At 63.0% G+C, this 55,957-nt stretch carries 55 protein-coding genes and 1 riboswitch (2 of these 56 cut by a window edge); of the genes, 26 read left to right on the top strand and 29 right to left on the bottom strand.

All coding sequences use genetic code 11. The annotated features are described in order from the left end of the window. From ACEN42_RS14970 to ACEN42_RS14930, 9 genes are all read right to left on the bottom strand, one after another. Nucleotides 1-940 carry the 5' portion of a 2-hydroxyacid dehydrogenase gene (locus ACEN42_RS14970; RefSeq protein ID WP_371880331.1) on the bottom strand. It extends 2 nt beyond the left edge of the window, so only the first 940 of its 942 coding nucleotides appear in the window; its start codon is at nucleotides 938-940; its stop codon straddles the left edge of the window (only 1 of its three bases is visible, at nucleotide 1). Next, nucleotides 937-1,986, bottom strand: coding sequence for a biotin synthase BioB (gene bioB, locus ACEN42_RS14965; protein ID WP_187608752.1), 1,050 nt, complete (start codon nucleotides 1,984-1,986; stop codon nucleotides 937-939). Before bioB ends, ACEN42_RS14970 begins: the two co-directional genes overlap by 4 nt. A 4-nt stretch (nucleotides 1,987-1,990) precedes the next feature. After that, nucleotides 1,991-2,692: a dethiobiotin synthase gene (gene bioD / locus ACEN42_RS14960; protein WP_371880330.1), complete on the bottom strand. Its 702-nt coding sequence runs from the start codon at nucleotides 2,690-2,692 to the stop codon at nucleotides 1,991-1,993. Continuing rightward, complete coding sequence (gene bioF / locus ACEN42_RS14955) at nucleotides 2,689-3,879, bottom strand: 8-amino-7-oxononanoate synthase (RefSeq protein ID WP_371880329.1); 1,191 nt, start codon at nucleotides 3,877-3,879, stop codon at nucleotides 2,689-2,691. The genes bioD and bioF overlap by 4 nt, the downstream gene beginning before the upstream one ends. Beyond that, nucleotides 3,876-5,183, bottom strand: coding sequence for an adenosylmethionine--8-amino-7-oxononanoate transaminase (locus ACEN42_RS14950; RefSeq protein ID WP_371880328.1), 1,308 nt, complete (start codon nucleotides 5,181-5,183; stop codon nucleotides 3,876-3,878). Before ACEN42_RS14950 ends, bioF begins: the two co-directional genes overlap by 4 nt. Before the next feature lie 297 nt (nucleotides 5,184-5,480). After that, complete coding sequence (locus ACEN42_RS14945; RefSeq protein WP_371880327.1) at nucleotides 5,481-6,737, bottom strand: dienelactone hydrolase family protein; 1,257 nt, start codon at nucleotides 6,735-6,737, stop codon at nucleotides 5,481-5,483. A gap of 325 nt (nucleotides 6,738-7,062) precedes the next feature. Then, a complete protein-coding gene (locus ACEN42_RS14940) occupies nucleotides 7,063-7,482 on the bottom strand; it encodes a YchJ family protein (RefSeq protein WP_371880326.1) in 420 nt (139 codons plus the stop codon). Next, a complete protein-coding gene (locus ACEN42_RS14935) occupies nucleotides 7,479-8,087 on the bottom strand; it encodes a glutathione S-transferase family protein (RefSeq protein ID WP_371880325.1) in 609 nt (202 codons plus the stop codon). Before ACEN42_RS14935 ends, ACEN42_RS14940 begins: the two co-directional genes overlap by 4 nt. 13 nt (nucleotides 8,088-8,100) lie before the next feature. Beyond that, nucleotides 8,101-8,778, bottom strand: a complete 678-nt coding sequence (locus ACEN42_RS14930; protein ID WP_187608745.1) for an SDR family oxidoreductase — start codon at nucleotides 8,776-8,778, stop codon at nucleotides 8,101-8,103. 118 nt (nucleotides 8,779-8,896) lie between these two features. On the opposite strand from ACEN42_RS14930, the gene ubiM reads away from it, so the two are divergent. From ubiM to ACEN42_RS14915, 3 genes are all read left to right on the top strand, one after another. Continuing rightward, nucleotides 8,897-10,099 carry a 5-demethoxyubiquinol-8 5-hydroxylase UbiM gene (gene ubiM / locus ACEN42_RS14925; protein WP_371880324.1) on the top strand — a complete coding sequence of 401 codons (1,203 nt, stop codon included), beginning with the start codon at nucleotides 8,897-8,899 and terminating at the stop codon, nucleotides 10,097-10,099. Between the two features lie 103 nt (nucleotides 10,100-10,202). Further along, entirely contained in the window at nucleotides 10,203-10,445 is a 243-nt protein-coding gene (locus ACEN42_RS14920; RefSeq protein ID WP_371880323.1) for a hypothetical protein, read from the top strand. Beyond that, a complete protein-coding gene (locus ACEN42_RS14915; RefSeq protein WP_371880322.1) occupies nucleotides 10,432-10,848 on the top strand; it encodes a type II toxin-antitoxin system VapC family toxin in 417 nt (138 codons plus the stop codon). Before ACEN42_RS14920 ends, ACEN42_RS14915 begins: the two co-directional genes overlap by 14 nt. A gap of 47 nt (nucleotides 10,849-10,895) precedes the next feature. On the opposite strand, the gene ACEN42_RS14910 is transcribed toward ACEN42_RS14915, so the two are convergent. From ACEN42_RS14910 to ACEN42_RS14895, 4 genes are read right to left on the bottom strand one after another with little or no spacing between them, the layout of a single operon-like run. Next, a complete protein-coding gene (locus ACEN42_RS14910; protein WP_371880321.1) occupies nucleotides 10,896-12,089 on the bottom strand; it encodes an acetyl-CoA C-acetyltransferase in 1,194 nt (397 codons plus the stop codon). Beyond that, on the bottom strand, nucleotides 12,082-12,864 hold the full coding sequence (gene can / locus ACEN42_RS14905) for a carbonate dehydratase (RefSeq protein WP_238209538.1): 783 nt from the start codon (nucleotides 12,862-12,864) through the stop codon (nucleotides 12,082-12,084). The genes ACEN42_RS14910 and can overlap by 8 nt, the downstream gene beginning before the upstream one ends. Nucleotides 12,865-12,893: 29 nt before the next feature. Then, nucleotides 12,894-14,696: a bifunctional isocitrate dehydrogenase kinase/phosphatase gene (gene aceK, locus ACEN42_RS14900; RefSeq protein WP_371880320.1), complete on the bottom strand. Its 1,803-nt coding sequence runs from the start codon at nucleotides 14,694-14,696 to the stop codon at nucleotides 12,894-12,896. A 32-nt stretch (nucleotides 14,697-14,728) separates the two neighbouring features. Further along, nucleotides 14,729-15,151: a MerR family DNA-binding transcriptional regulator gene (locus tag ACEN42_RS14895; RefSeq protein WP_238209541.1), complete on the bottom strand. Its 423-nt coding sequence runs from the start codon at nucleotides 15,149-15,151 to the stop codon at nucleotides 14,729-14,731. 105 nt (nucleotides 15,152-15,256) lie between these two features. Between ACEN42_RS14895 and ACEN42_RS14890 the strand changes: the two genes are divergently transcribed. Continuing rightward, nucleotides 15,257-16,330 carry an MBL fold metallo-hydrolase gene (locus tag ACEN42_RS14890; RefSeq protein ID WP_238209543.1) on the top strand — a complete coding sequence of 358 codons (1,074 nt, stop codon included), beginning with the start codon at nucleotides 15,257-15,259 and terminating at the stop codon, nucleotides 16,328-16,330. A gap of 6 nt (nucleotides 16,331-16,336) precedes the next feature. Here the strand turns inward: ACEN42_RS14890 and ACEN42_RS14885 are convergent, their stop codons facing one another. Further along, complete coding sequence (locus tag ACEN42_RS14885) at nucleotides 16,337-17,932, bottom strand: ABC transporter substrate-binding protein (RefSeq protein ID WP_371880319.1); 1,596 nt, start codon at nucleotides 17,930-17,932, stop codon at nucleotides 16,337-16,339. 188 nt (nucleotides 17,933-18,120) lie between these two features. Continuing rightward, nucleotides 18,121-18,293, top strand: a riboswitch (yybP-ykoY riboswitch). A gap of 88 nt (nucleotides 18,294-18,381) precedes the next feature. Here ACEN42_RS14885 and ACEN42_RS14880 point away from each other — a divergent pair. From ACEN42_RS14880 to ACEN42_RS14870, 3 genes are all read left to right on the top strand, one after another. Next, complete coding sequence (locus ACEN42_RS14880) at nucleotides 18,382-19,392, top strand: sodium:calcium antiporter (RefSeq protein WP_238209548.1); 1,011 nt, start codon at nucleotides 18,382-18,384, stop codon at nucleotides 19,390-19,392. 270 nt (nucleotides 19,393-19,662) lie between these two features. Continuing rightward, nucleotides 19,663-20,808 (top strand): dTDP-4-amino-4,6-dideoxy-D-glucose aminotransferase VioA, encoded by a 1,146-nt coding sequence (gene vioA / locus ACEN42_RS14875; RefSeq protein ID WP_371880318.1) that lies wholly within the window; start codon nucleotides 19,663-19,665, stop codon nucleotides 20,806-20,808. Between the two features lie 127 nt (nucleotides 20,809-20,935). Beyond that, entirely contained in the window at nucleotides 20,936-23,239 is a 2,304-nt protein-coding gene (locus tag ACEN42_RS14870; RefSeq protein ID WP_371880317.1) for a tetratricopeptide repeat protein, read from the top strand. Between the two features lie 125 nt (nucleotides 23,240-23,364). Here the strand turns inward: ACEN42_RS14870 and ACEN42_RS14865 are convergent, their stop codons facing one another. The 5 genes from ACEN42_RS14865 to ACEN42_RS14845 all read right to left on the bottom strand — a co-directional run bounded on the left by ACEN42_RS14865 (nucleotide 23,365) and on the right by ACEN42_RS14845 (nucleotide 29,728). Next, the gene (locus ACEN42_RS14865) at nucleotides 23,365-24,027 is read right to left on the bottom strand and encodes a NeuD/PglB/VioB family sugar acetyltransferase (protein ID WP_371880316.1); all 663 of its coding nucleotides are present in this window, start codon (nucleotides 24,025-24,027) and stop codon (nucleotides 23,365-23,367) included. 227 nt (nucleotides 24,028-24,254) lie between these two features. After that, nucleotides 24,255-26,363, bottom strand: a complete 2,109-nt coding sequence (locus tag ACEN42_RS14860) for an FkbM family methyltransferase (RefSeq protein WP_371880315.1) — start codon at nucleotides 26,361-26,363, stop codon at nucleotides 24,255-24,257. A gap of 197 nt (nucleotides 26,364-26,560) precedes the next feature. Further along, on the bottom strand, nucleotides 26,561-26,860 hold the full coding sequence (locus ACEN42_RS14855) for a flagellar protein FliT (protein ID WP_371880314.1): 300 nt from the start codon (nucleotides 26,858-26,860) through the stop codon (nucleotides 26,561-26,563). Between the two features lie 21 nt (nucleotides 26,861-26,881). Then, nucleotides 26,882-28,420 (bottom strand): flagellar filament capping protein FliD, encoded by a 1,539-nt coding sequence (fliD, locus tag ACEN42_RS14850; protein ID WP_371880313.1) that lies wholly within the window; start codon nucleotides 28,418-28,420, stop codon nucleotides 26,882-26,884. A gap of 195 nt (nucleotides 28,421-28,615) precedes the next feature. Next, the gene (locus ACEN42_RS14845; RefSeq protein ID WP_371880312.1) at nucleotides 28,616-29,728 is read right to left on the bottom strand and encodes a flagellin; all 1,113 of its coding nucleotides are present in this window, start codon (nucleotides 29,726-29,728) and stop codon (nucleotides 28,616-28,618) included. Nucleotides 29,729-29,971: 243 nt separating this feature from the next. Here ACEN42_RS14845 and ACEN42_RS14840 point away from each other — a divergent pair, with 243 nt between their 5' ends. Together ACEN42_RS14840 and rpsU are read left to right on the top strand one after the other, a co-directional pair. Next, nucleotides 29,972-30,922, top strand: coding sequence for an aldo/keto reductase (locus ACEN42_RS14840; RefSeq protein WP_371880311.1), 951 nt, complete (start codon nucleotides 29,972-29,974; stop codon nucleotides 30,920-30,922). Nucleotides 30,923-31,270: 348 nt separating this feature from the next. Beyond that, nucleotides 31,271-31,483, top strand: a complete 213-nt coding sequence (rpsU, locus tag ACEN42_RS14835) for a 30S ribosomal protein S21 (RefSeq protein ID WP_008351904.1) — start codon at nucleotides 31,271-31,273, stop codon at nucleotides 31,481-31,483. A gap of 114 nt (nucleotides 31,484-31,597) precedes the next feature. Here rpsU and ACEN42_RS14830 read toward each other — a convergent pair whose 3' ends face one another. The 3 genes from ACEN42_RS14830 to ACEN42_RS14820 form a co-directional block, all read right to left on the bottom strand. Beyond that, nucleotides 31,598-31,975: a hypothetical protein gene (locus ACEN42_RS14830; RefSeq protein ID WP_238285369.1), complete on the bottom strand. Its 378-nt coding sequence runs from the start codon at nucleotides 31,973-31,975 to the stop codon at nucleotides 31,598-31,600. A 16-nt stretch (nucleotides 31,976-31,991) separates the two neighbouring features. Next, nucleotides 31,992-32,417, bottom strand: coding sequence for a hypothetical protein (locus ACEN42_RS14825; RefSeq protein WP_035497918.1), 426 nt, complete (start codon nucleotides 32,415-32,417; stop codon nucleotides 31,992-31,994). 435 nt (nucleotides 32,418-32,852) lie between these two features. Beyond that, nucleotides 32,853-33,458, bottom strand: coding sequence for a DNA-3-methyladenine glycosylase I (locus ACEN42_RS14820; RefSeq protein WP_371880310.1), 606 nt, complete (start codon nucleotides 33,456-33,458; stop codon nucleotides 32,853-32,855). Between the two features lie 113 nt (nucleotides 33,459-33,571). Between ACEN42_RS14820 and ACEN42_RS14815 the strand changes: the two genes are divergently transcribed. Beyond that, nucleotides 33,572-34,489, top strand: a complete 918-nt coding sequence (locus ACEN42_RS14815; RefSeq protein WP_371880309.1) for a BadF/BadG/BcrA/BcrD ATPase family protein — start codon at nucleotides 33,572-33,574, stop codon at nucleotides 34,487-34,489. A gap of 33 nt (nucleotides 34,490-34,522) precedes the next feature. Next, nucleotides 34,523-35,362, top strand: a complete 840-nt coding sequence (locus tag ACEN42_RS14810; RefSeq protein WP_238209566.1) for a Cof-type HAD-IIB family hydrolase — start codon at nucleotides 34,523-34,525, stop codon at nucleotides 35,360-35,362. Between the two features lie 47 nt (nucleotides 35,363-35,409). Here the strand turns inward: ACEN42_RS14810 and ACEN42_RS14805 are convergent, their stop codons facing one another. The 3 genes from ACEN42_RS14805 to ACEN42_RS14795 form a co-directional block, all read right to left on the bottom strand. Continuing rightward, the gene (locus tag ACEN42_RS14805) at nucleotides 35,410-35,697 is read right to left on the bottom strand and encodes a hypothetical protein (protein WP_371880308.1); all 288 of its coding nucleotides are present in this window, start codon (nucleotides 35,695-35,697) and stop codon (nucleotides 35,410-35,412) included. A 328-nt stretch (nucleotides 35,698-36,025) separates the two neighbouring features. Continuing rightward, nucleotides 36,026-36,724, bottom strand: a complete 699-nt coding sequence (aqpZ, locus tag ACEN42_RS14800; protein ID WP_035497452.1) for an aquaporin Z — start codon at nucleotides 36,722-36,724, stop codon at nucleotides 36,026-36,028. 272 nt (nucleotides 36,725-36,996) lie between these two features. Next, a complete protein-coding gene (locus ACEN42_RS14795; RefSeq protein ID WP_250482938.1) occupies nucleotides 36,997-38,061 on the bottom strand; it encodes a glycosyltransferase family 4 protein in 1,065 nt (354 codons plus the stop codon). A 658-nt stretch (nucleotides 38,062-38,719) separates the two neighbouring features. Between ACEN42_RS14795 and flhD the strand changes: the two genes are divergently transcribed. From flhD to ACEN42_RS14720, 15 genes are all read left to right on the top strand, one after another. Further along, the gene (flhD, locus tag ACEN42_RS14790; RefSeq protein ID WP_187608783.1) at nucleotides 38,720-39,037 is read left to right on the top strand and encodes a flagellar transcriptional regulator FlhD; all 318 of its coding nucleotides are present in this window, start codon (nucleotides 38,720-38,722) and stop codon (nucleotides 39,035-39,037) included. 16 nt (nucleotides 39,038-39,053) lie between these two features. Then, a complete protein-coding gene (flhC, locus tag ACEN42_RS14785) occupies nucleotides 39,054-39,620 on the top strand; it encodes a flagellar transcriptional regulator FlhC (protein WP_238209570.1) in 567 nt (188 codons plus the stop codon). A 140-nt stretch (nucleotides 39,621-39,760) separates the two neighbouring features. Further along, nucleotides 39,761-40,621 carry a flagellar motor stator protein MotA gene (gene motA / locus ACEN42_RS14780; protein ID WP_035497459.1) on the top strand — a complete coding sequence of 287 codons (861 nt, stop codon included), beginning with the start codon at nucleotides 39,761-39,763 and terminating at the stop codon, nucleotides 40,619-40,621. 13 nt (nucleotides 40,622-40,634) lie between these two features. Continuing rightward, nucleotides 40,635-41,633, top strand: coding sequence for a flagellar motor protein MotB (motB, locus tag ACEN42_RS14775; protein ID WP_371880307.1), 999 nt, complete (start codon nucleotides 40,635-40,637; stop codon nucleotides 41,631-41,633). Nucleotides 41,634-41,700: 67 nt separating this feature from the next. Next, nucleotides 41,701-42,078 carry a response regulator gene (locus ACEN42_RS14770; protein ID WP_035497461.1) on the top strand — a complete coding sequence of 126 codons (378 nt, stop codon included), beginning with the start codon at nucleotides 41,701-41,703 and terminating at the stop codon, nucleotides 42,076-42,078. A gap of 51 nt (nucleotides 42,079-42,129) precedes the next feature. After that, nucleotides 42,130-44,409 carry a chemotaxis protein CheA gene (gene cheA, locus ACEN42_RS14765; RefSeq protein WP_371880306.1) on the top strand — a complete coding sequence of 760 codons (2,280 nt, stop codon included), beginning with the start codon at nucleotides 42,130-42,132 and terminating at the stop codon, nucleotides 44,407-44,409. A gap of 17 nt (nucleotides 44,410-44,426) precedes the next feature. After that, on the top strand, nucleotides 44,427-44,945 hold the full coding sequence (cheW, locus tag ACEN42_RS14760) for a chemotaxis protein CheW (protein ID WP_035497463.1): 519 nt from the start codon (nucleotides 44,427-44,429) through the stop codon (nucleotides 44,943-44,945). 20 nt (nucleotides 44,946-44,965) lie between these two features. Then, the gene (locus ACEN42_RS14755) at nucleotides 44,966-46,801 is read left to right on the top strand and encodes a methyl-accepting chemotaxis protein (protein WP_371880305.1); all 1,836 of its coding nucleotides are present in this window, start codon (nucleotides 44,966-44,968) and stop codon (nucleotides 46,799-46,801) included. A gap of 158 nt (nucleotides 46,802-46,959) precedes the next feature. Next, nucleotides 46,960-47,883: a CheR family methyltransferase gene (locus ACEN42_RS14750; protein ID WP_371880304.1), complete on the top strand. Its 924-nt coding sequence runs from the start codon at nucleotides 46,960-46,962 to the stop codon at nucleotides 47,881-47,883. Then, a complete protein-coding gene (gene cheD, locus ACEN42_RS14745; protein ID WP_035497467.1) occupies nucleotides 47,880-48,614 on the top strand; it encodes a chemoreceptor glutamine deamidase CheD in 735 nt (244 codons plus the stop codon). The genes ACEN42_RS14750 and cheD overlap by 4 nt, the downstream gene beginning before the upstream one ends. Then, nucleotides 48,611-49,705 carry a chemotaxis response regulator protein-glutamate methylesterase gene (locus ACEN42_RS14740; RefSeq protein ID WP_238209578.1) on the top strand — a complete coding sequence of 365 codons (1,095 nt, stop codon included), beginning with the start codon at nucleotides 48,611-48,613 and terminating at the stop codon, nucleotides 49,703-49,705. The genes cheD and ACEN42_RS14740 overlap by 4 nt, the downstream gene beginning before the upstream one ends. A 49-nt stretch (nucleotides 49,706-49,754) precedes the next feature. After that, nucleotides 49,755-50,150, top strand: a complete 396-nt coding sequence (gene cheY / locus ACEN42_RS14735) for a chemotaxis response regulator CheY (protein WP_187608782.1) — start codon at nucleotides 49,755-49,757, stop codon at nucleotides 50,148-50,150. A 2-nt stretch (nucleotides 50,151-50,152) separates the two neighbouring features. Beyond that, nucleotides 50,153-50,857: a protein phosphatase CheZ gene (gene cheZ / locus ACEN42_RS14730; RefSeq protein ID WP_187608713.1), complete on the top strand. Its 705-nt coding sequence runs from the start codon at nucleotides 50,153-50,155 to the stop codon at nucleotides 50,855-50,857. Between the two features lie 250 nt (nucleotides 50,858-51,107). After that, a complete protein-coding gene (locus tag ACEN42_RS14725) occupies nucleotides 51,108-51,644 on the top strand; it encodes a DUF2844 domain-containing protein (RefSeq protein ID WP_238209580.1) in 537 nt (178 codons plus the stop codon). 17 nt (nucleotides 51,645-51,661) lie between these two features. Continuing rightward, nucleotides 51,662-52,975, top strand: coding sequence for a DUF3443 domain-containing protein (locus tag ACEN42_RS14720; protein ID WP_187608711.1), 1,314 nt, complete (start codon nucleotides 51,662-51,664; stop codon nucleotides 52,973-52,975). 88 nt (nucleotides 52,976-53,063) lie between these two features. Here ACEN42_RS14720 and ACEN42_RS14715 read toward each other — a convergent pair whose 3' ends face one another. From ACEN42_RS14715 to argS, 4 genes are all read right to left on the bottom strand, one after another. After that, complete coding sequence (locus ACEN42_RS14715; RefSeq protein WP_371880303.1) at nucleotides 53,064-53,837, bottom strand: SDR family oxidoreductase; 774 nt, start codon at nucleotides 53,835-53,837, stop codon at nucleotides 53,064-53,066. Nucleotides 53,838-53,854: 17 nt separating this feature from the next. Further along, nucleotides 53,855-54,502 (bottom strand): thiol:disulfide interchange protein DsbA/DsbL, encoded by a 648-nt coding sequence (locus ACEN42_RS14710; protein ID WP_238285359.1) that lies wholly within the window; start codon nucleotides 54,500-54,502, stop codon nucleotides 53,855-53,857. Between the two features lie 136 nt (nucleotides 54,503-54,638). Beyond that, complete coding sequence (locus tag ACEN42_RS14705) at nucleotides 54,639-55,388, bottom strand: SPOR domain-containing protein (RefSeq protein WP_371880302.1); 750 nt, start codon at nucleotides 55,386-55,388, stop codon at nucleotides 54,639-54,641. 136 nt (nucleotides 55,389-55,524) lie between these two features. Continuing rightward, nucleotides 55,525-55,957: the end of an arginine--tRNA ligase gene (gene argS / locus ACEN42_RS14700; protein WP_371880301.1), read on the bottom strand. It continues 1,352 nt past the right edge of the window; 433 of the gene's 1,785 nt are visible here — the last part of the coding sequence; the start codon falls outside the window, past its right edge; its stop codon occupies nucleotides 55,525-55,527.

The following is a 55,957-nucleotide window of genomic DNA, read 5'->3' as shown; positions in this document are numbered from 1 at the left end:
AGTATCCGCGCTTGAAATCGACGATGCCGCTGATCGGCTCGCCGCGCGCGAGCGCTTTGATCTTGCCGGCGATCTGCACGATGCTTTCGTCGCGCAGCGTTTCCGCCGAAATATGCGGCGTCACCGACACGCGCGGATGCGTCCAGAAAGGATGATCCTGCGGCAGCGGTTCCGTGTGGAAGACATCGAGCGTCGCGGCGGCGATCTGGCCGCTGTCGAGCGCGGCGAGCAGATCGGCATCGACGAGATGCGGCCCGCGCGCGACGTTCACGAGATACGCGCCGCGCGCGAGCCTGCCGAACGTGCGCGCGTTCAGAATGCCTTCGGTGTCCGGCGTATGCGGCAACAGGTTGATGAGCACCTTCACGCCGTCGAGAAACGTGTCGAAGCGTTCCGGGCCCGCATGGACCTGCACGCCTTCGATCGTCTTCGGCGACCGGCTGTAACCGCGCACCGGCACGCCGAGTTTCAGCAGTCCCTTGGCGACTTCACCGCCCAGCACGCCGAGCCCGAGCACGCCGACCGTGAACGACTCGCGCGCATGTTGCGGCAGCTTTTCCCAGCGGCCTGCGCGTTGCAGGGCGTCGTATTCGTCGAAGCGGCGCAGATAGCGCAGCACGCAGTAGGTCGCATACTCGACCATCTGCTGCGCCATGCCGGTATCTTCCAGACGCACGAGCTTCGCGTTCGGCGGCAGCGTGCCGGGTTCGTTGCGTTCGACTTCGAGAATCGCGTCGACGCCCGCGCCGAGATTGAACACGGCCTGCAGATCGGGACGGTTCGCGAAGAGTTCGTGCGGCGCACGCCAGACGATCGCGTAATCGGCGGGCGCGGTGTCGCCCGGCTCCCACACGCGCAGGTCGGCATCGGGTAACTCGCGTCTCAGGCCGCCGAGCCATGCATCGAGATCGGCGCCCTTTTCGTAGAAGATGATTTTCATGCGTGGCCGTGTCCGCACGAGCGCTCAGCGCTCTCGACGCCGACGTTCTGCGCCGACTCCGCGCGCATGCCGAGACGCTCGATCAGCTTGCGGTCCGCTTCGGCTTGCGGGTTGCTCGTCGTCAGAAGCTGGTCGCCGTAGAAGATCGAATTCGCGCCGGCGGCAAAGCACAGCGCCTGCAGCGCTTCGTCCATCTGCTCGCGGCCGGCGGACAGACGCACCATCGCTTTCGGCATCGTGATGCGCGCGACCGCGATCGTGCGCACGAACTCAAACGGATCGAGCGCCTCGACGCCGGTGAGCGGCGTGCCCGCGACCTGCACGAGATTGTTGATCGGCACCGATTCCGGATACGGCTCCATGTTCGCGAGCTGCGAGATCAGCCCGGCGCGCTCGCGCCGCGATTCGCCCATGCCGACGATCCCGCCGCAGCACACGTTGATGCCCGCATCGCGCACGTGTTCGAGCGTGTCGAGACGATCCTGATACGTGCGCGTCGAGATGATCTGGCCGTAGAACTCGGGCGACGTATCGAGATTGTGGTTGTAGTAATCGAGACCGGCGTCGCGCAGCCCTTGCGCCTGATGCGCTTCCAGCATGCCGAGCGTCACGCAGGTTTCGAGGCCCATCGCCTTGACGCCGCGGATCATGTCCTTGATCGGCTCCAGATGACGATCCTTCGGATTGCGCCACGCCGCGCCCATGCAGAAGCGCGTCGCGCCGTTGGACTTCGCGGTTTCGGCGGCCTTCAGCACTTCGTCCACGTCCATCAGCTTTTCGGCCTTGAGGCCCGTGTCGTGATGCACCGACTGCGGACAGTACGCGCAATCTTCCTCGCAGCCGCCCGTCTTGATCGAGAGCAGCGTGGAAAGCTGCACCGCGTTCGGATCGAAATTTTCGCGATGCACGGTCTGCGCGCGATAGAGCAGATCGTTGAACGGCAGGTCGTACAGCGCGACGACATCGGCGACGCGCCAGCGCTGCATCGGTTGCGGCGTGGTCGTGGCGGTCGTGGAAGTGGTCTCTGCGGCGGTTTGCTGTGTCATGAGGTCAATCCTTTCGATGAAGCTGGTCTGTCAGAAGGCCGATGTCGAGCGAATCGGCGGCGCGCCGTGCGTCGTTCGGCGCGAGATGCGGAATCACGCCGATGAGCGGCGCGTCGATGCGTTGCCTGAGCGTTGCGATATTTTCGTCCGGATACAGCATGTTCGGGTCGACGCGATTCGCGACCCAGCCCGCAAGCTTCAATCCGCGCGACGCGATGGCTTCCACGGTCAAAAGCGCGTGACTGATGCAGCCGAGCCGCATGCCGACGACGAGCACCACCGGCAGATTCAGCGCGAGCGCGAGATCGGCGGTGTCGTGCGTGTCGGTGAGGGGCACGCGAAAGCCGCCGACGCCTTCCACCACGACGATATCCGCTTTCGTCATCGCATGGCGATGCGCGTCGACGATGCGCCCGATATCCAGCGCGATGCCCTCACGCGCGGCGGCGATGTGCGGCGCAATCGGCTCGCGCATCATGAACGGCGTGCGGATGTCGTTCGGCAGCGCGACGTTCGCGGCGGCGTCGAGCTGGTCGGCGTCTTCGTTGTGCAGCACGCCGTCGCGCTCGATGGCGCCCGACGCGATCGGTTTCATCGCGGCGGTGCGCAGGCCGGCGTGTGCGAAGCCATGCAGCAACGCAGCGGAGACGAAGGTTTTGCCGATTTCCGTATCGGTTCCGGCGACGAATAACGATAAAGCGGTCATAGCGTATTCAAAGCGTGATCGAGGCGCGCGAGATCGTCCTCGCTGTGCGCGGCGGAAAGCGAAATGCGCAGGCGCGACGTGCCTTGCGGAACGGTCGGCGGACGAATCGCGGGCACCCAGAGGCCGTGCTTGTCGAGCGCGGCGGCGATTTCCAGCGTTTCGTCGTTGCCGCCGATCACGAGCGGCTGCACGGCGGTGTGTGAATCGACTGGCATCCAGCGCGTGCGTTGGAGCATCGCGCGGGTCGTCTCGATGAGCGATGCGAGATGCGCGCGTCTTTGATCGCCCTCGTCGCCGCCGATGATCTTCACGCTCGCCGACACCGCATGCGCGACGGCCGGCGGCGACGCCGTCGTGAAGATATACGGACGCGCGCGCTGCACGAGCCATTCGACGACGGTTTCATGCGCCGCGACGAACGCGCCCGCGACGCCCGCCGCCTTGCCGAGCGTGCCGACATAGACGAGATGCGGCGAGCGCAGCGCGTAAGCGGCAAGTGCGCCGCGCCCTTGCGGACCGAGCACGCCGAAGCCGTGCGCATCGTCGACGACGAGCCACGCGCCGTACTTTTCCGCGAGCTCGACGAGACGCGCGAGCGGCGCGATATCGCCGTCCATGCTGAACACGGTGTCGGTGACGATGAGCTTCGTTGCGGCATCGTCGCGCGAGGCGTCGAGCATCGCGTCGAGCGCTTCCATGTCGGCGTGCGGATAAATCTGCGTCTGCGCGCGCGACAGCCTCACGCCGTCGATCAGCGATGCGTGGTTCAGCGCATCGGAGAACACGATCGTGCCGCGCCCGGCCAGCGCGGTCACCACCGCGAGGTTCGCCATGTAGCCGGTGCTGAAGTACAGCGCGCGCGGGTTGTCGACGAAACCGCCCGAGAACGCGGCGAGATCGTCTTCGAGTTGCGCGTGCGCGCGCGAATGGCCGCCGAGCAGATGCGAGCCGCCGCTGCCCGCGCCGTACAGCGACGCGCCTTCCGCGAGCGCCGCGCGGATCGCTTCGTGCGCGGCGAGGCCGAGATAATCGTTGCTCGCGAAGCCGATGATCTCGCGGCCATCGACGGTCATGTGCGCGGAGCACGCGCTGTCGATCGTCTTGCGGCGGCGTCGCAGGCCGCGCGCGTCGATATCGGCGAGACCTTGCTTCAGCGTTTCATACAGCGCTTGCGATGTGTTCGTCATGCGGCGTCTCCGCGAAGCGTGGCGTCGAGCGTGTCGCGCGTGCGTTGCGCGAGGAGCAGGAGTTCGTCGTCGGAGAGGATGTACGGCGGCATCATGTAGACCGTCGTGCCGATGGGGCGCATCAGCAGTTCGCGCTTCAATGCGTTCGCGAAGAAGCGTCGCGAGAACGTCTTGTCGTCGAAATCGACATCGAACGCGAAGATCGTGCCGCGCTGGCGCAGATTGCGCACGCGCTCATGTTCGAGAAGCGGCTGCAACGCTTCGTGCAGCAACGCGGACTTGCGCCGGTTTTCCGCCAGCACGTTCGCGCGCTCGAACAGATCGAGCGTCGCCAGCGCGGCGCGGCACGCGAGCGGGTTGCCCGTGTACGAATGCGAATGCAGAAAGGCGCGGGTGATGTCGTCGTCGTAGAAGGCGGCGTAGATGTCGTCGCGCGTGAGGACGATCGAAAGCGGCAGGTAGCCGCCGCTGATGCCCTTCGACAGGCAGATGAAATCCGGCCAGATGCCCGCCTGCTCGCACGCGAAAAAAGTGCCGGTGCGCCCGCAGCCGACCGCGATTTCATCGGCGATCAGATGCACGCCGAATTCGTCGCACAACGCGCGCAATTGCGTGAGATACGACGCGTCGTACATCGCCATGCCGGCCGCGCATTGCACGAGCGGCTCGACGATGACCGCAGCGAGTGTCGACGCACGTTGCGCGAAAAGCGCGCGCATCGCAGCGATGGCTTCATCGACGCCGACCGCCGCCGGCGACGCGACCACATGCGCGTGACGAATCAGCGGATCGTATGCGTCCTTGAAAATGGCGACGTCGGTGACGCCGAGCGCGCCGATTGTTTCGCCGTGATAGCTGTTCGCGAGGCACGCGAACTCGCGCTTCTCGCTTTGCCCGCGATTGCGCCAGAAGTGAAAACTCATCTTCAGCGCGATCTCGACCGCCGACGCGCCATCGGACGCGAAGAACGCATGTCCGAGCGTGCGGCCGGTGAGCGCGGAAAGGCGCTCGGCCAGTTCCACGGCGGGCGCGTGCGTGCAGCCCGCGAGCATCGCGTGTTCGAGCGTGTCGAGCTGATCCTTCAGCGCCTGGTTGATGTCGTCGTTCGCGTGTCCGAAGAGGTTCACCCACCACGAACTGATCGCATCGAGATAGCGGTTGCCCTGCGGATCGTAGAGCCACGCGCCCTTGCCGCGCGCGATCGGCACGAGCGGCACGCGCTCGTGATGTTTCATCTGGGTGCACGGATGCCACACGGCGGAAAGCGAGCGGGCAACCCAGTCCTGATTGGCTTCTGTGTTCAAAAACGGCTCCCAGGCCCGCGCGCGCGGTGCGGACCGGATACGTCGGGCAAGCGTCTGGACGCTTGCGTTGCTGGGAAAACTGCGCGATTCAATTATCGCTAAAAGATGGCCAACCTTCCGTAATCGGAAGGTTTTTTGGCCATGCGCGCGCGCCCAACGGAAATGCGAAAACGCGCTATCGCGCGCAACTTCGTTCATTTCGAAGCGTTGTCGACGTTTTGGCGCGGAAGATGCGGGTTCGACAAAAGCGAACGCCGGCGCGAAGGCCGGCGTTCGAAGAAAGCGGGAAAGGCGTGTTCAGCGCGATGCGGTCTGCGTTTCGGCCGCCTGATCGTTCCAGACGACGCGATTGTTCACCGCATAGAGCCTGCACGGATCGGCGCTCTGCTTCTGGCAGCTCGCGATGGCGACGGCCATCGGATCGTCGCCGCCTTCGGCCCACGACCACGCGCCGGAATCCGACACGGCGAACGCGCGGCTCGAATACTGCGAGAGGAAGTTGCGATATCCGGCGCGGCCGGTTTCATCGACGTACGGCACGGCCTGAACCGAATCGAGATCCGCGAAGCTGGTCGCCTTCGGCATGTCCGGCTCGGACACCTGATACTGCACGGCGGTGGGCATCCCGATCTGCGCGAGGAAGGCCTTCACGCGCGGCCACCAGATCTGCACGCCGTCGCGATCGCCGACGAGACGATGCGCGTCGTTCTTGTAGGTGCCGAAATCGACCATGTTCGCGCGCGCGCCGTGCGACGTGAAGGCGGTGTACATCTGCACGGAAAGATCGCCTTGCCAGACCGAATCGTTGTCGCCGTAGAGCCACAGCGACGGCAGGCGCACGTTCTGGCCGTAATCGCCGAACGCGCTGACGAGATTCTTTTGCCATCCCGTGCATTCGTCCTGGCGCAGGCCGCCCGAGAAATTGATGAGGCCGCGCACGCCGGGCGCCGCGACGGCATCGCGCGCGCCGTAGGCGATGGTCGTCAGGCCGCCATGCGACGTGCCCGCGACGACGATACGCGTCTTGTCGATATATGACTGCTCGCTCATGTACGCGACGGTCGCCGCGACGTCCTGTGCCTGTGCGAAACCGTTCGCCTCGACGTCGCAGCCGTGGCCGGCGTACTCGCCGCCCGAGCCCGCGAAGCCGCGGCGGTTCGGCACGACCACGACATAGCCGTGGCGCACGAATTCACGCGCGAGCGCGACCGGACGATTGCGCGGCTGCGCGTGCGAGTCGCCGGGCAGCTTGCCGTGATTGAAGACGATCATCGGGAATGGGCCGGCGCCGTCCGGCTTGAACACCGTGGTTTCGAGCGCGATGTCGGCTTCGGGAATTTCGATGACGGCTTCGTTCAGACCATTCGACACGGCGGGCAGGCCGGCGTCGAGCGAATCGGGAATGCGGGAAAGCGGCTGGCCGAATGCGGGCGCCTGAAGACCTTCGGATTGACGGACGCCGCCGATCGGTTCGGCGCGCACGGCGGACGTGACGAGTGACGTCGCGAGCGCGCACACCATGCTGCATCCGACCAACCAGGTTCTGATCGCCATCCGTGAACTCCGACTGCGCTTCCGATAAACGTTGATACGGCGTGCCCAACGCTTTTTGAAGTCACAAACCTACCGCGCTGCTCGTGATGAGCAGTATCGACTGCGGGTTCCGGGAGTCATGCCAGGAACAGGCATGACAATTGGCTTCAAAACGGGGCTTCGCTGCGAGTGCCCGGGCACGGAGATGACTGCGCCCTGACATGAACAGAGATTAACCGTTCAAAATTGCACTGCACAATAAGTGCTACCCCGTAACTGTTTAATCTGAAAGGAAATTCTTAGGAAATTAATACCGTGCGCCACCTCATATTTCTTAAAGACATATTTACTTTTCTTTTATCTGACCATCGACGTAAATCCAGTTTCCGTCGCTGTTGCGCGTGAAGCGGCTGGCCTCGTGCAGCCGGTGCGCGCGCCCGTCCACCTTGTAGCGCGCGACGAACTCGACTTCCTCGTGGTCGGCGTCGATCGGCGTGTGACGTTTGATCTGCAGGCCGAGCCAGCGCGTGCCGCTGTCGGATGCGTCGAGATCGGGCGGGCAGGTCGATTCGGCCCATGTCGCACGAAGATAGGCCGTGTCGCCGAGCACGTACGCGGTGTAGCGCGAACGCATCAGTTCCATCGCGTTGGCGGGCTTTTCGCCGCCGTCGATGAAACGCCCGCAACACGCTTCGTAGCGCGGCGCGCGTGCATTCGGACGCTGGTCGGGCGCGGCGCCGCCGCAGGGACAATCCACCGGCTTCATTGATCGACGCCCGGCATTTCGACGTGCCGCGGCTGGCTGTGCACGCGTTCGAGCCACGCGCGGATCGCCGGATAGCGCGACAGGTCGACGTTCGCTTCATCTGCGACGTGTGTGTAGGCATAGAGCGCGATATCGGCGACGCTGTAGCGCTCGCCAGCGAAGTATGTGCGCGTGGCGAGATGCTGCTCCATCACGTCGAGCGCGCGATAGGAACCGGCGATCTTCTCGGGCAGGCGGGCATCGCCGGGATTCTTCTGAAACTGCAGGATGAAGCGCGCCACGGCGACGAACGGCTCATGGCTGTACTGCTCGAAGAACATCCATTGCAGCGCTTGCGCGCGTTCGAGGCGATCGGTCGGCATGAGCGGCGTGCCATCGGCGAGATAGCAGAGGATCGCGCCGGATTCGGAGAGCGTGGTGTTTTCGTCGATGACGAGCACCGGCACCTTGCCGTTCGGATTGAGCCGCTTGAATTCGTCGGTGCGGGTCGCGCCGTGCATCATGTCGACTTCATGCCACACGTAAGGCAGGCCGAGTTGTTCGAGGACGAGGCGAACCTTGTAGCAGTTGCCCGATGCGGAAACGCCGTGTACCTGATAAGTCACATTCCCTCCGGTTTCACCATTCGAGCTTCGTGCCGTCGTACTGCACGAAGGTTCCGTTGAACGCGTCGCGCATCGCGCCTGCTTCGGCGATCACCGCGCGCATGCCCGACACGCTGTGCGCGACGTCGATCGCCGCCGATGGTCCGCCCATCTCGGTGCGCACCCAGCCCGGATGCAGCGCGATGCACGCCGAATGACGCGACTCCAGCGACGCCACCTTCAACGCGGAATTGAGCGCGGCCTTGCTTGCGCGATACAGCCAGCCGGTCGTGCCGCTCGTCTCGCCGATGCTGCCCATCTTGCTCGACACGACCGCGAACACGCCGTTCGCGGCATCGGTGAGCGGCAGCAGCACGGGAATCAGTTGCATCGGGCCGCGCACGTTCGTGTGCATCACCTGATCGAAATCGTCTGCGCCGATGGTTTCGACGCCTTCCGTGCGCGGACCGTACACGCCCGACACGACGATCGCCACATCCAGCTTTTCCTCGTCCAGTTGCCACTCGAGCGCGGCGATCTGCTCGGGCTGCGTGACGTCGAGCGGGAAGGTTTGCGCGCCCATCGCGTCGAGCGCGGAGAGCGAGGATTTGTCGCGGGCCGTGGCGAGCACGCGCCAGCCATCGCGACAATATTCACGCGCGAATTCGTGGCCGAGGCCGCGCGACGCACCGACGATCAATACCGTTTTCATGACCGACATGTTCCTTGTGTGGACGACCTTGCGACTATAGCGCGCGACCCGCTGTCGCTGCTCGTTCGTCAGCCGTTCGGCTATCGTTGTGCGCTTTCAGAAAAGTAAGACCCGAAAGATGGTGCATACCGATATCGTGATCGTCGGCGCGGGGCCGGCGGGTTTGTGTTTGGCGAATGCGTTGAGCGGGGCGGGGTTGTCGATCGTGCTCGTCGAGCAGCAGAGTCACGACGCGCTGCGCGAGCCCGCGTTCGACGGACGCGAGATCGCGCTGACGCAGCAGTCCGTCGCGTTTCTGAAGACGCTCGGCGTATGGGAGCGCATCGATGCGCACGCGAAATCGCAGCTCGCGGATGCGCGCATCTTCAACGGGTCGTCGCCGTTCTCGATGAAGATCGGCCATGCGCTCTCGGGGCATGCGGAACTGGGCTGGCTCGTGTCGAATCATCTGATCCGGCGCGCGGCGTTCGACGCGTTCGAGCATCGCCGAGCGTCGGGCGCGGACATCCGCATCTTCGCGTCCGGGCGCGTGATCGATATCGATACCGATGCCTGCGGTGCGCGCGTGCGGCTCGAAAGCGGCGAGACGATCGCGGCGCAACTCGTCGTCGCGGCGGACAGCCGCTTCTCGGCCACGCGGCGCATGGCGGGTATCGCCGCCGACATGCACGACTTCGGCAAGTCGATGCTGGTCTGCTGCATGACGCACGACGCGCCGCACGATCATGCGGCGTGGGAATGGTTCGGTCATCGGCAGACGCTCGCGCTGCTGCCGATGAATCCCGATCCTGAGACGGACGCGCATCGGTCGTCGGTCGTGGTGACGCTCGACGCGCGCGACACTGAGCGATTGAGCGCGCTGGATCCCAATGCGTTCAATCGAGAGATCGAACGCCGCTTCGAGCGCAGGCTCGGGTCGATGACCTTGCGCACGACGCGGCATGTTTATCCGCTGGTGTCGGTGTATCCGAAGCGATTCGTGGCGAAGCGTTTCGCGACGGTCGGCGATGCGGCGGTCGGCATGCATCCGGTCACGGCGCACGGGTTCAATTTCGGGCTGGCCGGGATCGAGTTGCTTTCGCGCTGCATTTACGATGCGCATGCGGCGGGGCGCGATATCGCCGGCGATGCGCTGCTTGCGCGATACGAGCAAGAGCACCGGCGGGAGACGCGGCCGCTTTATCTGCTCACGCGATTGATCACCGAGATCTATACGCGCGACTCGTTGCCCGCGCGGATCGCGCGTGATGCGATGTTGCGCATCGGCGAAAGATTGACGCCGTTCAAGCGCGCAGTGGCGATGTCGTTGGCGGGGCGGTGAAGGGGTCGTTGCAGTAAATTCCTATATCGTTTGGATGACTAGGGATGCTTATTAAACAGGAGTAAAGTCTCGCTACTCGCAACGCTCAGACGAGGAGCAGACTATGTTCAAAATCATTCAGGGAACTTTACCGTCGAATATCGACGAGGAAGAGCTTCGGGAGATACAGGCGGATGCCGCCCGACGGCGGAAGATCGAGACGGAGGTGCGACGGCAGATGGGCGAGGAGGTAGATTACGAACCGGCCGACTTCATCCAGGCGCTCATGAGTTTCCCGAAGATCGACTGCGACGACTCCATTTTCGATCGTCACGCCAGCAGCGGAGATTCGGATGTTTCTGGCTGATACGAACGTCATCAGTGAGACGAGAAGAGAGGAGCGCGCGAACGAAGGTGTTCGGGCGTTCTTCGACGGCGCTAAACGAAGAAACGAAACAGTGTTTCTGTCCGTCGTTACTGTCGGCGAACTTCGACGTGGCGTCGATGCGCTTCGCCACAGAGGTGACGCTCCGCAGGCAGCAAATCTGGAAGCGTGGCTCAAAGGCGTCTTGCGCAAATACGACATGACCATCGTGCCGGTGGACAGGAACATCGGAGAGTTGTGGGGGCGTCTCCGCGCCCGGCATCCCGAGCCTGCCGTCGACAGGCTTATTGCAGCAACGGCCCTGGTTCACGGTTTGACGGTAGTCACGCGCAATGTCAGGGACTTCGAGCGCGTGGGAGTGAAAATGCTGAATCCCTTCGACTAGCAACCACGCCGGCCCCGGCGCGCAGCACCCGGACCGGCCCGCACGACTCAAACCAGTTCCACCCCCATCGCTGTCGCTTCGCCGCCGCCGATACACAGACTCGCGACGCCGCGCTTCAACCCGCGCGTCTTCAACGCACCGATCAAGGTCACCAGAATGCGCGCACCCGAAGCGCCGATCGGATGCCCGAGCGCACATGCGCCGCCATTCACATTGACCTTGTCGTGAGGCAGATCGTGTTCGCGCATCGCGGCCATCGTCACGACGGCGAATGCTTCGTTGATCTCATACAGATCGACATCGCTCGCGCGCCAGCCGTTCTTCTCGAAGAGCTTCCTGATCGCACCGACGGGCGCAGTCGTGAACAACGCAGGCTCCTGCGCGAACGTGCTGTGCCCGACGACGCGCGCAATCGGCTTCACGCCGAGCCGTTTGGCCGTCGACTCGCGCATCATCACGAGTGCCGCCGCACCGTCCGAAATCGATGACGAATTGGCGGCCGTCACCGTGCCGTCCTTGGCGAACGCCGGCTTGAGCGATGGAATCTTCTCGATGTTGGCCTTGAACGGCTGCTCGTCGCGGTCGATCACGGTATCGCCCTTCCTGCCCTGCACGGTGACCGCCGCGATCTCCCACTTGAACGAGCCGTCTTCGTTCGCCCGTTTCGCGCGCTGCAGCGATTCGACCGCGAACGCATCCTGCGACTCGCGCGAGAACGCATACGACGATGCGCATTGCTCCGCGAACGTGCCCATCAGGCGGCCCTTTTCGTAGGCGTCTTCGAGGCCGTCGAGGAACATGTGATCCAGCACCTGACCGTGGCCCATGCGCATGCCCCCGCGCGCCTTCGGCAGGAGATACGGCGCGTTCGTCATGCTTTCCATGCCGCCCGCGACGATCACGTCGACCGATCCGGCCATCAGCATGTCATGCGCGAACATCGCGGCGCGCATGCCGGAGCCGCACATCTTGTTGATCGTCGTGCAGCCGGTCGACAGCGGCAGCCCGCCGCCGAGCGCAGCCTGACGCGCGGGCGCCTGGCCTTGTCCGGCAGGCAGCACGCAACCCATGATCGCTTCGTCGATCTGCTCGGGTTTCACGCCCGCGCGCTCGACTGCGGCCCTGACTGCCGCGGCGCCGAGTTGCGGCGCGGTCAGCGAAGCGAAGTCGCCCTGAAACGCGGCCATCGGCGTGCGCGCCGCCGAGACGATGACGACGGGATCGGTTTGTGTCTCACTCATGTTTCAACTCCTTGATGACGCCTTGAATAACGGCGGGAATATCGCCCAGACGCGCCGCATCGGACGCGAGTACATCGTTCTCCGTGGAATGCGCGCCGCCGCGGCTCATTTCTGCGATGCCGGCGCGATACACCGAATCGATTTCGTCCGATGCGCTGATCATCATGCCCATGTTGCGCAAACGGCCATCGTGCACGCCGTAGGTCCAGCCATGCACGGTGAGTTCCTGCCCGCGCGCCCACGCATCGTTGACGACGGTCGTGCGGCACACATTGATGGTCTGCTCGATCGTGTTCAGCTCGACGAGACGACGATGCCGCGCATCGCCCATCGGCCATTCGTCGAGCAGCGCGGCGTGCTTCTCGCGCACGTCTTCGACATGGCGCAGCCAGTTGTCCGCGAGACCGACGCGCCGCCCGACGAGCGCCGCGCCCACGCCCGAGCAGCCGTAATGGCCGACGACCATGATGTGCTTCACTTTCAGCAGATCGACGGCGAACTGGATGACCGACAGACAGTTGAGGTCCGAGTGCACGACCACGTTCGCGATGTTTCTGTGCACGAACACTTCGCCCGGCGGCAGGCCGATGATTTCGTTGGCGGGCACGCGCGAGTCCGCGCAGCCGATCCACAGATACTCGGGCGTCTGTTGATGCGCGAGACGCTTGAAGAAATCGGCGTCCTCGGCGAGCTTGCGCTGAACCCATTCCTGATTGTTCGCGAACAGATGGGCCAGCGGAGTCGAGGATTCGTTGTTGTCGGGAGTGTGGTTCATATTCGATAGTCAAAGCGGGACGGCGCGCGTCAGGCGGCGCGCGCGTCCTGTCGACCGGACTTCTCGAAGCGCTCCGGAAACCGGATGCTGAATCGGACGTCCCGGTCATAGGGAAAGAAATCGGCGAGCTCGCCGCGCTGCAGTTGTTCCTTGTAGCGCTGCCAGAGCGCGGGATCGAAAAAATCCGCGTGATGGCGCATGAAGGCCTCGCGCACGCGCGGATCGCCGAGCAGAAATGTGCCGTACGTTTCGGGAAAGATATCGTGCGGCCCGACGGTATACCACGGCTCGCCCGACAACTCGTCTTCCTCGTTGCGCGGCTGCGGCACGCGGCGCACGTTGCAATCGGTCAGATACTCGATTTCATCGTAATCGTAGAACACCACGCGACCGTGCCGCGTCACGCCGAAATTCTTGTACAGCATGTCGCCGGGGAAGATGTTGGCCTGGATCAGCTGCTTGATCGCATCGCCGTATTCCTTGATGCCGTGATCGATTTCGTCATCGCTTCCGTCTTTCAGGAAGAGATTCAGCGGCACCATGCGGCGCTCGATATACACGTGTCTGATGACGAGATTGTCGCCTTCGTACTCGATCATCGACGGCGCTTCCTTCTCCAGTTCGCGGATGAGCGCATCGTCGAGGCGCGCGACGGGCAGCGCGACGCTCGAATATTCGAGCGTATCGGCCATGCGGCCCAGGCGATCGTGACGCTTCACGAGCTGATACTTGTCCTGAATCTTCTGGCGCGTGGTTTCCTTTGGCGGCGGAAACGCGTCCTTGATGAGCTTGAACACGTAAGGAAACGACGGCAGCGTGAAGACGATCATCACGAGCCCCTTGATGCCGGGCGCGACGATGAACTTGTCGCTCGAATGCGACAGGTGATGCAGCAAGTCGCGATAGAAATCGTTCTTGCCCTGCTTCTGCAAGCCGACCGACGTATAGATTTCGGCCTTCGGCTTGCGCGGCATGATCGTGCTCAGGAACTGCACGAACGCCGACGGCACTTCCATGTCGACGAGAAAATACGAATGCGAGAAGCTGAAGATGATGAGCACCTGCTCGCGCGACAGCAACACGGTATCGAGCGCGAGCAGGCCGGGCGACGTGTGCCGGATCGCGATGGCGAAGGGCAGCAGCGCATCGCCGTTGATGACGCGCCCGACGATATACGCCGCCTTGTTCCGGAAGAACAGCGACGACAGCACATGAATCTGAAAATTCGGCGCGGGCGTGAGATCGCCGAAGGCGTCGCGCATCGCGTCCATCACGCACTGCACGTCGCGCGGCAAGTCCTCGAACGGCGGCTCGAGCTGAAAGTTCGTGACGATGCGTTCGAGCGTCGCGGCGAGGCCGTCCTTCTGCGGGTAATACGCGCGATACGTGGGCTTCGCGGCGGGTTCGTCGTTCTCGATATATTCGGTCGAGATCGCCGGTCGCACGAAGATGAAATCGTTGTTGAAGTAGGAGCGATGCAGAATCTTGCAGCACACGGAATTGAAGAACGTCTCCGCGCATTCGGGCTGGCGGTGCGTCGTCAGCAAGCCGATGTAATGCAGCTTGATCTGCTGCCACACGTCGTCGTCGATATTTTCGGCGTCGTATTCGTCTTCGAGCGACGTTACGCACTCGGCGACGCGATCGTCATACGACGCGATGCGGTTTCGCGCCAGTTGCTGCAACGCGAGCCATTCGCCGCGCTCGAAGAGACTTTTCGCCTCGATCGCGGCCTCGCGGAACACGCGGTAATGATGCTCGAAGCCTTCGAGTATCGTCTGCGCGACATCGAAGCCGATTTGCGACGAGAGCAGCTTGGGGAAATGATTCATGTCGACCCTTCGCTTCGCGTGTGGCGGTCACGTCATGCCGCTTTGGGCTTGCGTGCGCGCTTTTCCGTTCCCGCTGCGATCAGCGCGCGGCCTTGTTCCTCATACGCGGCGAGTTCGGTGAGCGTCGTGTTCAGGTCTTCGAGCTGACGTTCGAGCACCTCGCGATGCGCCGCGATCGTATCGACGAAGGCTTGCAGTTGCGTGGTCGAGCCGGTGGGCGAGTCGTAGAGATCGAGCAGCGTGCGGATTTCCGAGAGCGTGAAGCCGAGTCGCTTGCCGCGCAGCGTGAGCTTAAGGCGCGTGCGGTCGCGCGGCGAATACACGCGGCGCAGGCCGTTCGAGCCTTCGCGCTTCGGCGCGAGCAGGCCCTGATCTTCGTAGAAGCGGATCGCGCGCGGCGTGATGTCGAATTCACGCGCCAGTTCGGTGATGGTGTAGTGCGTCGGCTGAGTCATCGCGGGCCGGCAGCGCAAATGCGCGCGCAACGTTAGAATGGATGTTTACGTTATCGTCAACTTCGCCAAATTGCAACGCGGCGCAAACCCGGAGGCACGGACCGAATGAACGCCCTCGAACACCAGCTCGATTATGTTTTCGCCGACGCACTGCCCGAATCGGGCGGCGTCAAGGAAGTGGCGCCGGGCGTGTTCTGGTTGCGCATGCCGTTGCCGTTCGCGCTCGATCACATCAATCTCTGGCTGCTGCGCGACGAAATCGACGGCGTGAAGGGCTGGACCGTCGTCGATTGCGGCATTTCGAGCGACACGATCCGCGCCAGCTGGGAGCGCGTGTTCGATTCCGTGCTGGATGGTCTGCCGGTGCTGCGCGTGATCGTCACGCATTGCCATCCGGATCATCTGGGCCTCGCCGACTGGATCTGCAACGGTGGCGACAAAAAGCGCTGGAACGTGCGCCTGTGGATCTCGCTGGGCGAGTACGCGATGGGCCGCGTGATGGCCGCGGGCGACGGTTCCAACGCAGGCGGCGAGCGCGCTGCGGCGCATTTCGCGGCGCACGGTCTGACCGACGAAGCCTCGCTCGATGCCTTGCGCAAGCGCGACAGCTATTACCCGACGCTCGTGCCGTCGATTCCCGCCGAATACCGGCGCATCCGCAACGGCGATGTTATCCGTATCGGCACGCGCAATTGGGAAGTGGTGTCGGGCTACGGCCATTCGCCGGAGCATAGCGCGCTCTTCTGCGCGGCCGACAAGCTGCTCATTTCCGGCGACATGGTGTTGCCGCGCATCTCGACGAACGTGTCCGTGTTCGCGGTCGAGCCGGAAGGCAATCCGCTCGCGCTGTATCTGGAATCGCTCGGCCGTTATGAAACGATGCCCGCCGATACGTTCGCGCTGCCGTCGCACGGCAAGCCGTTTCGCGGCGTGCAGACGCGCATCGGGCAATTGCGCGAGCATCATCGTGCGCGGCTGGCGGAAGTGCGCGAGGCGTGCGCCGCGAAACCGTGCAGCGCCGCCGATATCGTGCCGATCATGTTCAAGCGCAAGCTCGACATTCATCAGATGACATTCGCGCTCGGCGAAGCGCTCGCGCATCTGAACCTGCTCTGGCTCGATGGAACGTTGAAGCGTCAGACCGGCGACGATGGCGTGATCCGCTTCACGCCGGCCTGACAATATTTACTGCACCGAAACGCCGCCGAAGTTCACGCGCCCGAACGGGCTCACGTTATAGCCGCCAACATTCGCACGCGTGAGCGCGGCGGCCGTCGGATAGACGAGCGGAATCCACAGCGCCTGATCGTGGATGATCTTCTGCGCATCGACATACGCCTTCGTGCGCTGCGCGACATCGGCTGTCGATTTGCCGTCGGCGATGAGTTTGTCGAGCTGGCTGTCGCAATAGCGCGCGAAGTTGATGCCCGACTTCACCGCGTTGCAACTGAAGAGCGGCGACATGTAGTTGTCCGGGTCGCCGTTATCGCCGGCCCAGCCCATGAACAGCATGTCGTGCTGACCTTGTTTCGCTTCCTTGATCAGTTCGCCCCACTCGATCACTTTCACCTGCGCCTTCACGCCGATCTTCGCGAGGTCCGCCTGCAGCAGTTCGGCGCCGGCTTTCGGATTCGGATTCAGCACGCTGCCATTCGGGCGCACCCAGATCGTCGTGTCGAAACCGTTCGGGAAGCCCGCGTCGGCGAGCAGCTTCTTCGCATCGGCGGATGAATACTTGTACGCCGTGACGTTCTTGTCGTAGCTCCACGTATTCGGCGGATACGGATTCACCGCGGGCGTGGCCGTGTTGTCGAACACGGTTTTCATGTACGTCGTGCGATCGAAAGCCATGTTGATCGCCTGACGCACCTTCGGATTATCGAGCGGCTTCTTCTGCGTATTGAGCGCGACGAACGCCGTCATGAACGCGGGCGCCTCGCTTACTTTCAGCGACTTGTCCTTCTTCGCGTCGAGCACATCCTGCGGCTTCGGCGAGAGCGCGATCTGGCATTCGCCCGCCTTGATTTTCTGGGCGCGCACGGACGCATCCGGCGTGATCGCGTAGATCAGGCGGTCGATCTTCGGCTTCGGACCCCAGTACGCCGGATTGACGTCGTAGCGGATCACCGAATCCTTCGTATAGCTTTTCAGCGCGAACGGCCCGGTGCCGATGGGCTTGCTGTTCAGATCGTTTTGCTGGTTCGCCTTCAGCAGCTTGTCGGCGTACTCGGACGAGTAGATCGAGGCGAATCCCATCGTGAGAATCGGCACGAAGGTCGCGTTCGGCTCGTTGAGCTCGAATTTCACGGTGTGGTCATCGACTTTCGATACGGCCTTGATGAGCTTCACGAGACCCATCGATTGCGCGTGCGGAAAGCCGCTCGCGCCCGCGACCTTGTGCCAGGGATTGCTGTCCGACAGCATGCGTTCGAACGTGAAGACGACGTCGTCGGCGGTGAGTGGACGCGTGGGCTTGAAGTAGTCGGTCGTCTGAAACTGAACGTTCGGACGTAGATGGAAGGTGTAGGTCAGGCCGTCGCTGCTCACGTCCCACTTTTCCGCGAGCGAGGGCGCGACCTTCTTCGTGGCTTCGTCGTAGGAGACGAGCGTATTGAAGATGACATCCGCCGACGCATTGGTCGTCACGAGCGAATTGAATTGCACGACGTCGAAGCCATCCGGACTCGATTCGGTGCAGACAGTGAGCGGCTTGGACAGCGCAAGCATCGGCGTGGCGAAGCATGCCACCGCTGCGGCTGCGGCAAATAATTTCAGGCGCATGAGATCTCCCGATCTTCATTTTTGTTCGTGGATGAGCATGGCGCGCACGCAGCAAGCGACGCGCCCGGCGCGGCTAGATTAGCGAATGCATCGTGCGCCGACAACGATTCGATCGGCATACGCATATTCATGACATTTCTCTGCCGCGCATGCGCGGCTTGCCCAAACCGGGCGCAGCAGGCTAAACTTGCGCCGTCTTTGGGGAGTAGCCTTCCTTCGTGAGCGAAGGAGAACGCGTCAACATCCTCGGCTCTGCTGCCGTGGCGCGTTCGACCGGAACGGTTTGGCGAGACCATCGATGCGCTATGTCGTTCTTGGTCGGACGGCGCGTGGCGCATCGTGGTTCGCTTGACGTCCGGCCGTGGAATCATCGTGTCCCCACAACTACAACATCCCTGTCTCTCGCGCACGCTTGCGCGCCTGTCGCATGTTTCGATGCGAGGTGCCGCATGACGATGCTCTTCCTCGAACTCGCGTTGATGCTCGCGATCATTCTGGTCGCCTCGGAGCTTTTCACGAATGCGCTCGAACATCTCGGCGAACGGCTCGGCATTTCCGAAGGCGTGACCGGATCGCTATTCGCGGCGGTCGGCACGGCGTTGCCTGAGACGACGGTGCCTATCATCGCATTGCTCGGCGGTACATCGAGCCGTGCGGTCAATGAAGAGATCGGCGTCGGCGCGATTCTCGGCGCGCCGCTCATGCTCGCGACGCTTTCCACTTGCCTGATGACGGTCGCGATTCTCAAGTCGCGCGGCTTGCGTGGACGGATCACGCCGGAGCGCAGCGGCTTCACGCGCGATCTCAACTTCTTCCTGTGCGCGTTCCTGATCGCGTGCGCCGCGATGTTCGTGCCGCATCATGCGTGGGAGGTGCGTGCGCTGTTTGCGGCCGGGCTGGTTGGAGTCTATGTCGTCTACGTGATTTCGACGTTCAGGGCTTCGGCGAAGCTCGTCGAGGGAGGACACGGGACGGAGGCGCCCGAGGCCTTGTTCGCGTCGCGTCTCGGTTTGAAGACGTCGCTCGGCACGATCATGCTGCAGTTTCTCGTCGGTATCGTGTTGCTCGTCGGCGGCGCGAAGGGATTCATTCACGGCGTCGAGGGCGTGTCTCACGCGCTGGGGATTTCGGCGCTGTTGCTGTCGCTCATCATCATTCCGATCGCCACGGAATTGCCCGAGAAGGTGAACAGCATCATGTGGGCGCGCAGAGGGAAGGACACGCTCGCGTTCGGCAACATCACCGGGGCGATGGTGTTTCAAGGGACGTTGCTGCCGGGAATCGGCATCATGTTGACGCCGTGGGAGCCGCGGATCGAAGTGCTGACCGGTGTGCTGATCACGCTCGCGGCGGCGGCGTGGCTGCGGTTCAACGCGAAAGACAATGGCGTCGTGCTGTGGGCGCTGCTCGGGAACGGCGTGCTGTACGCGGCGTATCTCGCGTTGACGCTCGGGCGCTGAGAAGTAAGAAATGCCCGCCGAAGCGGGCATCAAGAGCGAAGCAGCGCGCCGGACATCGGCGCGTTGTTCTTGTTGTTCTTGAGTTCGTTATCGGCGTGAAAAGAAAAAAACTTTAGGGCGTGGCGTTTAATCTGGCGGATCGAGCGCAGCCGGCCCCGGGGGCCATTGCCGGAAGTAGCACGGTTTCCCGCCTCATCTCCGGGCTTTGGATCGCGGTCGTCGAACGGATAATTTGCCGGACACTCATCTTCGGTCCGACAGGAAACCCATATGTCCGCCAGCGTACAACTTCGCGCCGTTCCTCCACGGACCGACGAACGCATTTACGTCACCCAGCCGCACCTGCCGCCGCTCGCGGAGTTCCTGCCTTATTTGCAGGAAATCTGGTCGAGCAAGATCCTGACCAATGGTGGACCGTTTCACCGCCAGCTTGAGCAGGCGCTCTGCGACTATCTCGGCGTGAAGTATCTCTCGCTGTTCGCCAACGGTACGCTTGCTCTCGTCACTGCGCTGCAGGCGCACCGCATTACCGGTGAAGTCATCACGACGCCGTACTCGTTCGTCGCGACGGCCCATTCTCTGCTCTGGAACGGCATCAAGCCGGTGTTCGTCGATATCGATCCGAACACGTTGAATCTGGATCCGAAGAGGATCGAGGAAGCGATCACGCCGCAGACGACCGCAATCATGCCCGTGCATTGCTACGGCCATCCCTGCGACGTCGAAGCGATTCAGAAAATCGCGGACAACTACAACCTGAAGGTCATCTACGACGCGGCCCACGCCTTTGGCGTGCGCACCGAATCGGGCAGTGTGCTGCAGCACGGCGACCTCTCCGTACTCAGTTTTCATGCGACGAAGGTGTTCAACACGTTCGAGGGCGGCGCGATCATCTGTCCCGACGCGAAAACGAAACAGCGAATCGATCATCTGAAGAACTTCGGTTTCGTGGATGAAGTCACGGTCGTGGCGCCGGGAATCAACGGCAAGATGAGCGAGGTGAACGCCGCGTTCGGCATGCTGCAGCTTCAGCACATCGACGCCGCGCTGGAGTCGCGCAAGAAAATCGACGCGACGTATCGCAGGCTGCTAAGTCAGGTTCGAGGTATCCGATGCCTTGGCGACAGCGGCGAAACGGTGGCCAACTATTCCTATTTCCCGATTCAAGTCGATGCCGACTTTCCGCTGAGCCGCGACGCGCTCTACGACAAGTTTCGCGAACAGGAAATCATCGTCCGTCGCTACTTCTATCCGCTGATCTCCGATTTCCCGATGTATCGGGGACTGCCGTCAGCGCATCGAAGCAACTTGCCTTGCGCGGCGGATGCCTCGTCCAAGGTGCTGTGCCTGCCTATTTACCCGGGGCTGTCCGAGGCAGATATCGACAGGATCGTCGAGGTCATCGAGAGCTGCTGAGCCGCGCGACACCGATGACCGCGCTTAGGTCATAGGTCGAACAACGCCCCCTTCTGACGTCATCTTCGGAGATGAACGTTGATGCCTAGACCGCACACTTGCGGTATTCCAAGTAACACAGAACATCATGAATAGCCATCTGTCGCTCGCCGAAGCCGTCGCCCTTGCATCTCCGTCCGAACAGGATATCGTCGTCGCCCTGAAAACCGCGCTGCAGCATCAGCAAAACGGCGAGCACGGCGAGGCCGAGCGTCTGTATCTCGGCATTCTGGCGGCAATGCCCGGTCAGCCGGACGCGAACTTTCATCTTGGGACGCTGTACGTGCAAACCGGCAGTCCGTCCAGGGCGCTGCCTCACTTCGAAGCGAGCATCGGGGCAATACCGCAGAACGGTCAGTACTGGTTCGCCTACGTCAACGCGCTGATCGAGGACAAGCAGGTGTCGGCGGCCTGGATCGCTTTCGAAATCGGCCAGAAGCACGGACTCGAAGGACCCCTGGCGGACCACCTGATCAGACGGATGACGGGTGCGGTCGAAGTGAGCTTCGTGCCTGCCGCCGCGCCGACTCCGGCGCCGGTCGTCGATGCCAAGGTCAGGAAAGTTGGCGCGACAGGAATCCGCCGCCCTTCGACGCGCGAGATCAATCACTTTTCGGCTTTGTTCAACAAAGGCCAGTTCGGGGACGCTGCCAAAGCCGCGTCCACCATGACCCAGCGCTATCCGCAGGACGGAAGTGCGTGGCGTTGCCTGGGTGTTGCGCTCAATCGCGATGGCCGGCATGGCGAGTCCGTCGCGCCGCTGAAAAGTTCGATCGAACTGGAACCGGGCGACATTCAGACTCGCGTGTTGCTCGCCGATACGCTCGTGGTTCTGGGGCAGCACGGCGCCGCGGAAAGCGAGTGCCGGACCATTCTGGAAAGCGCTCCGGACCGTGCTGAAGCTTACCGCATCATGGGCATTGCGCTGGGTGGCCTGGGAAGGTTCCACGATGCCGTGGCCTCGTGCCGCCGGGCCATCGAACTGGCGCCGTCCTCATCGGGAAACCACGGGACGCTCGGGATGCTGATGCTCGAGGCCGGCATGATGTCCGAGGCGGCAGAACATCTGCGCCGTGCAGTCGAGGTCAACCCCGGCGACGCCGCTTCCCACAGCAATCTGCTGTTCTGCCTCGTGCATCAAACGGACATCGATCAGGGCGCCTTGCTCGCGGAGCATCGGAACTTCGCACATCACCACGAGGCATCGATTCCGAAGCTCCAGTTGAAGCGTCAAATCGATCGATCCCCCGGCCGAATCCTGCGGGTCGGTTTCGTCTCGGGCGACCTTTTCACTCACGCGGTGGCGTCTTACGTGCTGCCCGTGCTGAAGAGCATGGCCGACGACTCGAGCATTCAAACTTATATCTACTACAACCACACGGTCGAGGACGCGACGACCCAGCGGTTCCGCGCCTGTACTTCGCACTGGCGTCAGGTTTCAAGAATGTCCGACGAGCAGCTCGCGCGCACGATTCAAACCGACGGCATCGACATTCTCGTCGATCTGTCGGGCCATACCGGTCGCAACCGGCTGCTGTCCTTCGTCCGCAAACCCGCACCGATTCAGGCCAGCTGGATTGGTTATCCGGCAACGACAGGGCTGTCGACGGTCGACTATTACCTCGCCGATCGCTTTTTCGCGCCGCTTGAACTGGTGTCTGGTCAACTCACCGAAAAGATCGTGCATCTGCCTGCGATCGGACCGTTCATCCCCGCGGAGAACAGCCCGCCAGTCAACCTCTTGCCGGCACTCCACAATGGATATGTCACCTTCGGCAGCTTCAACCGCATTAACAAGCTTCGCCCGGACGTGATCGCGCTTTGGGCGAAAGTGATGCATGCGGTGCCGAATTCCAGGATGCTCATCGGCGCAATGCGCAGAGAGGGTGACCAGTCCGACGAAGCGAGGGTGACCAAATGGTTCGCCGACGCGGGCATATCGCAATATCGGCTTGCGTTCCGGCAGCGATCGAGCGTCTCCGTGTATTTGCAGCAGCACCATCAGGTCGACATGTGCCTCGATGCATTTCCGTATTCGGCTTCGACCACCACGCTCAACGCGCTGTGGATGGGCGTGCCGACCTTGACGATGGTCGGCGACTCGCTCGTCAGCCGCGCCTCGACCGCATGGACGGCGCATGTCGGGCTCGATCGCTTCGTCGCGCGAGATCAGGACGATTTTGTTCGATTGGCCGTATCGACCGTGGGCGAGCTTGCCACGCTCAACGAAATCAGGCTGGGCCTGCGCGATCGCTGCCGTCAGTCGGCCGTGTTCCAGCCGGATGTGGTTGCCGAAGGCGTCTCTCGTGCATTCAGAACGATGTGGCAACGATGGTGTGACGGACTGCCCGCTGCGCATATCGACGCAACCGGAAGTCCGATCGACGGTTGAGCGATTGCACGAGCTTGTCGATTTAGTTTCGAATGGCCGCGGGAGACGGGAAGTCGCCGCGGCTTTCGTCATTGAGGCGACCCAGGCGAGTCTTCATGCTCGGCGCCATTCGTGCCGGCCGCTGCTCAAGCCTTCTTTCGCACGAGCGGGCGAGCCGGATTTCCGACGACCGTGATGCCCGGCGGAACGTCTTTCGTGACGACGGCGCCCATGCCGACGGTCGCCCCTTTTCCGATGCGCAGCGGCTTGTCGGGCGAGCCCTGCCTCAGAACGGCTCCGGTGCCGATATAGACGTCGTCCTCGATGACGACGCGCCCGTTACACGATACCCGTGGCGCGAACGTGACGAAGTCGCCGACGATGCAGTCGTGCGCCACGTAGCTATAGGTGTTGCACTGGAAGTGGCGACCGATCCTCGCATTCGATCTGCACATGGAAAAGTCGCAGAACACGGCGCCTTCACCCACCTGCACGTCATCCTGACAGACGTACGTCGATGCAGCCAGCGTCCCGAATACCAGTTCCTCGCGCTCACAGCGTTCCACGATGGATCGGCGCGCCGGTGACGAGCCGAGCGACACGATTACCTCACGGTCTCTATGCCGGGACGAGATGAGATCAGTGAACGAGATCACGACTACACCGTTCTTTTCCGTGCCGATTTCGCATGCCGTGTCAGACACGAAGACGATATCCGGCGGGACGTCCGAAAGGCTGGCGCGAGTTCTTGCCAGAGGCAGAAGCTCCCGGCCGGAACCTCCGCAACCATAGATTGCGATGCGCTCCATTGTTCACTCCAGATCGAGGGAGAAATTCAGATAACCCATGGCGTGTGAGCCGACTTTGTCGAGGGGTCATTGATTGTAGGCGATCCCGCGACGAGCAGGTTTTGCAGCGCTGCCGTCGGGCAAGGAGGAAAGGGCGGCGAGTAAACGGAAAACGGGCGCGGATTTCACATCCGCGCCCGTCTGCTCCGCCCGATCGACCGGCGCCGCTACCGGCGCGCGTCAACGATTCAAGCCAGGGCTTCCGCTTCGGCGATCGTCAATTTCTCAGGCAAGGCTGCATCGAAGAATCGCAGATCGACGGCCATTAGATCCATCTCGTAGTAGAAGAAGATGTATCCCTGATCGACGAGATCGCTCGCGAGCGCGGCATGTTCTTCCTGCGACAGGTTCACGACCTCGATATTGATGACTTTCGGACGATATGCCGTGAAATCGAATTGCCGGAATACCCGGTAATCGAACCCTTCCGTATCGATCTGCAAAACGTCGATGTGCGACACCGCGTTGCGATCGAGGACAGCGCGCAACGGCAATCCCTCGACCATCTGAACTTCGACGTAGTCCTCAAAATCCTTCAGTTTCGTGTCGCTGAAGGTCGACATTCCGCCGAGCCAATGCGGCAGATTATGTTTGCGGATGGTCTCCTGTGTAACCCGGTACAAGGGGAAACTGCCAGCTTGTTCCGCGATCGCCACGTTCTCGAAGATCAGTCCGTTGGTCCCGGCGTAGTTCGCCTTGAGTTGGACCATCATGTCGGGGAGCGGTTCGATGAGGATGCCCTTCCAGCCAAATTGCTTCACGTAAGGATGAATCGGGTCATAGCTCTTGCCATCCATTGCGCCAACTTGAATGAAATCGACCTTCTGGGTGCGCTCGCTGAGGATCTGGAAAATATCGCCGGGCGTGTTCCAGGATAGCCAGCCTTGCCGCTCCATCACGGAACGCTTGTAGTCGTGATAGCGACCTTTCGAGTGCTTGACCGTCGTCACGACCCAGGTCAGCGCATCATCCGAGTGGCTGATATCGAACAGCTTCTTTCCGCCTTGCCACGACCCGGCGGGTGCATTGGCCAGCACTTCGTCGAATGCAACCGAGAGACCGATCTGATCCAGAAACCACAATCGATTGTGCTGCGCCAGATTGTGGTGGATCAAAGCGGCAGCCAGGCCGATATAGCGGCGACCAATTTCCGTCGGGGCGAGATAGACGAAGCCGCCGGGCACTTTCTCCCAGAACGGCGCAAACGGCAGGTCGGTGGTGATCACATCGGCATGCAGATCGTGCTCGGCAATCCACTTCCGCCAGCTTTTGCGGAACAGGCAATCGGCGTCGACGACCATCACCGGCGCGTTGAGCATCTCGAGCAATTGCGACGCGACCACGAAGCGGCGCGACGCGAAATAGACGTTCGCTCCTTCCTTTACCCAGGTCGGTTCCTCGAACGTCGCGGTGATCGTCAATTCCGGGAAGCGCTCGTACAGTTGCGTCACATAAGCGCGAACACTCGGATTCGGGGCGTAGAGATGCAGGTGAACGCACAGTTCATCTGCATTGGTTTCGCGCAACGAACCGATCAGCGCGAGCGCGTGCGCGAAGAAGTAATTTTCATCGCACGCGATCAGAACGGTCGGGCGGCTTCGCACACCGGCCTCAGGCCGGATGAGCCAATTCAATGAAGGCAACGGAGCGTGCGCGGCGACCGGCGCGGTGAGAATCGAGAAATCGACGGGATCGGTCGGACGCTCGCCCAGCTTGTAGGCGCAAGCCATGCCCATCAGCGAAACCGTCGGATTGCGCGCCTGCACGTTTGCCGCGAAGAGTCGTTCGAGGAACGGCAGCGCTGCTTCGTAGTCGCCGGCGATCGTCGAGACCATCGACATCATCATTTGCAGCGTCGCTGATTTCTCGACCAGCATGGGCACCTGGTTCAGCAGCGCGATCATCGCTTCGATTTCGCCGAGCCGATACAGCAACTGAGCGGCGATCACGACATATTGCTCGGTCGGATCGAGGCTCAGCACGCGATCGACACCGGTCTTGACGGCATCGACGAGCGGACGCTGCAATGGCGTTTGCAGTCCGTCGCGGGAAGCGTCGAACGCCAGGTTCGCTTGCGAGATCAGCAGCAGCATCAGTTTGAGCGCTGCGTCCTTGTTTGCCGGCAGCCCGGAGTGCACGGGCATCAGATGTTCGGCGAGCGCGGCGGTATCGCACGAATTCAGCGCCGTCTGGACGAGTTCCCGCGGCAGGTTGCCGATCGCCGGAAAGGAGAATTCCCGGGTGAAGACATCCCGGTAATACTGATGCATTTTTTCGGCTGCTTCGTATTGCGACATCTGCGTCCCTCGACCGTTTCGCTAGTTGGCGGTCGCCCGAAAACGGGTAACCTGTGTAGCAAAATTCTAGCGAGGGTCTTGCGTGGACAAAGCGTCGAACTGGAGGGCAAACACGAGCCAATTCACGAGACGAGTGTGACTAGCAGCGGGGCGCGATCACAGTGCCCAGTTCGACCTCGCACCGCGCCCAGTGACGTTCAGAACCGCGCAGCCTGGTGATATCGGCCAGCGGCATTTGCCTTGTCCATCGCGAGGCGATAGCCGGTCGAGAGCAGCACGTTCGCCTCTTGCACTTGCGACATCATCGACTCGATGCTCGCCTGAATCTTGCGGATGATGACGAGCGCGTCGGCGGACTGCTCCGCTCCGATCTGCATGACGAGCGGCGTGCGCGCCTGCGTGAGTTCGGCCGCTTTCACCCAGTCCTCCGCGGCGACAGCGGCTTCGATGGCCTCGGTCAGTGTCCAGGCGTGCTGGATCAATTCGTACTGGTTCATGTTCGACTCCGGTATTCGCGCTTACTTCGCGTTCGTGGCCATTGCGCCCGCGCTGTTGGTGCCGCCGAACAGCTGCGTCAGGTAGCTCGACTGAGTCTGCATCTGCGACATCAGCGTGTTGAGCGCCGTGAACTGCGTGTTGTATTGAGTGGTCAACTGCTGCGTGTACGAGGTGAGCTGCGTCTGCTGATCCGAGATGCTCTTCAGATCGGCGTTCAGGGCCGTCGTGCGGGTGTCGATGAGGCCGCCCGTCGCGAGATAACTCGTCAGGCTCGTGTTCAGTTGCGCCGCGACGCCGTTGCTCGAATTGAACAGCTGGGCTACCGTGCTGGTGCTATTGGTGAGGGCGTCGGTCAGCGCGTCTTCATCGGTTTTCAGCGTGCCGTCCGGCTGCAACGTGATGCCGATGGACGCGAGGTTCACCTGATTGGTCCCACTGCCGATGCCCTTGCTGATCGTGCTCGAAATCGTGTTCTTGATCGCGTTCATCATCGAGTCGCCGAGCAGCGCGCCTTGCGAGCTGGCCGTCGAGTCGTACGACGTGAGCGACGCCGCCGTCGTGATGAAGTTGTTGTACGCCGTAACGAATGCGTCGATCGTCGTCTTCTGACCGCTGATGTCCTGACCGATCGTCAGATTCTGCGTGGTGCCAACCGAGTCCGACGTGAGCGACATGTTGAGGCCGGTGATCGCGCCCTTGATCGAATTCGACGCGCTCGTGATCGCCGTGCCCGCGACCGTCAGATGCGCGTCCACGCCCGAGGTCGTCTGCTTCCAGCCATTCGTGCCGTCGATGGTCGTGTGCTCGGGCACGGTGATCGTGCTGTTCGGATCGTTCGGGGCGGGATCGGTCGTCGTGGTCGACGAGGTGACCGCGAGCTTGTTGATCGGCGAATTGGTGGAGCTGGCGTCCGGCGTGACGCCGATGTTGATGGCGTTGGCGAGTCCCGTCGACGAGGAGCGCAGCACGAGGTGCGCGCCGTCCGTGCCGTTGACGATGGTTGCCGTGACGCCCGGATTGTCGGACGCCGAATTGATCGCGTTAGCGATGCCCGAGAGCGTGTTGTTGCTGCTGTCGAGCGTGATCGTGCTTTGCTTGTTGCCGACCTTGATGGTCATCGTGCCGGAGCCGAGATTGTCCGTCGTCGAGAAGACGCCGGACGTCAGCGACTGCGCCGACGCGATGTTCGTCACGTTGACCGCATAGCTCCCTGCTACCGCGCCGGTGGTGGTGGATGCCGTGAGACCCTTGCCGTCCGAAGTCGCGGTGAACGACGACATGGACGTGCCGTCGGCCAGCTTCGAGAGCGAGCTTTGCAGCAGCGAGAGCACAGACTTGAGCGAACCGACCGCGGTGAGCTGCGTGTTGTCGGCTGTCTGCTTGTTGGTGAGCGCGGCGGTCTGTCCGGCGACCTTCGCATTGACGAGCGCCGAAACGAGCGAGTTCACGTCCATCGTCGAATTCGTCGAACCGCTGATGATCGACTGCGCAGCCTGTTGTACGGCGCTGTTCGGATCGACAGTGGTGCCCGATGTGGAGGTCGTGGCTACGGTGGTCATGTGTACTCCGTTCGTTGCGTGTGGCGTTTGTCTGAATGTGGGCGAAAAACGCTGGGTTTTCCGCAAACGCGAACCGGGAGACGAGCTCCCGGTGCGCTGACTTGCTGCTTCGTTGCTTCTGTGTTGCGATGTTTCGTCATGAACGGCGCGCGTTTCAAGTAATTCGCGCGCCGCTTACTGCATCTGCGATGTTGCTTAGCCGAGGAGCTTCAGCACTTGCTGCGGCATCGAGTTGGCTTGCGCCAGAACCGAGATACCGGCTTGCTCGAGCACTTGCGCCTTGCTCAGGTTCGCGGTTTCTTGCGCGAAGTTCGCGTCCATGATCTGCGACTGAGCCGACGACAGGTTGGTCGCCTGAGCCGACTGAGCCGACGCGACCGACGAGAAGCGGTTCTGCGTGGCGCCCAGGCTTGCCTGGAGCGTGTTGATCGTCGCGAGAGCGTTGTCGACCGAGTAGATCGCGGATGCTGCGCCACCGCTTGCCGAAACGTCGATGCTGTTGATGTTCGGAACCGATGCGGCCGTCTTCAGGGACGCCACTTCCGTGACCTGCGTACCCGAGGTCGGAGCCCCGCCGCTGAATGCTGCGCCGTTGAGCGTGAAGTTGCCGCCCGACGTGGAGCTGAACAAGTTCGAGCCCGTGAATGCATTGCCGGCGTTGTCCTCGTAGGTGAAGCCGCCGCTGCCGTCGGCCTTCACGGTCACCGAAGTGATCGTGCCGCCGGTGGTGTACGCACCGTTGGTGCCCAGCGACAGGCCGTCGATCGTACCCAGCGTGGTGCCCTTGGACGGCGTGCCGAGTGCCGTAGCCGACACGTTCGCGCTCGACAGGTCAACCGAAATGCTCTGGCCGACGTTCGCGCCAACCTGGAACGACAGGCTGCCTGCCGAGCCATCGAGAAGGCTCTTGCCGTTGAACGTCGTTTGCGACGAAACACGGTTGATTTCGCTGATACGCTGCGTCACTTCCTGTTGCAGTGCAGCTTGGTCGGACGTCGAGAGCGAGCCGCTCGAAGCCTGAACAGCCAGCTGACGAATACGCTGCAGGTTGTCGGCGATTTGCGACAGACCGCTGTTTGCGGTTTGAACGAGCGACACGCCGTCGTTGGCGTTCGACACGCCCTGGTTCAGGCCGTTGATCTGCGCCGTCATGCGGGTGGCGATCGCGAGGCCGGCTGCGTCATCCGCGCCGCTGTTGATGCGCTTGCCCGACGACAGGCGGGTGATGGCCGACGACAGCGCGCTTTGCGTGCCGTTGAGGTTCTGCTGGGCAACCAGCGAATTGATATTGCTATTGATACCGATCATTTTTGCTCTCCTGGGAGACTTTGTCTGGCTTTGGCTTTGGCACCGAGTGTTGCCTGGCGGTCCTGCGCTCGGTGATAGCCGGCCGCCTACTTGTGGTTATCGGGCCCCACGAAAAAAACTTAAGCCCTTCGCAAACGATTTGTGTAATGAATGCAGTCGTAAGCCTGCGAACGCTCGCCCAGCAAGGCGCCGGTTTCGCGCGTATGCTTTTCGGTCCGTTCTTTTCGCGCATTCGGAGCACACATGCAGACACGCAGCATCGGCACATCGGACCTGAAGATCGCGCCGCTCGTCTTCGGCGGCAACGTATTCGGCTGGACTGCCGACGAGCGCACGTCGTTCTCGATCCTCGACGCGTTCGTCGACCACGGCCTGAATTTCATCGACACCGCGGACGTCTATTCCGCCTGGGTCGAGGGGCATCAGGGCGGCGAATCGGAGACGATCATCGGCAAGTGGTTCAAGGAAAGCGGCAAGCGGCATCGGGTCGTGCTCGCGACAAAAGTCGGCAAGCTCGGCACGCGCGCCGGGCTGATGGCGGCGAACATCGCGGCGGCCGTCGACGATTCGCTGCGGCGTCTCAAGACCGATTACATCGACGTCTACTTCTCGCATTACGACGACGAGAACACGCCGCTCGATCAGACGCTCGACGCGTATCAGAAGCTCATCAAGGCGGGGAAGGTGAGGGTGATCGGCGCGTCGAACTACACGGGCGAGCGGCTCGATACGGCGCTTGCAGTCGCGAAGGAGTCGGGACTGCCGGCGTATCAGATCCTTCAGCCCGAATACAACCTCTACGATCGCGAAGGCTACGAAACCGGTCTGGAGCCGGTGGCGGAACAGCACAAGATCGCGGTCGTGCCGTACTACGGGCTCGCGAGCGGTTTCCTGTCGGGCAAGTACCGGTCGAAGGAAGACACGCGGCACAAGGCGCGCGGCTCGCGCGTCGAAAAATATCTGAACGCGCGCGGTTTCAGGATTCTCGATGCGCTCGACGAAGTCGCGAAGCGCAACGACACGACGCCCGCGACCGTCGCGCTCGCATGGATGATCGCGCGTCCGAGCGTGACGGCGCCGATCGCCAGCGCCACGTCGGTCGGGCAACTCGAAAGCCTCGCCGCCGCGACGCGTCTGCAACTCGCCGCCGACGACATCCAGCTCCTCGACGAAGCCAGCGCGTGGCAGAAATAAATCTGTTGCATCAATGGGTTGGATGGATCGGGGGGAGTTGGCAGTGGTGCGGTGTTCTGGTAACATCGCGCCCGAATCGAGAAATGTGCCCGATTTCCTGCCTTCGCCGCTGAGAATGACAACGTCAACAAGCAGCGGCGAACGGCTCCGAAACGCGCGTTCGTGTGGTTCCTTCGAAAGCGCATGCCGCTTTGGCGGCTGAATCCCAACGATCTCTTTTCCGGCCTCCGTGGCCGCTTTGCTCGTGTCCGCCGCGCTATTTCATGTCCGGCGGACGATCGGAGTGCCGGGGCGCGGCAGCTCTATCGTCGCGCGCTTGAAAATACGTTTAGCAAACTCAGGATTTACATGACCACTATCGTCCTCAAAGAAAACGAGCCGTTCGATGTCGCGATTCGGCGTTTCCGCCGCACCATCGAGCGCAATGGCCTCATCGCCGAACTGCGCGAGCGCCAGTCGTACGAAAAGCCGACCACCGAGCGCAAGCGCAAGAAGGCCGCCGCTGTCGCGCGTCTGCGCAAGCGCCTGCGCAGCCAGATGCTGCCGAAGAAGATGCACTAAGCGTCTCTGGCCGGCGAGAATTTTCGGATTCTCGTCCGCATGGCAAAACGGCGGTGCGACCCAAATGGGCGCACCGCCGTTTTGTTTGTGCTTCGAACTACGATATTGCGCGTGTCACACGAACGCGTGACGCTTTCCGAGCGCCGCGAGCAGCTCCGGCCACTCGTCGATATCGGCGTAATCGTGTACTTCCTCAAGCTCGATCAGCAGATCGATGATGTTCGGATCGTAGGCATTCACGTTCGATGCGTAGAGCGCGCGCAACAGCCGTCCGTCCCGCGCATGCCGATAGTACGAAATGCCGACGCCTTCCAGCTCGGGCTCGTACAGCTCGTCGCGCACCAGCGATCCGATCGCGCACTTGCGGCCTTCCGGACTGCGGAGCCGGCACGAACCGTTGTCGTCTTCGGACACCGCGCGCTGCGTCAGCAAGTGCTCGCTGACGCGCTCGTAAATCTCCTTCGGGCTCAACATCGTAATGGGGCTCAACATCACAGCACCTGCAATATCACGCAGCCGTTTTGAGAAGTTCGGCGGACAGCCCGAACTGACGCGCGATCGACGTCAGACGCTCGCGCCACTCCCACTTGCCGAAGACGTCGTGCACGTTCTGCAGACAGGAGAGCAATTCGACGGTATTGGGATCGAACACGTTGATGCGCGCACGGAGCAGCGCGCGCCTGAGCGCCGCGACGCCGACATCCATGTACGCCGGCACCTGCTCGGGCGGCTTCGCGATATAGCGAATGGGCACGCCTTCCATCGCGGTGATGTAGTCGCGCGGCTTGATGAAGCTGCCGACAGGACAGCCGCCGCAGTATCCGCGATACGCGCCGCCGCCCTGCGGCAGCAAAGCCGCTTGCCCTTGCACAAAAAGATGCTGTACCGCGCCGTTGAAAATCTCCTGATGGGTCAGGAAGTTCAAGCTTTTCATGATCATCTCCCCTGCGCCCCTGCGCAGCGGCCGTGCGTTTGAGTTTTCGAGAAGCTGCACCTGCTTACCGGAGCGGCGGCGTCGTTGCGAATGTGGCAACCTGAATGAACGCTTCGCCGCTCGGACACTGCATCGAGCACGGCGGTTTCCCGGACTGGCTCGCGTCGGATTTCTACACTCAGTGAACGATCCGTACACCGTCAGTTATAACGGTTCGGTCCGGTAAAAAGGTGCGCCAGCGCACGCGAGGACGCCATTTTTACACGGCTCGTACGTTCGTGCAGTGCGGAAAACCCGGCAAAAAGCCTTGCAATTCGGGGCATTGCGCGTGCTTCACTGCAAAAAAATCGGCTTCTATAGGTGTTTACGCCAAGAGACGTATTTTGTACTCAGACGTGTTGCCAAAAAGCAAAAATTTCCCGCATACGAATATCTTCAGCGTGTGGATTTGGCGGCCGTCTTCCTTTTTGTCTTAGGTTTTTCTCGCGATATGCAACCGACGGCGTGATCGTTGACCAAACCGGTGGCCTGCATGAAGGCGTAGCAAATGGTCGTGCCGATGAACTTGCAGCCGTACTTCTTGAGCGCCTTGCTCAAGGCGTCGGATTCGGGCGTGGATGCCGGCGTGGGGTTCGCGGCATCGCGCGGCGTGTCGATGGTCTTGCCATCGACGAAAGACCAGACGAAGTCCGCGAACGAGCCGTGTTCCTGCTGGATCTGCTGCACGGCACGCGCATTGAGCACCGCCGATTCGATCTTCGCCCGGTTACGTACGACGCGCGCGTCCAGCACGATCCGCTCGATGTCCTTCTCGGTGAAGCGCGCCACCTTGTCGATGTCGAAGCCCGCGAAAAGCGTCCGATAACCCTCGCGCTTGTTGAGGATCGTCGACCAGGAGAGGCCGGCTTGCGCGCCTTCCAGAATCAGCATTTCGAACAGATGCTGGTCGTCGCGCGAAGGCACGCCCCATTCGTCGTCGTGGTACTGGATCATCGCGTCGGTCGTGGCCCAGGCGCAGCGGGTGTGATCGGTGTCTGCCATTGCGAGTCCTCGTCGTTTTTTGGATCGCGTCAGCATAGCCGAACGTCCGCGACGCGCCACCTCTGCCATTCGGCCAATTGGCGCGCGCCGTGGCCACCGGTAAGCTTGCGCCCATGACTACATCCTCGACATCGGAATTCAACGGCTTCCTGCTCGGCATCGACGGCGGCGGAAGCGGCACCCGCGTCGTCCTCGCGGACGCGCACGGCACCGAGCTCGCACGCGCGAATGGCGGACCGTCGGGACTCGGGCTCGGCGTCGAACGTGCGTGGCAGTCCATCGGCGATGCGTGCCGGCAAGCGTTCGACGCAGCCGCGCTGCCCTTCGACTGGCGCAACTGCGTGCTCGGCTGCGGACTGGCGGGCGTGAACAACGCGGACTGGCTCGCGGCCTTCCACGCCTGCGCGCCGGACGTGCGCGCGTTGCGCGTGGAAAGCGACGCCTACACGACCGTGCTCGGCGCGCATGGCGGCGAATCCGGCGTGATCGTCGCGCTCGGCACGGGCAGCATCGCGGCGTCGCTGGACGAGGCAGGCGTTTGCCGCATCGCGGGCGGTTACGGCTTCCCGAGCGGCGACGAAGCCAGCGGCGCATGGCTCGGCCTGCGCGCGGTCGTTCATCTTCAACGCGTGCTCGACGGCCGCGCGACCGAAGACGCATGGTCGCGTGCGCTGCTCGCGCGCACCGGTGCGACGGATCGCGACAGCCTCGTCGTGTGGCTTTGCGCCGCGAACCAGACCGGTTACGCGACGCTTGCGCCGACCGTGTTCGAGTTCCACGATCATCCGGTCGCGGCGCGGCTGCTCAAGCGCGCGGCGCTCGAAATCGAGCGTCTGGTCGCGGCGCTCGATGCGGCGGGCGCGCTGCCCGTCGCGCTGTGCGGCGGACTTGCCGAGCCTTACGAGCCGTTCGTGCCGGACGTGTTGCGGGAACGGGTGCGGGCGCCGCGTGCGGATTCGGCAGCGGGCGCACTCGAACTGGCGCGGCGCGCGGCGTCCGCATTCGGGGCTGCCGGCAGCCCGGCGCGATAAAATAACGAGCTTTGCGGCACCACAAAGGCAGTCATGTACTCGGTCATCGCTACTGATCTCGACGGTACGCTTCTGAACAGCGACCACCAGCTGGACCCCTTCACCGCCGAAACCGTGCGCACGCTAGCGGCGCGCGGCGTGCCCATCATCATTGCGACGGGCCGGCATTACCGTGACGTCGCCGGCATTCGCGATCTGCTCGGCGTCGACGCATATCTGATCACGTCAAACGGCGCGCGCGTGCATGCGCCCGGCGACGAGCGCATCTATTCGCGCGACCTCGATCCCGCCGCCGTACGCCGTCTCGTGCAGCCGGAACTCGCGGGCGCGCACGGCCGCGTGATCGTCAATCTGTTCGCCGACGACGCCTGGCTCATCGACCGCCACGCGCCCGAACTGCTGGTTTTCCACCAGGATTCGGGCTTCAAGTACGAGGTGATGGATTTGCGCGAGCATGACGGCGTGAACATCGCGAAAGTGCTGTATATCGGTGAGCCGGCGGATCTGAAGGAAACCGCCGCGAACCTCGAACGTGAATTCGGCGATTCGCTCTACGTCACGTATTCGCTGCCGGATTGCCTGGAAGTGATGACGTCCGACGTATCAAAAGGGCGGGCGCTGCGTTTCGTGCTGGAGCGGCTCGATGTCGATACCGCGCAGTGCGTCGCGTTCGGCGACAACATGAACGATATCGATCTGCTCGAAACCGCCGGGCATCCGTTCATGATGAACAACGCCAATCCGGACCTCATCAAGCGTCTGCCAGACGTGCCGCGCGTCGGGAACAACTTCGAAGCGGGCGTTGCGCATCAGTTGCGCAAGCTGTTCGGCATTCGCGACGAACTGGCGTCGCCGGGACAGACGCCCGACTGAGCGTCGATCGCGATGGGCCGCCGGATTTGCCGGCAGCCCGTTTTCGCTTATCCGCGATGGCCCCAGTTGTTGCCGTAGCCGCCGTGGTTCCAGCCCGCGCGGTTATAGCGGCCGTAATCGTGGCCGTAGCCACCGTGCCAGCGCGGTTCTTCATGGCGATAGTACGGCGCGCGATACACAGGCGCCGCAGGACGCACGTACACCGGAGCCGGCGCCACATAAGCCGGCGCGCCGAGCGATACGCCGATGTGCAGATCGCTGTGAGCCTGAGCCGCTCCGACAGCACCGATTGCAAGGCCGGTCGCGACGAGCATTTGGGTGACGATGCGCTTCATTGTCTTTCTCCTTTAAGGCGACGTGTGTCGCATGAGTTCAATGTAAGCGTCCGCCGTCTTACATGCTTCGAGGACTTGTTACGGTGTGCAAGGGCGACGTAAGGACTTCGGAAAGGGAAGCTGGGCGTGTGACATCGCTGGAAGCCTTGTCGGACGGCCTTTTCGCGTCTTGCTCTGTATGCAGGAAACTGGGTTCGCAACAATTCATAAGCATGCTGCGTAATTCGGCATTACATTTGTCGCGCGCTTTTAATCATTCGAATGCGCGGCGTAGCGTGAAAACAAAAACGGGCGCATGTAGCGCCCGTCTTTTATTTGCCGCCGACGATTACTTCTGGCGCGTCAGAGCCGGATACAGCAGGCCCGCGAGAATCGCACCGACGATCGGCGCGATCCAGAACATCCACAGTTGATCGAGCGCCCAGCCGCCGACGAAGAACGCCTGGCTCGACGAGCGCGCCGGATTCACCGACGTATTGGTGACCGGAATCGAGATCAGGTGGATGAGCGTCAGGCACAGGCCGATCGCGAGCGGCGCGAAGCCTTTCGGCGCACGGTCGTCGGTGGCGCCCAGGATCACGAACAGGAAGAAGAACGTCATCGCGACTTCGCAGACCAGCGCCGCCACCATCGAGAAATGACCCGGCGAGTGCTCGCCGAAGCCGTTCGCAGCGAACCCGCTCGACGTGAAGTCGAAGCTCGGGTTGCCCGTCGCGATCAGGTAGATGACCCATGCGCCGAGCGTCGCGCCGATAACCTGCGCGACGATGTACGGCACGAGATCGCGCACCGGGAAGCGGCCAGCCGTCGCGAGACCGATGCTCACAGCCGGATTCAGGTGGCAACCGGAAACGTGTCCGATGGCATAGGCCATCGTCAGCACCGTGAGACCGAACGCCAGCGCAACGCCAGCGAAGCCGATGCCGAGTTGAGGAAAGGCCGCGGCGAGCACGGCGCTTCCGCAGCCGCCCAGCACGAGCCAGAAAGTACCGAAAACTTCAGCGCCGAGACGCTTCGACAAATGCATGATCCTGCCTTAGTGAAAAATTGAAAAGCCATTGATTTAAAACAAGAACGCGTGATGCGCTCGCGGAGCGGAGTTTAAGCGCGGAGTCTTCGGCGAACTGTCAAAAATGGTGGATCGGCTCTCAATTCACGGGCATCGAAACGAAACTTCGGATTGTTCCTTATAGGGTGGGCAAAAAAGTGCGGAGCGCCCGAACGGCGCGCGCAAAAAAATACCGCCCGGCAAGCGGGCGGTATTCGATGCGACTTGAAATCAGGCGAGCGGTATGACGATTAACCCACCGCAACCTGACGCAGCACCGGGCGCTTCGCGGCCTGGAGCATCGCGGTGTAGCTCTCGACGTAGTTCTGCGCCATCGTGTGCGCGCTGAAGCGGCGTTCGAACTGCGCGCGAATTTCCGTACGCGAGAGTTCATCGAGTCGTTGCAGCGCGCCGACCGCGCCCTGCACGTCCTCGCAGATGAAGCCCGTCACGCCGTGATCGATCACTTCCGGCACCGAACCGCGATTGAACGCGATCACCGGCGTGCCGCAGGCCATCGCTTCGATCATCACCAGGCCGAAGGGCTCGTTCCAGTCGATCGGAAAAAGCAGTGCCTTCGCGCCCGACAGGAATTCCGGCTTTTGCGCCTCGTTGATCTCGCCGATGAACTCGACATGCGCCTGCGACAGCAGCGGCTCGATCGTCGACTTGAAGTATTCCTGGTCGACCTTGTCCACCTTGGCGGCGATCTTCAGCGGCAGACCGCTTTGAGCCGCGATCTTGATGGCGAGATCGGCGCGCTTTTCCGGGCAAATGCGGCCCAGGAACGCGAGATATTCCGGCTTCTTGTGCGGCTGCGGCGTCAGCAGTTCGTTCGGCAGACCGTGATAAACGGTGTTCAGCCAGTTCGCCTGCGGTAGCGGGCTACGCTGATTGTCCGAGATCGAAATGACGTTCGCCTTCGTGAACGTGTTGAAGATCGGCTGCAGTTCCGGCAAATCGAGACGGCCGTGCAGCGTCGTCACGAAGGGCGTATCCATCTGCGTGAACAACGGAAACGGCATGTAGTCGAGGTGGAAGTGCAGCACGTCGAACTCGTGCGCGCGCTGGCGGACGGTTTCGAGCAGCAGCATGTGCGGCGCGAGCGCATCGCGCACGGTCGGGTCGAGACGCAACGCACGCGGCCACACCGCGTCGAGCGTCGCCTTGGTTTGCGAATCGCCGCTTGCGAACAAGGTTACATCGTGGCCGAGCTCGACGAGCGCATCGGTCAGATAAGACACGACGCGTTCAGTGCCGCCGTAAAACTTCGGAGGAACTGCTTCGTGCAACGGTGCAATTTGTGCGATTCGCATAACGTGACTCTCCATGTAGGTGAGGCATTGCAGTCACGCTCCGGTCGAGCGCTCAACACATGCCATTCGGGCGGGCCGCGTGTGGTGTAGACGCCGCCCGAGATCGGCCCGGAGATGAAAAACATCGCGACCGGGTTATCCCTTACTGCCCATTATCAGGATCGAGAGCGGCATTTCATTTCATTTTTCAATCGCTTATCGTTGTTACAGCGCGAAACATGTGCTGTTACGAAGTCAGAATTTGCACCAAAAAAGATGATGTAGACGGATTTGAAGCGTGGAACACGCCGCGGGGTTCTTATAAGCAATTTGCGGTCCTGCGCGCCGAACATTGCAGCGATTGGTCGTCTGGCGCGGCCCACAGCGAAAAGCCGAAACACCGGCATTAAGTCAGACGAATAATTGCCGATAACTTAGTCTGCCGATCGGCAAGCGAAGGGCGTGGGCGTGTAAGAAATATTCCTACACGAATCTTCGCGAAACTCCGTCGTTGCGTCGGAAGGTTTGTCCTACAGGCGCGGCCGCGGGCATCGGCGACAATCGAATCGAGACCAGACAACGCGCGCGGGGCCGCATTCGCCTGTCCTTTGCGAATTCGAGCAAACGTTCACCCGCCGGGCCTGACCAGCCAAGTATCGATTCGGGGAAAAAAATGACGATCAGCAATACGAGTACGCTCGCGGAAATCCGCGAGGTGAATCTGTCGTACTTGCTCCTCGCACAGCGGCTCCTTCAGGAAGACCGCGTTTCGGCGATGTACCGCCTCGGGCTTTCCGCGCAGGTCGCGCAGGTGCTGACTTCGCTGACGCTCGCGCAGGCGGTGAAAGTGGCGTCGTCGAGCCATTTGCTGTGCCGCTTTCGTTTCGACGACCACACGCTCCTCTCGTCGCTCGCCGACAAGGACAAGAGCGCGGCGCTCGCGCACGCCCACGCGGCGATCCTGCTGGCCGACGGTCCCGTCGAGCAGATCGGCTGAGCCACGCGACAACCCGATGGCGACAAAAAGCGTGGTCGCGGAAGTCCGCGAAATCACCCTGGCGATCGAACTGATCGAACTGGGCGCGCGGCTGCAGTTGCTCGAAGCGGAAACGAGCCTCTCGCGTGACCGTCTCATCAAGCTCTACAAGGAGCTGAAGGGCGCGTCGCCGCCGAAGGGCATGCTGCCGTTCTCGACCGACTGGTTCATGACCTGGCAGCCGAACATTCATTCGTCGCTGTTTCACGCGATTTATCGATTCGTCGATACGCACGGCGGCGTGAAGTCGACCATTCAGACGATCGTCAAGAGCTACCGCCTGTACCTCGAACATCTCGAGATGCACGGCGACGAGCCCGTCCTCTCGCTCACGCGTGCCTGGACACTCGTGCGCTACTTCGAATCCGGCATGCTGCAGACCAACGCCTGCACGCGCTGCGGCGGACGCTTCGTCGCCCACGCGTACGAACTGCGCGCGGGCTATGTCTGCGGCCTGTGCCAGCCGCCGTCGCGCGCGGGCAAGACGCGCAAGGCGATCGCATCGTCCGGCGCGACGGAGCGCGCTCCAGGCATCGCGGCCTGACGCCGCACTTCCGGCACGGCCCGCTGCCACACGGGGTTTACCGTTTGCCGTCCACGCGGATTTGCCCCCAAAGTTTTTCAGTCGAGTGCCGTAAACCACTTAACGGCGGTCTTACCGCATCAAAACGTGAGGACTCGACTGTGCTGATTTTCGTTGGATCGCTCGTGACATTGCTGTCCGTTTTCGGCGGTTACGCGCTCGAAGGCGGGCACCTTGGCGCGCTCATGCAGCCGGTCGAGATTCTGATGATCGCGGGCGCGGGCGTCGGCGCGTTCATCCTCGGCAACAACGTCAAGACCATCAAGGCGACCATTCAGGTTCTGCCGACGCTCTTCAAGGGCGCGAAGTACGACAAGAGCATGTACATGGAGCTGATGGGCCTGCTCTACGTGCTGCTCGCGAAGGCGCGCAAGGAAGGCACGCTCGCGCTGGAGGCGGATATCGAAGATCCGGCGAAGAGCCCGGTCTTCAGCCAGTACCCCAAGATTCTCGACGATCACCATATCGTCGAATTTCTGACGGATTATCTGCGCCTCATGGTCAGCGGCAACATGAACGCGTTCGAAATCGAAAGCCTCATGGACGAGGAGATCGAGACGCATCACGTCGAGGGCGAGGCGCCCGCGCATGCGCTGACCAAGGTCGGCGACGCGATGCCCGCGTTCGGCATCGTCGCGGCCGTGATGGGCGTCGTGCACACGATGGCCTCCGCCGATCAGCCGCCCGCGATTCTCGGCGAGATGATCGCGCAGGCGCTCGTCGGCACCTTCCTCGGCATTCTCCTTTCCTACGGTTTCATCGGGCCGCTCGCGAATGTCGCGGAACAGCGCGTCGCGGAGCAGACCAAGATGTTCCAGTGCATCAAGGTGACCATTCTCGCGAGCCTGAACGGCTACGCGCCCGCGATCGCGGTGGAGTTCGGCCGCAAGGTGCTGTTCTCGACGGAACGTCCGTCGTTCTCCGAACTGGAAGAACACGTGCGCCGGGTCAAGTCGAAGTGACCGGAGCACAGCGATGAGCAACGACAGCGAACGGCCCATCTTCATCAAGCGCATCGTCGCCGGCAAGAAGGGGCATCACGGCGGCGCGTGGAAGCTCGCCTACGCGGACTTCATGACCGCGATGATGGCGTTCTTCCTGCTGATGTGGCTGCTTTCGTCGACCTCGCCGGTGCAGCGGCGCGGCATCGCCGAGTACTTCAACATGCCGCTCAAGGCCGCGATGGTCGGCGGCAAGTCCGTCGGCATGGACAACAGCATTCTCATCGGCGGCGGCCGCGATATTTCCAGCAACGAAGCGGGCGCGGCGCGCAGGTCCGACGGCAGCACGCAGCTCGCGCAGCGCGCCTCGGCCAACAACGACGAAGAATTGCTCAAGGCCGCGCAAGGCGAGCTCGAACGGCGCGAGCAGGTGCGCCTGCATGATCTGCAGGTGAAGCTCATGGCCGCGATCGAGGCCAATCCGACGCTGCGCCAGTTCAAGCAGCAGATCCGCATCGAGTCGACGCAACAGGGCTTGCGCATCGAGATCGTCGATACGCAGAAGCGCCCGATGTTCGCGCTCTCCAGCAACGCCGTGCAGCCCTACATGCGCGACATCCTGCGCGAGATCGGCAAGACGCTCAACGACGTGCCGAACCGCATCGTCGTGCAGGGACACACCGACGCCGTGAAGTACGCGGGCGGCGAGAAGGGTTACAGCAACTGGGAGCTGTCGGCGGACCGCGCGAACGCGTCGCGGCGCGAGCTGGTCGCGGGCGGCATGGACGAAGCGAAAGTGATGCGCGTGCTCGGGCTCGCGTCCACGCAGAACCTGAACAAGAAGGATCCGCTCGATCCGGAGAACCGGCGCATCAGCGTCATCGTGCTCAATCGCAAGACGGAAATGTCGATGCTGCGCGACGACGGCTCGCCGGGCGCGACGCTCGACAACGGCACGGACGCGCAAGGCGCGCCGGCGACTGCGCTCGGCCAGCTCATCCCTGGCATCGCGGCCCGGCCCGCGGCGCAATGAGCAAATTGCTCGAAAAACAGGCTCAAGACTCGGCACGTTTCGACCGTCATCACGGCAAGAGACAAACATGATCAAAAACATTCTGGCAATCGACGATTCGGCCGCGATGCGGCAAATCCTCTCGGCGACGCTGGCGACGGCGGGTTACGAAGTGACCGTCGCGTCCGACGGCGACGAAGGGCTGGAGTGGGCGCTCGCGGAGCGCTTCGACCTGGTTCTGACCGACCAGCACATGCCGGGCAGAAGCGGACTCGATCTGATCGTGGCGCTGCGCGCGAACCACGCCTACCGGGCGACGCCGATCCTGGTCCTCACGACCGAAGGCGGCGAGCCCTTCAAGGACGCGGCGCGCTCGGCGGGCGCGACGGGCTGGATCGAAAAGCCGCTCGATCCGGACCTGCTGACCGAACTGGTCGCCGCGCTCTCGGAAGACACGCAGCACTGAAGCGAAAGCAAAAGACAACCCGCGCACCCACGCGCCGACGGTGACTCAAGCATGACACTCGACATTACCCAGTTCTATCAAACCTTCTTCGACGAAGCGGATGAACTGCTCGCGCAGATGGAGCAACTGCTGCTCGTTCTGGACATCGCGAATCCGGACCCGGAAGACCTCGCGGCGATCTTCCGCGCGGCACACTCGATCAAGGGCGGCGCGGCCACGTTCGGCTTCACCGCGCTCACCGAGACGACGCACATCCTCGAATCGCTGCTCGACCGGGCGCGCAACAACGAGCTCGTCCTGCGCCGCGACATGATCGACACGTTTCTCGCGACCAAGGACGTGCTCTCGGATCAGCTCGCCGCCTACCGCGCGAGCACGGAGCCGGATGCAGCCGCGGCCGCCGCGATCTGCGCGAAGCTGGAGCGCCTGAAGAACGAGCATGCCGAAGGCGGCCAGCCGGGCCAGATCGAGCCGCCGTCGCTGCCGGGCACGGAGAAGAACGCGGCGAAGCTGAACGTCGCGCCCGCCTATGAAGGCCCGAACGCGCCGCCCGCGCACGTGATCGCACAGGCGGCGGACGTGATCGAGGACGACGGCAACTGGGACGGCGCATTCGAACTCACCGATGTATCGACACATGCGGGAACCGCTGCCGATGTGACGCCGGGACACACCGGCGCGCTGGCGGCGGATGCAGGACCCCACCTGAAAATTACGCTACGGGGGGTGGGCGAGAAGGACCTGGCGACTCTGATCGAGGAGCTGGGGAATCTGGGAAGCATCGTCGGAGAAAAGAAGACGGACGCCGAGTATGTGGTTTGGCTCGACTCGGACGTCCCGGCCGACGATATCGTCGCCGTGTGCTGTTTCGTGATCGATGAAAAGCAGATCGCGATCGGCCGTGGCGACGCGGCGGCGCAATCCGCCGAAGCAGCGCCAGCAGTACCGGCAGTGCAACCCACGCTACACGAAGAGCCGAAGCAATCGCAGGCGCATGCAGCGCCCGCATCCGTGGCTGGCAAGGAAGCAGTGAAAGAAGAATCGGCGGCGGCGGCGGGCTTGCAGGTCCCGTCCGCTGCCCAACCGACGAAATCCGCGGCGAGCGACGCCGACAAGAAGGCGCGGCCGCAGGCGGCCGCATCGGCGGAAGGCAGTTCGATTCGCGTCGGCGTGGAGAAGGTCGATCAGCTCATCAATCTGGTGGGCGAGCTCGTCATCACGCAGGCGATGCTCGCGGAAACCACGAGCACGTTCGATCCCGCTCTGCACGACCGTCTTTTCAACGGCATGGCGCAGTTGGAGCGCAACGCGCGCGACCTGCAAGAGGCCGTCATGTCCATCCGCATGATGCCGATGGATTACGTATTCAGCCGCTTCCCGCGTCTCGTGCGCGATATCGCCGGCAAGCTCGGCAAGGAAGTGGAACTCGTCACGTTCGGTCAGGCGACCGAGCTAGACAAGAGCCTGATCGAGCGCATCATCGATCCGCTCACGCACCTCGTGCGCAACTCGCTCGATCACGGCATCGAAACAGTGGAAGCGCGCCGCGCGGCGGGCAAGTCGACCACCGGCCAGCTCGTGCTGTCGGCGGCGCATCACGGCGGCAACATCGTGATCGAAGTGAGCGACGACGGCGCCGGCCTGCGCCGCGACAAGATTCTCGCGAAGGCGCAGAAGCAGGGCATGCAGGTTTCCGAATCGATGAGCGATGAGGAAGTCTGGCAACTCATCTTCATGCCGGGCTTCTCGACCGCCGAACAGGTGACCGATATTTCCGGCCGCGGCGTAGGCATGGACGTGGTGAAGCGCAACATCCAGTCGATGGGCGGCCACGTCGAAATTATGTCGCGCCAGGGCGCGGGCACGACCACGAAGATCGTGCTGCCGCTCACGCTCGCGATCCTCGACGGCATGTCGGTGAAGGTCGGCAACGAGATCTTCATTCTGCCGCTGAACTTCGTGATGGAGTCGCTGCAGCCGGTCGCGGAAGACATCTACACGGTCGCGAACGGCGAGCGCGTCGTGCGCGTGCGTGGTGAATATCTGCCGCTCGTCGCGCTGCATCGCGTGTTCGATGTCGAAGGCGCGCGTACCGAGCCGACGCAGGGCATCGTCACGATCATGCAGACGGAAGGACGCCGCTTCGCGATGCTGATCGACGAACTCGTCGGCCAGCAGCAAGTGGTCGTGAAGAACCTCGAAACCAATTACCGCAAGGTGCACGGCATTTCCGCCGCGACCATCCTGGGCGACGGTCGTGTCGCGCTGATCGTCGACGTGGCCGCGCTCAACCGCGAATCGCGCGCACAGCACGGCGCGCACTCTCACTAACAACGAAGGAGCCATTCATGGCAGACGTTCAAACGATTCATACCGCTGCGCCTTCGCGACGTGATGCGGGTCACGCCGAAGCGGCCGGACAGGAATTCCTCGTGTTCACGCTCGGCGCCGAGGAATACGGCATCGACATCCTGAAGGTGCAGGAAATTCGCGGCTACGACAACGTTACACGCATCGCGAATGCGCCCGCGTTCATCAAGGGCGTGATCAATCTGCGCGGCATCATCGTGCCGATCGTCGATATGCGCATCAAGTTCAATCTGGGCCGCGTCGAGTACGACAACCAGACCGTCGTGATCATCCTGAATGTGGCGCATCGCGTGGTCGGCATGGTGGTCGATGGCGTGTCGGACGTGCTCACGCTCGCGCAGGAGCAGGTGATGCCCGCGCCCGAATTCGGCGGCACGCTCGCGACGGAATATCTGACGGGCCTCGGCACGGTCGACGGCCGCATGCTGATCCTGATGGACATCGAAAAGCTCATGACGAGCCGCGAGATGGAGTTGATCGACTCCGTTGCCGCATAACGAGCGAAGAGAAAGAAGCCATGCTGAAGAAGTTGTCGATCCGCACGACGCTCACGCTCGTCGGCCTGCTGTTCACCGGATGCGCGGCGCTGATCGGCGCGCTCGCGCTCGCCGGACTCAATTCCGCCAACGCGTCGCTCTCATCGCTCGCGCAGGAAGACCTGGTCGCGATGCGCGCGCTCTCGGAAACGTCGTCGTATCTGCTGCGCTCGCGCATCACGCTCGACCGCGTGCGCTCGCTCGCCGAAGCGGGCAGCACGGAAGAAGCGAAGAAGGCGATCGATCGCGGCCAGTATCTGCTCGACAAGAGCAATGAAAACTGGAAGGTCTATCTCGACACGCCGAAACCGACGCTGCCGAAGGAAACCTTCGACGCGCTCGTCGCCCAGCGCGACGCGCTCGTGAAGACCGGCGTGGAGCCGGAATTCGCCGCGATCCGCGCGAACGACATGGCCGCGTATCACGCGATCGCCGACACGAAGATTAGCCCGATGTTCGTCGCCTTCGATCAGGCCGTGACGGCTGCGGTGGCCTCGCATCAGGAGCACGCGGAGACGTCGCGCGCGAGCACGGCCTCGCATATCGCGGCGCTCAACATGACGATCGGCGCGGTGCTCGTGCTCGCGGTGCTGATGCTCATCGGCACGCGCATGGCGCTCTCCAGCCTGATCGTGAAACCGATCAACGATGCCGTCGATCACTTCGACCGCATCTCGCGCGGCGATCTCACGCAGTCCGCGCATACGGACCGGACCAACGAAATCGGCCGCCTGTTCGCGGGCATCGAGCGCATGCGCGGCAACCTGACGGCGATGGTCGGCTCGGTGCATCGCGGCGCGGAATCGATCGATGTCGGCGCGCATGAAATCGCGAGCGGCAACACGGATCTGTCGCAGCGCACGGAAGAGCAGGCGGCGTCGCTGCAGGAAACGGCGTCGAGCATGGAAGAACTGACGAGCACCGTGAAGCAGAACGCCGACAACGCGCGCCAGGCGAGCCAGCTCGCGGTGAGCGCATCGGATATCGCGTCGCGGGGCGGCGAAGTCGTCGAGCAGGTCGTCGAGACGATGCACGCGATCGCGTCGAGTTCGAACAAGGTCGTCGACATCATCGGCGTGATCGAAGGCATCGCGTTCCAGACCAACATTCTCGCGTTGAACGCGGCCGTCGAAGCGGCGCGTGCAGGCGAGGAAGGCCGCGGCTTCGCGGTGGTCGCGGGCGAAGTGCGTTCGCTCGCGCAACGCAGCGCGGCGGCGGCGAAGGAAATCAAGGCATTGATCGGCGATTCGACCGCGAAGGTCGACAGCGGCACGGAACTCGTCGCGCGCGCCGGTCAGACGATGGGCGAGATCGTGCAGGCGGTGCGCCGCGTGACGGACATCATGGGCGAGATCAGCGCGGCGTCGGAGGAGCAGTCCGACGGCATCGAGCAGGTCAACCGCGCCGTCACGCAGATGGACAGCGTGACGCAGCAGAACGCGGCGCTCGTCGAGCAGGCGGCGGCTGCCGCGGCATCGCTCGAAGAGCAGACGCGTCAACTGAAGGACGTGGTCGCGCAATGGCGTCTGGAAAGCGCGGCGCCGGTGCGCGCGAGCGCATCGACGGCAGCGGCGCGCATCAAGGCGTCGGCGCCGGCTGCGCGCATCGAGCCTTCGTCGGCTGCGGTTGCGTCGAAAGCCGAAAAGCACGCGAAGTCCGCTCAGAACGCGAAAGTTGCGCCGGAAGCGGCCGTTATCAAGGAAGCAGGCAAGGCCGCAAGCAATCCGGCGGTCAAGCCGGCGAGCGCCGTGAAGCCCGCGCCCGCGCCGCGCGCAAAGGCGACGGTCGCAGCCGACGGCGACTGGGAAACCTTCTAACCGAATCCGGAAACGAACACGACCATGTGGGCATCGCGCATCACGATCGATAGCCGGCGTTTCATCGAAACGCACGGCATGCGCGAGTCCGCAGGGTCGAGCGCGAAGAACGCGCCACATCGGGCGCCGCTAAGGGTGTCAAGGAAGCACGAAACATCATGATGGCAACGCGCAACCCGCGTATCGACCTGGGCGCCAGTGTGCGTGGTCCGGAAGTCGAGCGCGATTTCGAATTCACGGCGGCGGACTTCGCCCGCATTCGCGAGCTGATTCATCGGCGCGCGGGCATCTCGCTGTCGGACCACAAACGCGACATGGCGTACAGCCGGCTCGCGCGCCGTCTGCGCGCCTGCGGCATCGATACGTTCAGGCAGTATCTCGATCGCCTCGAAACGAACGACGACAACGCCGAATGGGAAGCGTTCGTCAACGCGCTGACCACGAATCTCACGGCGTTCTTTCGCGAGTCGCATCACTTTCCGATTCTCGCGGAATTCGTGAAGCGCCGGCAGCAGCCGTTCTCGGTGTGGTGCTCGGCGGCTTCCACCGGAGAGGAGCCGTATTCCATCGCGATGACGCTCGTCGAAGCGCTCGGCGAACACGCGGCGCGCCAGTGCACGGTGTTCGCGAGCGATATCGACAGCCAGGTGCTCGCGAAAGCCGAAGCGGGCGTGTATTCGCTCGATCAGGTGAAGGCATTGCCCGTCGAGCGTCTCAAGCGCTTCTTCCTGAAGGGCACGGGTTCGCACGCGGGTCTCGTGAAAGTGCGCCCGGAACTGCGCGCGATGGTGAATTTCGGCCGCGTCAATCTGACGGACGCGCGCTACGACTTGAAAGGCCCGTTCGACGCGATCTTCTGCCGCAACGTGATGATCTACTTCGACAAGCCGACGCAAGGGCAGGTGCTCTCGCGCTTCGAGCCGCTGATGAAGCCGGGCGCGCTGTTGTTCGCGGGACATTCGGAGAACTTCACGTATGTGTCGCAGGCGTTCAGGCTGCGCGGCCAGACCGTGTACGAGCTGTCGCGCGACCTGAAGACGACGGGCAAGCCGCAGCGCGCGCTCGCAGGGGAGGCGGCATGAGCGGGCTGCCGATCGCGTCGAACCTCTATTTCGACAACCATTTCAAGAAGCCGGGCGTGAAGCTCCTGCCGAACGAGTTCTACATGACGAGCGAAGACATGGTGCTCGTCACCGTGCTCGGCTCGTGCGTGGCGGCGTGCATCAACGACCGCACGGCGGGCATCGGCGGAATGAATCACTTCATGCTGCCCGACGACGGCTCCGACGCGTCGCATGCATCGTCCGATTCGATGCGCTACGGCGCGTACGCGATGGAAGTGCTCATCAACGAGCTCATCAAGCGCGGCGGACGACGCGAGCGTTTCGAAGCAAAGGTGTTCGGCGGCGGCGCGGTGCTCGCGGGCATGACGACCATCAACATCGGCGATCGCAATTCGGAGTTCGTGCGGCGCTATCTCGCGCTGGAGAAGATTCGCATCGTCGCCGAGGATTTGCAGGGCATGCATCCGCGCAAGGTCGCGTTCATGCCGCGCTCCGGACAGGTGATGGTCAAGAAGCTGAAGACCGCGCACGATCCGATCGTGGTCGAGCGCGAGCAGGCGCTCGTGCAGCGCTCGCCCGAAGAGCGCGCCGAGCGGCTCGCGAAGGCGCGTGCGCGTGTCGAGCTGTTTCAGTCGAACGCGACGGCCGCGAAGCCGCGCGCGGAATTGTTCACGACGAATGCGTCGAACGTGAAGCGCCCGCGCGTGGAACTGTTCACGTCGCGCATGAAGACCGTGGAGGAAGCATGACACTCAGCCACGCGCCGAAAATCAAGGTGCTATGCGTCGACGATTCGGCGCTCGTGCGCAGCCTGATGACCGAGATCATCAACTCGCAGCCCGACATGCACGTGTGCGCAACCGCGCCCGACCCGCTCGTCGCGCGCGAACTGATCAAGCTGCATAACCCGGACGTGCTCACGCTCGACGTCGAAATGCCGCGCATGGACGGCCTCGACTTTCTGGAGAAGCTGATGCGCCTGCGGCCGATGCCGGTCGTGATGGTGTCGTCGCTGACCGAGCGTGGCAATGAAATCACGCTGCGCGCGCTGGAACTCGGCGCGGTCGATTTCGTCACGAAGCCGAAAGTCGGCATTCGCGACGGCATGCTCGACTATGCCGAAAAGCTCGCCGACAAGGTGCGCGCCGCATCGCGTGCGCGCGTGAAGCAGGTGAGCCACGTCGCGCACACGCAGACGCATGCAGCGCACAAGCCGGCGCCGCATTTCAACAACCCGCTCGTGTCGACGGAAAAGCTCGTGATCGTCGGCGCATCGACGGGCGGCACCGAAGCCATCCGCGAAGTGCTCGTGCCGCTGCCGCCCGATGCGCCCGCGGTGCTGATCGCGCAGCACATGCCGCCGGGCTTCACGAAGTCGTTCGCGCAGCGTCTGAACGGGCTGTGCCGCATCACCGTGAAGGAAGCGGAGCACGGCGAGCGCGTGCTGCCGGGCCACGCGTATATCGCGCCGGGCCACGCGCATCTGGTGCTCGCGCGCAGCGGCGCGAACTATGTCGCGCATCTGTCGGACGCGCCGCCGGTGAACCGGCATCGGCCATCGGTGGACGTGCTGTTCCGCTCGGCGGCGCAGCACGCGGGCAAGAACGCCATCGGCGTGATCCTGACCGGCATGGGCCGCGACGGCGCCGCCGGTCTGCTCGACATGCAGCAGGCGGGCGCGTACACGCTCGCGCAGGACGAAGCGAGTTGCGTGGTGTTCGGCATGCCGCGCGAAGCAATTGCAATGGGCGGCGCAAGCGAAGTCGCGCCGCTCTCTGAAATGAGCAGGCGCGTCATGGCGCGGCTTGCCTCGATGGGCGAACGCGTGCAGCGCGTCTGAACTTTTTGGATTGAGCGGCGCCGCCGCATGAGAACTCAAGGGAGTAATGATGGACAAGAACATGAAGATCCTCGTCGTCGACGATTTTCCGACGATGCGCCGTATCGTGCGTAACCTGCTCAAGGAGCTGGGCTACGGCAACGTCGACGAAGCCGAAGACGGCGCGGCCGGCCTCGCACGCCTGCGCGGCGGCGGCTTCGACTTCGTGATCACCGACTGGAACATGCCGAACCTCGACGGCCTTTCGATGCTGCAGCAGATCCGCGCGGACGCGGCGCTCTCGCATCTGCCGGTGCTGATGGTGACGGCGGAGTCGAAGAAGGAAAACATCATCGCGGCGGCGCAAGCGGGCGCGAACGGTTATGTGGTGAAGCCCTTCACGGCCGCCACGCTCGACGAGAAGCTCACCAAGATTCTCGAGAAGATGGCCAAAGCCGGGAGCTGATCGTGAACGATCTGACCACTGAACTGGCAGCCGCGGTTGCCGAAGCTGAAGCCGATCCATCGAGCGACCGCATCCTCGCGCGCATCGGACAGCTCACGCGCACGCTGCGCGACTCGATGCGCGAGCTCGGCCTCGACAAGCAGGTCGAAGCCGCCGCGCAAGCCGTGCCCGACGCGCGCGACCGGTTGAAATATGTCGCGACGATGACCGAGCAGGCCGCAGAGCGCGCGCTCAACGCGATCGAACTCGCGAAGCCGATGCAGGAAGCGATGCAGACGGAAGCGCAGTCGCTCGACGCGCGCTGGGCCAAATGGTACGACGCGCCGCTCGCGCAGGGCGAGGCGGGCGAGCTTCTCGCACAAACGCGCACGTTCCTGCAGAGCGTGCCGGAGCGGACCCAGGCGACCAACGCGCAGTTGCTGGAAATCATGCTCGCACAGGACTTCCAGGATCTGACCGGGCAGGTGATCAAGAAGATTACGGACGTCGTGTATCTGATCGAGCAGCAATTGCTGGGCGTGCTGCTCGAAAACATCGCGCCGGAGCGGCGCGAGCAGTTCGCGGCGTCGGCGGCGGCGCTGATGTCGTCGGCGACCGGCAGTCCGGAAAGCCTGCTCAACGGGCCGCAGATCAAGCCGGAAGGGCGCAGCGACGTCGTGCAGGATCAATCGCAAGTCGACGATCTGCTCGCCAGCCTCGGCTTCTGAGGCGCTTGCAATTAGTCGTCGTTTCGACGTACTCAGCGTCACAAAGACACGCGGAGGGCATACCATTGCCCTCCGCGTTTTCTATTGTGTGCGCTTGCGAACGTTAGGACTATTCCTCGCGGCTGGCATACTGATGGTATTCGCGCCCGAAAAAACAGGGGCGAAATGCGGTGGCGCATCTGTCACTCAATCGTCAAGAGCCGGTCGCGAGCAGGGGCGCGCGGCCGATCGAAAACCGATAGGAGGCCCAGTGAAGGCACCGAAGCAATCCCGTCATGGGCATCTTGTAAGCGCGCTCGCGTTCGTCGCGGGCGCATTGAGCGTGTGTACGGCGCCCGCCTACGCAGTGCTCGGCGGCGAGCCAATGAGCGCGCCGCAAGGCGCCGCCACGGCGTCCACGACAGCAGTCGCGCGGGCCGCGGTCGCGAGCGGCGCGTCGAACGCATCGTCGACACCGGCAACATCGGCGTCGAACTACACCGTTCTCACGACCACGCTCGCGAGCGGCACGGTCATCAACGAATATTTGTCCGCGCAGGGTGTGGTGTTCGGCATCGCGTGGCACGGGCCGCGCGTGCCGGACCTCGCCAGCCTGCTCGGCAGCTATTTCCCGCAGTATCAGCAGGGCCTGAAGGCGCAGCGCGCCGCGCGCGGCGGCCGTGGGCAGGTAAGCGTGCAGGATTCCGGGCTCGTCGTGGAATCGGGCGGTCACATGGGCTCGTTCGCGGGCAGCGCTTATCTGCCGCAATCGTTGCCCGCCGGCGTATCCGCCAGCGATATCCAGTAAGCGACGGGAGACTCAGTATGCATCGAACGACACTCGGCCATCCCGCCCTCTCTTCATCCCGACGCGGCGGCTTCGCCCGCTGGCTCGGCGTGCTCTGCCTGTCCGTCATGCTCGCGGCCTGCGGCGGCGGCGGCGACAACAACTCCAGTTCCAGCAGCGGCGGCTCGTCGGGCGGCGGTTCCGGCGGCGGCTCGGGCGGTGGCAGCTCCGGCACCAGCAGCGCGAACGCGCAGCCGATCGCGCCGAACGGCACGAACGCGGTGCCGATCAACGTCAACACCGGCGTCGCGGGCTTCGTCAATATCCCGAATGTCTCGGTGACGGTGTGCGCGCCGGGCTCGTCGGTGTGTCAGCAGATCGACAACATTCAGGTCGATACGGCGTCGTTCGGTCTGCGCATTCTCGGATCGGCGGCGCAGTCCGTGCTCGGCAGCCTGCCCGTCTCGCAAGCATCGAACGGCGGCCAGCTCGCCGAATGTGCTGGCTTCGCCGACGGCTACACATGGGGCACCGTGCGCACCGCCGACGTGAAGATGGGTACGGAAGTCGCGTCGAGGGTGCCGATCCAGATCATCGGCGACCTGAACGCATCGGCGGCACCGACTGGCGATAACGGCTGTCCGTCGGGCAACGACGAGAACACCACCGGCGACATCGGCGCGAACGGCATTCTCGGCATCGGCCCGCAGACATACGACTGCGGCAACGGATGCGTGAGCACGTCGCTCAACGCGATGTACTTCGCGTGCAGCAACGGCGCGAACTGCTCGCCGGTCGCCGTGCCGCTCGCGCAGCAGGTGACGAATCCCGTCACGAAGTTCGCGGTCAACAACAACGGCGTGATCGTGCAGTTGCCGCCGGTTCCGGATAACGGCGCGGTCAGTGCGACCGGCGTGCTGATATTCGGCATCGGCACGCAGAGCAACAACGCGGTAAGCGGCGTGACGAAGTACGGCACGGACCCGTACGGCGACCTGAACGGCACCTACAAGGGCAAGACGTACAAAACGTTCTTCGACACGGGATCGAACGGCAATTTCTTCCAGGATAGTTTCCCGCAGTGCTCGGGTTCGACCGCGTTCTATTGTCCGAGCTCGCAGCAGTCGCTGTCGACGACCATCGTCGGCACCGAAGGCAACAGCGCTGTCGTGCCGTTCCTGCTCGCCAACGCAAGTACGCTGACCTCGGGCAAGAACAAGTTCGCGTTCAATAGCCTCGGTGGGCAGTTGAGCATGTCGAACTTCTTCGACTTCGGTCTGCCGTTCTTCTTCGGCCGGCATGTGTATGTCGGATACGAGCTGCCGAACAACCCGGCTTACGTTGCCTTCTGATGTGCCGATGACCTGACCGGAGATCGATTCCGGTCAGGCGGTCCGCAAATGAAAAACCGGCTGCGTTTTTGCGCAGCCGGTTTTTTTGTCACTCGCTCGCGCGCGGTTTGCGTGGCGCGCGCTCGGCGAGTGCATCGTAGAGCCAGCGCGGGAGCGCGTGCATCAGCATGCCCGCGACGCGCATCTGCCAGGGAAAGGTCGCATAACGCACCTTGCGCTCGATGGCGTCGGCGGTTTTCGCGGCGAAGCGGTCGGCGTCCATGAGAAAGGGCATCCGATACGGATTGTGCGCGGTCATCTCCGAGCGCACGTAACCCGGCGCGATCGTGACGACGGCCACGCCGAGCGGCCGCATTTCGAGGCGCAAGGCTTCCAGATACTTCGCCACCGCCGACTTCGACGCGCTGTACGCGCCGCCGCCCGGCAACCCGCGCACGCCCGCGACGCTAGCAATGCCGACGAGCGTGCCGCGCCGCGCGGATGTCATCGACGCGACGAAGGGCTCGAACGTCGCGACCATGCCGAAGTAGTTCACGTCCATGACGGTGCGGAAGGTGTCGAGATCGCCGTGACCCGTCAGCGCGCCGCGGCTCATGCCCGCGTTCGCGATGACGATATCGGCCGGGCCATGCTCCGCGATGAAACGGCGCGCGGCATCGGCGAGCGCATCGGCGTCGCGCACGTCGGCGGGGTAGATCGAGATGGCGCTTTGAGGATGGCGGGCCGCGAAGGCCGCGAGGGAATCGGCGCGGCGGGCGACGAGGCCGAGCACGGCCCCGCGCTTCACATATTCCTCGGCCAGTGCGAGGCCGATGCCGCTCGATGCGCCGGTGATGAAGACCTTCAGGCGAACTGCAGTCATACCGGCGCGAACAGGGTTTACAGCTTCTTGTCGCGGACTTGCTGGACGAGGAAGTCCATCACCTGCGTCGTGCCCGGCAGACTGTTGGTCATCGCCGGACCGGTTTCGTACTTGCCCTGCACGATGACCGTCGGCACGCCGTCGACCTTGTAGTCCTGCAGGAGCTTGGCGTCGCGCTGCACCGCGCTTTGCGTCGAGAACGAGTTATACGCGTCCATGTACTTCTTCGGATCGATGCCCTGCGTCTTGAGGAAGTCCGCCTGTGCCTGCGGCGTCAGCAGATAGTTCTTCTTCACGTGGATTTCGTTGAACACGGCCGGCGTGACCTTCTCGGCGACGCCGAGCGCGTCGAGCGCGTGATACATCTTCGAATGCGGGATGAAGTCGTCGCGGAAAGCCACCGGCACGCGCTTGAACACGACGTCCGGGCCTTGCTTCTTCGCCCATGCCTCGATGTACGGCTCGAACTCGTTGCAGTGCGGGCAGCCGTACCAGAAGAACTCGATGACCTCGACCTTGCCCGCGGGCGCCGCGACCGGCTGAGCCGCCTGCAGCACCGTGTAGTCCTTGCCGGCGGCGGGCGCGGCCATCGCCGAACTCGCGACGCTCATCGATGCGGCTGCGATGCCAAGGGAGAGAGCCAACGCGCTAAAGATTTTTTTCATGATTGAAGAGGGTACGCAATGGATACGCGACGGAAACAAAAGCAGGTTCGTCAGTGGGACATACGACGCTTAAACCACGCTTAAATGTCAAAGCGCTTGCGCGGCCGCCTTGCAGCCGCGCAGGCACTTTGTTGCGTTATTGCTTCGAGAAACGGATCACGGCGGTATCGACGCCCGCGTCGGACAGGCGCTGACGCGCGGTATTCATGTCCTCGAACTTCGCGAACGGTCCGATGCGCACACGATAGTACGTCACGCCGCCCGCATCGCGCTGCGTGACCTTCGATTCGAAGCCCTGGAAGCCGAGGCGTGCGCGCTGCTGCTCCGCGTCCGCCTGCGTCTTGTACGCGCCCACCTGCAGGAAATAGCCGGTGTTCGGCTCGCCGGGCGCGGGCGGTGTGGCTTTCGCCGTCGTGGGCGCCGAGCCGCCCTTCAGCGGCGTGGCAGTGGCGTTGCTCGTTGCGTTCGGCGCGGCTTCAGGCTTCTTCGCGGGCGTCGTGCTCGCGGTCTTCGGCGCGGATGCCGTCGTGCCCGAAGGCGGCACTTCGACGATCTGCGGCTCGTCGAGCATGCCCGACGACTGCGTCTGATTGTTGGTCTGACCCGGCGCGGTGTTCGGCGGCGTGGGCTGCGCGGCTTGCGGCACCGGCTGGCCCGGCGTCTTGCCTTGCAGCGGACGGTTCGGATCGTACGGCTGCGCGGCGGCGGGCGCGGAGTTGGCCTCCGACGGCGGCGCGACCTTCGCCACGAACGGCGTGGGCGCGCGCGTGATGTATAGCGCGACGATCACGGCGATCGCGAGGCCGACGATCAGGCCCAGCACGATGCCGATAAACGTTCCCCCGGTTTGCTTCGACTGCTTCGATGTGCGGCGTGGTTTTGCCATCGTATGAATCACCTGCGAGAAAGTCTTCTGGTTGGGCGACGATTATAGCCGTGGGTCAAGACACGCCTGCGCCAGGCTCCCGTCCGCGCACGCCGAAAACTCCTAATTTCGGCGTGTGCAACGGGGCAGCGGGCGATTACATCTTTTGAGGAGCGGAAACGCCGATGGTCGCGAGACCGTTTTCGAGGACCTGGCGTGTCGCCGCCAGCAGCGCGATGCGCGCGGTGCGTTCCTTCTCGTCGTCCACGAGCACGCGCTCCGCATTGTAGAACGAGTGAAATTCGCCAGCGAGGTCGCGCAGATAGAACGCGACCGCGTGCGGCGCGAGTTCCTCGGCGGCGTGGGCGAGCATCTCCGGGAACTCGGCAAGCTTGTTGAGCAGCGACATCGCGCGATCGCTCGACAGCGGCGAGAGGTCGGCTTGCGCTGCCTTCGACACGTCGCCCGCGTAGCGGTCCTTCCAGTCGTTCAGAATCGTGCAGATGCGCGCGTGCGCGTACTGCACGTAGTAGACCGGGTTTTCGTCGTTCTGCTTGAGCGCGAGGTCGATATCGAACACGAATTCGGTA

The organism is Caballeronia sp. S22 (genome assembly GCF_964261745.1).
Classification (GTDB): domain Bacteria; phylum Pseudomonadota; class Gammaproteobacteria; order Burkholderiales; family Burkholderiaceae; genus Caballeronia; species Caballeronia jiangsuensis.
Note: the sequence above shows the minus strand (reverse complement) of the source record. Positions and strands in the feature narration are given on the sequence as shown.

Excerpts from the sequence above, each read along its gene's own strand:
- bioB (WP_187608752.1), bottom strand. The coding sequence starts at position 1,986 with ATGACACAGCAAACCGCCGCAGAGACCACTTCCACGACCGCCACGACC.
- bioD (WP_371880330.1), bottom strand. The coding sequence starts at position 2,692 with ATGACCGCTTTATCGTTATTCGTCGCCGGAACCGATACGGAAATCGGC.
- bioF (WP_371880329.1), bottom strand. The coding sequence starts at position 3,879 with ATGACGAACACATCGCAAGCGCTGTATGAAACGCTGAAGCAAGGTCTC.
- ACEN42_RS14945 (WP_371880327.1), bottom strand. The coding sequence starts at position 6,737 with ATGGCGATCAGAACCTGGTTGGTCGGATGCAGCATGGTGTGCGCGCTC.
- ACEN42_RS14940 (WP_371880326.1), bottom strand. The coding sequence starts at position 7,482 with ATGAAGCCGGTGGATTGTCCCTGCGGCGGCGCCGCGCCCGACCAGCGT.
- ACEN42_RS14930 (WP_187608745.1), bottom strand. The coding sequence starts at position 8,778 with ATGAAAACGGTATTGATCGTCGGTGCGTCGCGCGGCCTCGGCCACGAA.
- ubiM (WP_371880324.1), top strand. The coding sequence starts at position 8,897 with ATGGTGCATACCGATATCGTGATCGTCGGCGCGGGGCCGGCGGGTTTG.
- ACEN42_RS14920 (WP_371880323.1), top strand. The coding sequence starts at position 10,203 with ATGTTCAAAATCATTCAGGGAACTTTACCGTCGAATATCGACGAGGAA.
- ACEN42_RS14915 (WP_371880322.1), top strand. The coding sequence starts at position 10,432 with ATGTTTCTGGCTGATACGAACGTCATCAGTGAGACGAGAAGAGAGGAG.
- ACEN42_RS14910 (WP_371880321.1), bottom strand. The coding sequence starts at position 12,089 with ATGAGTGAGACACAAACCGATCCCGTCGTCATCGTCTCGGCGGCGCGC.
- can (WP_238209538.1), bottom strand. The coding sequence starts at position 12,864 with ATGAACCACACTCCCGACAACAACGAATCCTCGACTCCGCTGGCCCAT.
- aceK (WP_371880320.1), bottom strand. The coding sequence starts at position 14,696 with ATGAATCATTTCCCCAAGCTGCTCTCGTCGCAAATCGGCTTCGATGTC.
- ACEN42_RS14895 (WP_238209541.1), bottom strand. The coding sequence starts at position 15,151 with ATGACTCAGCCGACGCACTACACCATCACCGAACTGGCGCGTGAATTC.
- ACEN42_RS14890 (WP_238209543.1), top strand. The coding sequence starts at position 15,257 with ATGAACGCCCTCGAACACCAGCTCGATTATGTTTTCGCCGACGCACTG.
- ACEN42_RS14885 (WP_371880319.1), bottom strand. The coding sequence starts at position 17,932 with ATGCGCCTGAAATTATTTGCCGCAGCCGCAGCGGTGGCATGCTTCGCC.
- ACEN42_RS14880 (WP_238209548.1), top strand. The coding sequence starts at position 18,382 with ATGACGATGCTCTTCCTCGAACTCGCGTTGATGCTCGCGATCATTCTG.
- vioA (WP_371880318.1), top strand. The coding sequence starts at position 19,663 with ATGTCCGCCAGCGTACAACTTCGCGCCGTTCCTCCACGGACCGACGAA.
- ACEN42_RS14870 (WP_371880317.1), top strand. The coding sequence starts at position 20,936 with ATGAATAGCCATCTGTCGCTCGCCGAAGCCGTCGCCCTTGCATCTCCG.
- ACEN42_RS14865 (WP_371880316.1), bottom strand. The coding sequence starts at position 24,027 with ATGGAGCGCATCGCAATCTATGGTTGCGGAGGTTCCGGCCGGGAGCTT.
- ACEN42_RS14860 (WP_371880315.1), bottom strand. The coding sequence starts at position 26,363 with ATGTCGCAATACGAAGCAGCCGAAAAAATGCATCAGTATTACCGGGAT.
- ACEN42_RS14855 (WP_371880314.1), bottom strand. The coding sequence starts at position 26,860 with ATGAACCAGTACGAATTGATCCAGCACGCCTGGACACTGACCGAGGCC.
- fliD (WP_371880313.1), bottom strand. The coding sequence starts at position 28,420 with ATGACCACCGTAGCCACGACCTCCACATCGGGCACCACTGTCGATCCG.
- ACEN42_RS14845 (WP_371880312.1), bottom strand. The coding sequence starts at position 29,728 with ATGATCGGTATCAATAGCAATATCAATTCGCTGGTTGCCCAGCAGAAC.
- ACEN42_RS14840 (WP_371880311.1), top strand. The coding sequence starts at position 29,972 with ATGCAGACACGCAGCATCGGCACATCGGACCTGAAGATCGCGCCGCTC.
- rpsU (WP_008351904.1), top strand. The coding sequence starts at position 31,271 with ATGACCACTATCGTCCTCAAAGAAAACGAGCCGTTCGATGTCGCGATT.
- ACEN42_RS14830 (WP_238285369.1), bottom strand. The coding sequence starts at position 31,975 with ATGTTGAGCCCCATTACGATGTTGAGCCCGAAGGAGATTTACGAGCGC.
- ACEN42_RS14825 (WP_035497918.1), bottom strand. The coding sequence starts at position 32,417 with ATGAAAAGCTTGAACTTCCTGACCCATCAGGAGATTTTCAACGGCGCG.
- ACEN42_RS14820 (WP_371880310.1), bottom strand. The coding sequence starts at position 33,458 with ATGGCAGACACCGATCACACCCGCTGCGCCTGGGCCACGACCGACGCG.
- ACEN42_RS14815 (WP_371880309.1), top strand. The coding sequence starts at position 33,572 with ATGACTACATCCTCGACATCGGAATTCAACGGCTTCCTGCTCGGCATC.
- ACEN42_RS14810 (WP_238209566.1), top strand. The coding sequence starts at position 34,523 with ATGTACTCGGTCATCGCTACTGATCTCGACGGTACGCTTCTGAACAGC.
- ACEN42_RS14805 (WP_371880308.1), bottom strand. The coding sequence starts at position 35,697 with ATGAAGCGCATCGTCACCCAAATGCTCGTCGCGACCGGCCTTGCAATC.
- aqpZ (WP_035497452.1), bottom strand. The coding sequence starts at position 36,724 with ATGCATTTGTCGAAGCGTCTCGGCGCTGAAGTTTTCGGTACTTTCTGG.
- ACEN42_RS14795 (WP_250482938.1), bottom strand. The coding sequence starts at position 38,061 with ATGCGAATCGCACAAATTGCACCGTTGCACGAAGCAGTTCCTCCGAAG.
- flhC (WP_238209570.1), top strand. The coding sequence starts at position 39,054 with ATGGCGACAAAAAGCGTGGTCGCGGAAGTCCGCGAAATCACCCTGGCG.
- motB (WP_371880307.1), top strand. The coding sequence starts at position 40,635 with ATGAGCAACGACAGCGAACGGCCCATCTTCATCAAGCGCATCGTCGCC.
- ACEN42_RS14770 (WP_035497461.1), top strand. The coding sequence starts at position 41,701 with ATGATCAAAAACATTCTGGCAATCGACGATTCGGCCGCGATGCGGCAA.
- cheA (WP_371880306.1), top strand. The coding sequence starts at position 42,130 with ATGACACTCGACATTACCCAGTTCTATCAAACCTTCTTCGACGAAGCG.
- cheW (WP_035497463.1), top strand. The coding sequence starts at position 44,427 with ATGGCAGACGTTCAAACGATTCATACCGCTGCGCCTTCGCGACGTGAT.
- ACEN42_RS14755 (WP_371880305.1), top strand. The coding sequence starts at position 44,966 with ATGCTGAAGAAGTTGTCGATCCGCACGACGCTCACGCTCGTCGGCCTG.
- ACEN42_RS14750 (WP_371880304.1), top strand. The coding sequence starts at position 46,960 with ATGATGGCAACGCGCAACCCGCGTATCGACCTGGGCGCCAGTGTGCGT.
- cheD (WP_035497467.1), top strand. The coding sequence starts at position 47,880 with ATGAGCGGGCTGCCGATCGCGTCGAACCTCTATTTCGACAACCATTTC.
- ACEN42_RS14740 (WP_238209578.1), top strand. The coding sequence starts at position 48,611 with ATGACACTCAGCCACGCGCCGAAAATCAAGGTGCTATGCGTCGACGAT.
- cheY (WP_187608782.1), top strand. The coding sequence starts at position 49,755 with ATGGACAAGAACATGAAGATCCTCGTCGTCGACGATTTTCCGACGATG.
- ACEN42_RS14720 (WP_187608711.1), top strand. The coding sequence starts at position 51,662 with ATGCATCGAACGACACTCGGCCATCCCGCCCTCTCTTCATCCCGACGC.
- ACEN42_RS14715 (WP_371880303.1), bottom strand. The coding sequence starts at position 53,837 with ATGACTGCAGTTCGCCTGAAGGTCTTCATCACCGGCGCATCGAGCGGC.
- ACEN42_RS14710 (WP_238285359.1), bottom strand. The coding sequence starts at position 54,502 with ATGAAAAAAATCTTTAGCGCGTTGGCTCTCTCCCTTGGCATCGCAGCC.
- ACEN42_RS14705 (WP_371880302.1), bottom strand. The coding sequence starts at position 55,388 with ATGGCAAAACCACGCCGCACATCGAAGCAGTCGAAGCAAACCGGGGGA.